Genomic DNA, 57,671 nt, shown 5'->3' with positions numbered 1-57,671 from the left:
AGTATGAATCAATACGAAACCGTTTTCATTTTAACTCCCGTTTTATCTGATGTTCAGATGAAGGAAGCGGTAGAAAAATTCAAAGGCGTTCTTCAAGCTGAAGGTGCTGAGATTATTAATGAAGAAAACTGGGGACTGAAGAAATTGGCTTACCCAATTCAGAAAAAGTCTACAGGTTTTTATCAACTGATTGAGTTCAATGCAGATCCTACTGTTATTGACAAGCTGGAAATTAATTTCCGTCGTGATGAACGCGTAATCCGTTTCTTGACTTTCAAGATGGATAAGTATGCTGCTGAATACGCTGCAAAAAGAAGAAGTGTTAAATCAAACAAAAAGGAGGATTAATCATGGCACAACAAGTTCAATCAGAAATTAGATATTTAACTCCGCCGTCAGTAGACGTTAAGAAGAAAAAATACTGCCGTTTCAAAAAGAGTGGTATTAAGTATATCGACTACAAAGATCCTGAATTCTTGAAAAAATTCTTGAATGAACAAGGAAAGATCCTTCCGCGTCGTATTACAGGTACTTCTTTGAAGTTCCAACGTCGTATCGCGCAGGCTGTGAAGAGAGCCCGTCACTTGGCATTGCTGCCTTATGTAACTGACATGATGAAATAAGAAGGAGGAAAAGTATGGAAATTATATTGAAAGAAGACGTAGTAAACTTGGGTTATAAGAACGATATCGTAAACGTGAAATCCGGATACGGTCGTAATTATCTGATCCCGACTGGAAAAGCTGTCATCGCTTCTCCTTCTGCAAAGAAAATGTTGGCTGAAGAACTGAAACAGCGCGCTCACAAACTTGAGAAAATCAAGAAAGACGCTGAAGCTATGGCTGCTAAGTTGGAAGGCGTTTCTTTGACTATCGCAACTAAAGTTAGCTCAACCGGTACTATCTTCGGTTCTGTTGGTAACATCCAGATTGCTGAAGCATTGTCTAAACTGGGTCATGAAGTTGACAGAAAGATCATCGTTGTAAAAGACGCTGTGAAAGAAGTTGGTAGCTACAAGGCTATCGTTAAGCTTCACAAGGAAGTTTCGGTAGAGATTCCTTTCGAGGTAGTTGCTGAATAAGAGCAAATTTACTTCATATATGAAAAGCGATTTGTTCTGAATGAATAAATCGCTTTTTTTTGTTATCTTTGCTATTACTATTATGAAATTCAACTGTTGTTTTCTGAAGAAGAGGTTTTTGCTTTTGCTGATTGCTTTGGGAATTGGCAGTGCTCTTTATGCGAATGATGAGTTGAAGCTATTGACTGATTCTTTGCGTAGAGTGATAGATGAAAAACATGTCTTTGTTAAAGAGAAAGAGGATCGGATAAACCGGATAAAATGTATGTTGAAAAGTCCCGGTTTGACTCTTGAAGGAGAATATAGAATCAATCTACGGTTATATAACGAATATAAAAAGTTTCATATTGATTCAGCCATCCATTATGTTGATCGCAATATTGAGATTTCCCGCCAGTTGAATAGACCTTATTTCACCAATCAGTCGTTTTTAAATCTCGGTCTTTTATATTCGATGTGTGGCAGGTTCCGCGAAGCGGAGATTATTTTGAAAAGTATAAAGACTTCAGAACTTCCCAGAGATTTATTAATAAACTATTATCAAACTTATTCCAGCTTTTGGGGACACTATTCGATTTCTGTCGCCAACAACCTATATGGCAAGCAACAGGCTGCTTATCAGGATTCGCTATTTGCCCTCATTGACCACACTTCTTGGGATTATCGAATGTCCCAGGCTTCTTATTATATTTGGCGTGATACACTGAAATCGAAAGAGATTTTTAAAGAACTGCTGGAGATTGAAGAGGTGGGGACGCCTAATTATGCCATGATAACTCATTCGTATTCCAGGTTATGTCACCATCAGAAAAAGTATGATGAGGAAAAAAAATACCTGATGTTGTCAGCAATAGCCGATACCCGGAATGCTACGCGGGAAAATGCATCCCTGCAATCTCTTGCATTGATAGCCTATGATGAACAGAATTTAGCTGATGCCTTTAAATTTACACAGTCCGCTATTGATGACGTTATTTCTTCCGGTATTCATTTCCGGGCCATCGAAATTTATAAATTCAATTCTATTATTAATACAGCTTATCAGGCGGAGCAGGCCAGATCACGGTCGCATCTGACTACTTTCCTTATTTCTACAAGTATTATCCTTTTTCTTTTAGTCCTGTTGGTGCTTTTCATCTATATTCAGATGAAAAAGATATTGAAAATAAAACAGGCATTGGCGCAGAGTAATGAGGAGCTTTTGCGATTGAACAATAAACTGAATAGCATGAACAGCCAGCTGAATGATACAAATAACCAGTTGTGCGAAATTAATAGTATAAAGGAGTATTATATAGCCGAATTTTTTGATGTATGCTTTAGTTATATCCATAAAATGGAGAAATATCAGAATATGCTGTATAAAATAGCTATTAATAAATACTATGATGAACTGATTAAGAAGCTAAAATCATCTGCGCTTATCGACGAGGAACTTAGCGCTTTATACACTCGTTTTGATAAGGTTTTCTTGGGTTTGTATCCCACTTTTGTTTCTGATTTTAACGCTCTGTTGAAAGATGAAGAGAAAATAATTTTAAAACCGGATGCTTTATTGAACAGAGAACTCCGTATTTATGCTTTATTACGTTTGGGTATTACGGATAGTGGGAAGATAGCGAACTTCCTCCGTTGTTCTACAAGTACGGTTTATAATTATCGCACGAAGATGAGAAATAAGGCAGCTGTCGACAGGGATGAATTTGAGAATGAAATTATGAAAATTAGTTCAACTCAAGATACATAATTATCATTTTAACATTATAATACTTTCCAAATCATCTACATTTTTTTGATATGGTAAACTATCTAAGTGCTTGATTAATAGTGAAAAGCGCTGATTTTATATCTACATAAAGTAGTGTAAGTCAAATAAGCCGTTATTTATTTGGCTAGATTTGCAATATCAGTTTTTAGCTCATCAGTTTGATAGTTAGGAGTTGATGTTTTATCTATTATTTGTACTTAAATTCACTATGTTTAATTATGAACACGCAATCTTCAGTAGACACGAGAATTAAAGTTGGAATTATCGGTTTTGGTAGGATGGGAAGATTCTACTGGGAAGCGATGACTAAAAGTGATCGGTGGAATATTGCTTATATTTGTGATACCAATCCGGCATCACGTCAGTTAGCCAAGAAGCTTTCTCCTAACTCTATTATATTAGAAGATAATCAAAAGATTTTTGAGGACGAAAGTGTGCAGGTAGTCGGACTTTTCACTTTGGCTGACTCGCGGATGGAACAAATAGAAAAAGCTATTCGTTACGGCAAACACATTATTTCAGAAAAACCTGTTGCAGATACAATGGAAAATGAGTGGAAAGTCGTAGAAATGACAGAAAACGCAAACCTCATTTCTACGGTAAACTTGTATCTGCGAAATTCCTGGTATCATAATTTAATGAAGGAATATATCCAGCAAGGGGAGATTGGAGAGCTGGCTATTATCCGTATTTGTCATATGACTCCCGGCTTGGCACCGGGTGAAGGTCATGAGTATGAGGGACCTGCTTTCCATGATTGTGGAATGCACTATGTAGATATTACCCGTTGGTATGCAGGATGTGATTATAGAACATGGAATGCCCAGGGAGTGAATATGTGGAACTACAAAGATCCTTGGTGGGTGCAATGTCACGGAACTTTTCAAAATGGGGTCGTTTTTGATATTACCCAGGGATTTGTTTATGGGCAATTATCTAAAGACCAGACACATAATTCGTATGTAGATATTATAGGGACAAAAGGGGTTGTGCGTATGACGCATGACTTCAATACTGCTGTTGTCGATCTGCACGGTGTCAATCAGACCATTCGTGTAGAGAAACCTTTCGGCGGCAAGAATATAGACGTGTTGTGTGACCTGTTTGCTGATTCGGTAGAAACCGGAAAACGCAGTTCACGCTTACCATTAATGCGTGATTCGGCTATTGCATCCGAATATGCGTGGACATTCTTGAAAGATACCCGCAAACACGATTTGCCTGCTATTGGTAATTTAAGCACTTTGGAGCAAATACGCGAGCGAAGAAAAAATATGAAAAATGGATATGGATTGTTGCACGGCAACCTTCCAAAGATTATTAACCCTTAAACAAATAAAATCATGTCAAACATTTCGAGGAGAAAATTTCTCAAAACGGGAGCCGCTGCTTTAGCAGGTATAACCATTGCTCCCAGTACAATTTTAGGTATGAGTCACGGGCATATTTCGCCTACTGACAAATTAAATCTTGCAGCTGTGGGTATTGGTGGCATGGGACATGCCAACATTAATCACGTAAAGGGCACTGAAAATATTGTGGCTCTTTGTGATGTGGACTGGAAGTACGCAAAAGGCGTGTTCGACGAATTCCCCAAGGCTAAAAAGTACTGGGACTATCGTAAGATGTATGATGAAATGGGTAAATCTATCGATGGTGTGATTATCGCAACTGCCGACCATACTCATGCTATTATCACTGCTGACGCAATGACAATGGGAAAACACGTATATTGTCAGAAACCATTGACACATTCTGTTTATGAATCTCGTTTGTTGACAAAACTGGCTGCATCCACGGGTGTGGTTACCCAAATGGGTAATCAAGGTTCTTCTGATGAAGGTACAGATTTAGTATGTGAATGGATTTGGAATGGTGAAATCGGTGACGTAACGAAAGTTGAATGTGCAACAGACCGTCCTATTTGGCCTCAAGGATTAAACGTTCCTGAAAAGGTTGATAAAATTCCTAGCACATTGAATTGGGATTTGTTTACAGGTCCTGCTAAAATGAATCCTTACAATGCTATTTATCATCCTTGGAACTGGCGTGGATGGTGGGATTACGGAACAGGTGCATTAGGTGATATGGCTTGTCATATTTTGCATCAGCCGTTTAGAGCATTGAATTTGCAATATCCTATTAAAGTGGAAGGATCGTCAACTTTATTGTTGAACGCTTGTGCACCACAGGCACAGCATGTGAAGATGATTTTCCCGGCTCGTAATAATATGCCTAAAGTGGCGATGCCTGAAGTGGAAGTACATTGGTACGATGGCGGTATGATGCCCGAACGTCCGAAAGGATTCCCAGAAGGAAAACAACTGATGCAGAGTGGTGGTGGTTTGACTATTTTCCACGGAACGAAAGATACATTGATTTGCGGATGTTATGGACAGAATCCTTGGTTGCTTTCAGGTCGTAAGCCAAATGCACCGAAGGTTTGCCGTCGTGTTCCTAATGCAATGAATGGTGGTCACGAGATGGATTGGGTACGTGCATGTAAAGAAGATAAATCCAATCGTATCATGACTAAATCTGATTTCTCAGAAGCCGGACCAATGAATGAAATGGTGGCAATGGGTGTATTGGCTATTCGTTTGCAAGCACTGAATAAAACTCTTGAATGGGATGGAGCTAACATGTGCTTTACAAATATCGGTGACAACGAAACCATCCGTACCGTTATCAAAGACGGATTCAAGATTCATGACGGTCATCCTACATTTGATAAGACATGGACTGATCCGATCAATGCAAAACAGTTTGCAGCTGAATTGGTGAAACATACTTATCGTGAAGGCTGGAGACTGCCTGATATGCCAAGATAAAAGTAAATTAAAAATTAAAGATTAAAAATTAAATAGTTGATATCATGAAAAAAGTATTTTATCCATTAGCTTGTTGTTGTCTTGCTGCAGGCGTTTTCGCTTCTTGCGGTGGTCAGAAGAAGGCAAATGCTCCGGAAGAGCAAAATAAAGTAGCGCTGTCTTACTCTAAATCATTGAAAGCTCCAGAAACAGATAGCTTGAATCTGACAGTTGATAAAGATGGTTATATCACTATCTTTGATGGCGAAACATTTAACGGATGGCGTGGTTATGGAAAAGACCGTATTCCTTCTAAATGGACAATTGAAGACGGCTGCATCAAATTCAACGGTTCTGGTGGCGGTGAAGCTCAAGACGGTGATGGTGGTGATTTGATTTTTGCCCACAAGTTTAAAAACTTCGAACTGGAAATGGAGTGGAAGGTTTCTAAAGGTGGTAACTCCGGTATCTTCTATTTAGCTCAGGAAGTTACATCGAAAGATAAAGACGGTAATGATGTGCTTGAGCCTATTTATATTTCTGCGCCCGAATATCAGGTGTTGGACAATGCCAATCATCCGGATGCTAAATTGGGTAAGGACAACAATCGTCAGTCAGCTTCTTTGTATGATATGATTCCTGCAGTTCCTCAAAACTCTAAACCGTTTGGCGAATGGAACAAGGCTAAGATTATGGTTTATAAAGGTACAGTTGTTCACGGACAAAACGATGAAAACGTACTTGAATATCATTTGTGGACAAAACAATGGACTGATATGTTGCAAGCAAGTAAGTTCAGCGAAGAAAAATGGCCTTTGGCATTTGAATTGCTGAATAACTGCGGTGGCGAAAATCACGAAGGTTTCATTGGTTTGCAAGATCACGGTGATGATGTTTGGTTCCGCAACATTCGCGTGAAGGTTTTGGACTAATCGAATAGCAATAAAAAGGCACGGGTTACGCATATTTCACGTTTTTTTGAATGGCGATTGCCATGGAGCAACCGTGAAGTCTGTGTAATCCGTGCCTATTTTTTTCTATATAAACCTGAATAATTGTAACCCACTAATATCTATTATATGAAAACTAGAATTTATATCTGTGCATTGGCTGCTCTTTTCATGATTCCATTGGCAGTAACGGCACAAACTAAGAAAAAAGCTAAAAAAGAAGTAGCTATTCAGCTCTATTCTGTTAGAGATATATTAAACAAGGTAGACAATAAAAATGGTAAGTGTGATCCCGCTTATACTGCTCTTCTGAAAAAATTGGCAAACATGGGATATACCGGTGTTGAGGCAGCCAATTATAACAACGGTAAGTTTTATGACCGTACTCCCCAACAGTTTAAGAAAGATGTCGAATCGGCAGGATTAAAAGTCTTGTCTTCACATTGTACAAGGCAGTTATCTAAAGAAGAATTGGCTTCCGGTGACTATTCAAAGTCGCTTGAATGGTGGGATCAATGCATTGCCGATCACAAAGCTGCCGGTATGAAATATATTGTAGCTCCGTGGATGGATGTACCTAAGACGCTCAAGGATTTAGAAACGTATTGTGCATATTATAATGAGATAGGCAAGCGTTGCAAACAACAGGGTTTATTGTTTGGATATCATAATCATGCTCATGAATTTCAGAAGGTAGAAGATAAAGTGATGTATGATTATATGTTGGAACATACAAATCCTGAATATGTTTTCTTCCAGATGGACCTTTATTGGGTAGTTCGCGGACAAAACAGTCCTGTCGATTATTTTAATAAATATCCCGGTCGCTTCAAGATATTCCATGTGAAAGATCACAGAGAGATTGGACAAAGTGGAATGGTAGGTTTTGATGCTATCTTTAAGAATGCAAAAACTGCAGGCGTTAATTATCTCGTTGCTGAAATCGAAAAGTATAGTATTCCGGTGGAGGAAAGTGTAGAAGTAAGTCTGGATTATTTGTTGAATGCTCCTTTTGTGAAAAGTTCATACGCTAAATAACGTGTGGCCTGCTAAAATAAAGGCATAAAAAAAAGTCTGTGCATGCTTTCGCATGGCAGACTTTCAATTCTCTCTAGGCTGTTTCTGAATTATTATTCAGCTACAGTTTCAGTTGCAGTGCTATCAGCATTCAAAGAATCTGTTGCTGCGGCTGCTGCTTGTTCAGCTTCAAGAGCTGCTGCTTCTACTGCTGCGATTGAGTCAGCGATACGGATAGAATCTGCAGTTGCTTTTGCTGCGTCAGCTGCTTTGTTACCACATGATGCGAATGATACTGCTACGATAGCTACGGCCATCAAAACTAATTTTTTCATTTTCTTTGCTTTTTAAAAACGTAATACAATCAATTGCTTTATTAAAACGATGCAAAGGTATGTACTTTTTCAATATGTTGTTCTCGAAATGCCAACTTTTTTTATAATTTTTTTTGTAACTGGCCACTTTTCTCCCTTTTTTATATGTTTTAGAACATGCTAATCGACAGCAATACTGTTATATAAGTACCTTTTTATGCTTCTTTTGGGAGTTTTTTCAAATTCCGTAGGATAGAGTTGGATCCTGCTGATTTTCTCATAAGCGGCTACATTGCTGTTCAGATTCTTAAGATTTTCATCCATGATTGTTTTCAGGTTATCCGGATTATTTAATCCGAGAGAATCCAACGCTTCGTAATCGGCATAAACAAGTGCCACTAATTTTTTATTGCGTTCGATAACAAGACTTTCGAGAATGAAAGGCAGGTTATTCAGTTTGGTTTCCAACTCTTCGGGGAAGATGTTCTGTCCGCTAGAACTTAAGATCATAGTCTTGAGTCGTCCCCGGATGAAAATATTTCCGTTGCTGTCCATGGAACCGAGGTCTCCGGTGCGTAGCCAGCCATCCTGTGTGAATACTTCTTGCGTTGCTTTTTGGTTCTTGTAGTAGCCTACCATCACATTCTCTCCCCGAACTTGGATTTCTCCGGTTTCTGCTTCCGGGGTTTCCTTATAGATACGCGCTTCCATTATATCCAGAATCTTTCCGGAGGAGCCTGGTACAAATTCATCCCAAGGAGCGTAGCTGATAAGCGGACCACATTCCGTCATTCCATAACCGATAGTAAAAGGAAATTTGATTTTGTAGAAGAATTCTTCTACTTCCTTGTCCATAGCGGCGCCACCGATAATGATCTCTTTAAACCGCCCTCCCAATGCATCAATCAGTCTTTTACGTATCTGGTTGTAGATTTGGGTGTCGAGCAGAGGAATATTGAGTGCCCACTTCATACCTTTTTTATTAATGAGTGGCTGGATAATATTCTTATATATCTTTTCAATCACTAGCGGGACGGTAATAATAAGGTTAGGTTTCACTTCTTCAAAAGCCTTCATTATGATTTTAGGAGAAGGCGTTTTTCCAAGCAAAGTGACATGGGTGCCAACAGCGGTTGCTGTCAGAAAGTCAAATGCGCAACCGTATGCGTGGGCGAGGGGAAGGAAAGACAGCACTTTATCCCCTTTTTTAAGGAGTTCGGTACGAATACCGAAAGTGACATTGCCGGCAAGATTGTTTCCTGTCAGCATCACACCCTTACTGAAACCGGTGGTTCCGGAAGTGTAATTTAACAGCATCACTTTGTCATTGGATAAAGTGGTATACTGAACATCTTCACGGGTAAATCCTTTCGGATACAAAGTATGCATCTCTTTATCGGTATTTTTCAGAAACTTCTGTATGGTTTCTCCGTCACGTTGATAAAGGCACCGAAAATCAGTCAATGAGAATACTCCCCGTAATCCTGTTAATTTCTCCTCTTCCAGATTTTCCCAAATGCTGTCGCTGGTGAACAGAAATACAGATTCGGAATGATTGACGATATGATGAACGTCATTAGGCGTAAAATCTTGAAGGATAGGGACAATGATCGCTCCATATGTGATAGTTGCCATATAGGCGATGCACCAGTGAGCGTTATTTTTGCCGATAACTGAAATCTTATCTCCTCTGCGAAGGCTACAATGTTTGAATAACAGATGTAAACGGGCGATTTTTTCAGCTACCTCACCATATGTGTATTGGGTATCTTCTCCATAATCAGTGTAACAAGGCAGATCCCAATTCTCACGAAAACTATTTTCGTATAGTTTAATGAAATTCTCTTTAATCATTGCACGTTTTTTAGTGAATTGTGCAAAAATAGGAATAAACTTTCGTATCCTAAAGTGTTTTACTAATAATAATATGTAACTTTGCAAAGTTAATGTGTTTATAACAGCTTATGATAGATACCACTGTATTTCAAAATAAGACAGCCGTTTATTATACTTTAGGCTGCAAATTAAATTTTTCAGAGACTTCAACTATCGGTAAAATCCTGCGTGAGGCAGGAGTCCGGACTGCGCGCAAAGGAGAGAAAGCAGATATCTGTGTGGTAAATACTTGTTCGGTGACGGAGATGGCAGATAAGAAATGCCGGCAAGCCATTCATCGCCTGGTAAAGCAGCATCCCGGTGCTTTTGTGGTAGTGACCGGATGTTATGCGCAATTGAAGCCCGGTGACGTGGCAAAGATAGATGGAGTAGATGTAGTGCTGGGAGCGGAACAGAAGGGAGAGTTACTTCAATATCTGGGTGACCTCCAAAAGCATGAAAAAGGAGAGGCTATCACTACTACAACCAAAGATATCCGTTCGTTTTCTCCCTCGTGCTCACGGGGAGATCGTACCCGTTTCTTCTTGAAGGTGCAGGATGGATGTGATTACTTCTGTTCATATTGCACGATTCCTTTTGCCCGCGGGCGAAGTCGTAACGGAACTATTGCTTCCATGGTTGAGCAGGCCCGGCAGGCAGCTGCTGAAGGTGGAAAAGAAATCGTTCTGACCGGAGTGAATATCGGAGATTTTGGTAAAACAACAGGAGAGAGTTTTTTTGATCTGGTAAAAGCATTGGATCAGGTAGAGGGAATCGAACGTTATCGTATCTCTTCCATAGAACCCAATCTGTTGACTGATGAGATTATCGAATTTGTGTCTCACTCCCGCAGTTTTATGCCTCATTTTCATATCCCTTTGCAATCCGGTTGCGATGAGGTATTGCAGTTAATGCGCCGTCGTTATGACACTGCTCTTTTTGCTTCGAAAGTAAAGAAGATAAAAGAGGTGATGCCGGATGCTTTTATCGGAGTGGACGTGATTGTGGGAACCCGTGGAGAAACGCCCGAATATTTTGAACAGGCTTATCAGTTTATAGATGGTCTGGATGTGACCCAGTTGCATGTGTTTAGCTATTCCGAACGTCCTGGAACGCAAGCCTTAAAAATAGAATATGTAGTTTCCCCGGAAGAGAAGCATCAGCGTAGTCAACGTCTGTTGACACTGTCGGATCAAAAGACACAGGCTTTTTATGCACGTCATATTGGGCAGACAATGCCGGTGCTGATGGAAAAATCGAAAGCTGGTGCTCCGATGCATGGATTTACGGAGAATTATATTCGTGTAGAGGTGGAAAGTGATGACTCGCTGGATAACCAGGTGGTTAATGTATGTTTGGGAGATTTTAATGAGGAGATGACAGCACTTAAAGGTACAATTTTGATATAAATATGAGATCAAAACTTATCTATTGGTTGGTATACAGTGGAATGTGGCTGTTTTCGGCTCTTCCGTTCCGGATTTTATATATGCTTTCGGATTTTAATTATCTGTTGATGTATCATGTTGGAAAATATCGTCGGAAAGTAGTTCGGGGAAATCTATTAAGATCATTTCCGGAAAAAACTGATGCGGAGAGATTACAGATAGAACGCAAGTTTTATCGCTATTTGTCGGATTATATGCTTGAGGATTTGAAATTGTTGCATATGTCTGCCGAAGAACTTTGTGAGAGAATGACTTATAGGAATACGGAACAATATCTTGAACTGACTGAAAAGTATGGAGGTATTATAGTAATGATTCCTCATTATGCCAATTACGAGTGGCTGATAGGGATGGGAGCAATCATGAAACCGGGGGATGTTCCTGTGCAGGTTTATAAACCGTTGAGAGATAAATATCTGGATGAGTTGTTTAAACGTATTCGTTCTCGTTTTGGGGGGTATAATATTCCGAAACATTCTACAGCACGTGAAATTATAAAGCTCAAACATGATGGAAAAAAGATGGTAGTCGGTTTGATTACTGATCAGTGGCCTAGTGGATATGATAAATATTGGACTACCTTTTTAGGACAGGAAACCGGTTTTCTGAATGGTGCGGAACGTATTGCCAAAATGATGAATTTTCCTGTTTTTTATTGTGAGCTTAGTAAAGAGCGTAGAGGATATTGTGAGGCGGAGTTCAAGTTAATGACGGAAACACCGAAAGAAACAAGAGAAGGAGAAATCACGGAAATGTTTGCTCATAGATTAGAACAGACGATTCGTAAAGAACCGGCATATTGGTTGTGGTCTCATAAACGCTGGAAAATGACTCGTGAGGAAGCTGACCGATTAGAAGAGAAAGAATTGAACAAGAAGAAGGAATAACAATGAAAGTTTCAGTTGTAATTTTAAATTGGAACGGATGTGATATGCTCCGTACTTTTCTTCCGTCCGTCGTCCGGTATTCGGAAGGGGAGGGGATCGAGGTCTGCGTGGCTGACAATGGTTCTACAGACGCTTCCGTTACCTTGCTTCAACAGGAATTTCCTTCTGTCAGAACGATTGTGCTTGACCAAAATTATGGCTTTGCCGATGGATATAATTTGGCATTGCAGCAGGTTGACGCAGAATATGTAGTTCTTTTGAATTCGGATGTCGAGGTGACGGAGCATTGGCTGGAACCAATGATTGCTTATCTTGATAAGCATCCGGAGGTGGCTGCTTGTCAGCCGAAGATACGAAGCCAGCGGCAAAAAGAATATTTCGAATATGCCGGGGCGGCTGGTGGCTTTATTGATAAATACGGTTATCCTTTTTGTAGGGGGCGTATAATGGGAGTTGTGGAGAAAGACGAAGGCCAATATGATACGGTGATTCCTGTTTTCTGGGCAACGGGGGCAGCGCTGTTTATCCGGCGCGCTGATTATGTGAATGTCGGAGGATTGGATGGACGTTTCTTTGCTCACATGGAAGAAATAGATTTGTGCTGGCGACTCCGTTCGCGGAATCGTGAGATTGTCTGTGTACCTCAAAGTATTGTCTATCATGTGGGGGGAGCTACTCTTAAAAAAGAGAATTCTCATAAGACTTTTCTTAATTTCCGTAATAATCTTGTCATGCTCTATAAGAATCTTCCACAGGAGGAGTTAAATAAAGTGATGCGTATCCGGACCTGTCTCGATTATGTGGCGGCGTTTAATTTCTTGTTGCAAGGACACTGGGATAATGCTCGTGCTGTGATATGTGCGCGAAAAGAGTATAAACGATTATGTCCGTCGTTTTCTTTATCTCGTGAAGAGAATATGAGAAAAAAAACTTTGAATCCGATACCTGAACGGACAAAAAGTAGTATCTTGTGGCAGTTTTATGCGAGAGGATACAAACGATTCTCTCAATTGTCGGATTTAAAAGGATAGCAAATGAAATCAAAGGTTAGAAGAGGCATCGGGCTGGTAGCGCATGATGCAATGAAAAAAGACCTCATCGAATGGGTACTGTGGAACTCGGAACTGTTGATGGGTAATAAATTCTACTGTACAGGTACTACGGGTACTTTGATATTGGAAGCATTGAAGGAGAAACATCCTGATGAAGAGTGGGATTTTACGATTTTAAAATCAGGTCCGTTAGGTGGTGACCAACAGATGGGATCACGTATTGTGGATGGGCAGATTGATTATCTCTTTTTCTTCACGGACCCCATGACACTGCAACCGCACGATACGGATGTGAAAGCATTAACCCGTTTGGCCGGTGTAGAAAATATAGTTTTCTGTTGTAACCGTTCTACGGCGGATCATATTATTTCCAGTCCGTTATTTATGGATCCTGATTACGAACGTATTCATCCGGACTATTCCGGCTATACGAAACGTTTCCAGAATAAACCTGTGGTGACGGAAGCAGTAGAATCGGTAAATAGAAGAAAAAAGAAGAGAAAATAAGTCGGTTCGGAGTGTAAATAATAGAAGCGGATTACCTACTATTTAATAAGATAACTCAGATAATACAGATTAAAATTGTATTATCTGTGTTGTTTATAAGGCATTATACCCTGTTTATACTCAACTGGAAATAATGGATCAATTGAGAAAAGTTGTTGGTGAATTCCCTTTATAAAATAGTGACGCTATCCAGTAAAGATAGTGACGCTATCGTTGTCATATACCGTCACTATCTTTACTGGATAGCGTCACTATCTTTTCTACTTCAATTAGGAAGTTTGCGTTTGTATATTGTGTATGCCAACACCAGTCCCACTTGATCCAAAATAATGGCAAGGGGAGTTCTTGCAAGTGATTTTAATCTGTATTCCACTAGTTTACGTCATTTCATTAATAGAGCAATATATCATTCATCTCTGCTGCATTGCAGTTCAATTCCTGCTGACTCTATATCTGCTCCCATTGGCGGATTCCGTTTGGAAAGCCGGAGTTCTATTTTCTCAATGCAAGGGAATTGGTCGAAGAGCTTTTCTATAATCCGTCTGCTGATATGCTCCAGTAACTTTGACGGAATAGCCATTTCATTTTTTATCACCTGATGTACTTCGGCATAGTTGACAGTGTCGGTAACCTCATCTGTCCAGGCAGCTTTGCTGATATCTACTTTCAGTTTCAGGTCAATGATATATTCATTCCCGATCAGATTTTCTTGCGGTGCGACTCCATGATAGGCGTAACAACGAATTTCCTTCAAAAGAATATAGCTACTGTTTATCTTCATATACTGTCTTTTTAGTATGATCTTATTTGACTTTTAACAGGTCTTTCTGTGCAACCATTTGTGGAATCACTTTAAGAAAGATAGGGGTGAGCAAAAGGCAGATGCTTAATGTTATAAGCAGAAGTGCGCTTGCCTGTGCCCAACTATTGTGAATATAACGGCTGACTAATGGACCTAAAAAATGAAGTATCGGTCCATGCATACTCAAGGTGATGATTGAATATCGTCCCAAGTAAGAAACAACCTTTATTTTCTTCACTTTTTTGCAAAGTAACATAATCATAAATATTCCTGCAAATGCTGCGATATATACTTGAAAAATATTTCCCGCATAATTGTTAGTACGCATACCCAATGTAGTAGCGGTGAAGTACATTACCACCAGTGCCAATGCAACAAAAAACGGTATCAGTTTGTCGAAACGATGGCTGGGATATAGAAAGAAATTATACCGTCGGATCCAGAAACCGGCCACATAGAAGGGTAGTGCAGTCATGGAAACGTCTATATACAGAGGCAACTCTATCTGTAACTTTCCGAGATAAAATCCTACGCAACCAATCAGGATTGTCACAGCGAACATGACAAGCAGATGCTTTTCGCGTAGAAAGTGAATTAGATAAAACAGGATGTTGCAATTGAATAATGCAAGTAGAAACCAGATTGGCGGATTGAACTTGATAAGGTCATGTCCATGAAACACTACCAGAAGCTCATTCCATGACACAGGCAGTTGAAACACTCCCGGAGCAATCTTCCAAACAATGTATTTCATTAGAAACGCACTTAGATAGAAGAAAAGGAAAGGAATAATCAATTTGTTTATTTTTCGCAGGATGAATCCGAACAGGCCTTCATATGATTTGAAAAACACTCCTGAGATAAAGAAGTAAAGCGGCATGCGGAAACAGGATAACATAGAATTCGTATCCAGTTGTTCGAAGGCTCCTCCAACGTGTGCTATTACCACAAGGATGATGCAGACTCCTTTGGTTAAGTCCACGAAATCAATACGTCTGCTTTGGTTGCCTTCCATTATCTCTTTTAATTTCTCTTTTTCGGCGCAAAGATACTTTATAAATCGGAATAAAAAGAGGAACATTGAAAAAATAAACGAATGATGCGAAAAGCGAAAAAGTATGATATATAGTAATGATATTATTGCGAAAAAACAGTTGACTATGTTTTGAAACTCCTTATTTTATCTCTGTTAGCAATATATCCTTGAAAAACGAATGACGCGGATCACGTAGATTTCTTGAGTTCTTAATCTAGTGTTATCCGCGTCGGTAGTGTCCGGAAAATATCCTTTTTGAAAGTTACTTGTATCTTTTATTCTATTTATTCGGATCTCTTCCTGTGTATTTAATCAGTTCACCAATCTTATCATTAAGTGTTTTTGCTTTCATCAACTGTTCCAGAGTGAGATGCATCCGGTATCTCCAGTAGTTTCGCGGATTGGACGGAACGTTAATTCGTTCTTCCGCCACATTCGGGTTTCTCCATTTCTCGTCTATCGATAACCAGTCTTGGAAAGACAAGATACAGAGAATGGAATTACTGTTGAGATGATTGCGTACGATTTCCTCGCACAACTCCGGGGTGGCAGTTGTCGGTGCGACTCCATAATGTCCTAACGTTGCATTATAGTAACGTTGTGTTTGTTGATAATCTTCTTCCCACCAGCCACGCAACGTAGACATATCGTGAGTGGAGATTGTGCAGACAGACCGATACGGATACTCATTTAAATGCCCGAATTCATACATCGGATTTTTAGGCATTCGCTGAATTTCCAGACTAAGAATACGGAGATCATTCATCACTGACGACACACAAGCGGGAATCATCCCCAAATCTTCTCCACAAACTAACATGCGGGTTGATTGTGTCAGTTGAGGTAACTTTTTCATGGCCTGTTGATACCAGAATTCATTGTGCCGATGATAATAATATTGATCGTATAGTTTGTTAAACGCATATTTCTCTTCTTCGTTCAGCGACCGAAATACGAAATCCCGTTGTACACCGATGCGCGGATGGTATTTACCTTCCTCTTTCTTATCCGCAACAAATAAGACGTTACTGATTAATGAATAAAGCCCTTCCCGAATCCACACACTATCTTCATCATTTCTACCGGCAAAGAACTGTTCTACCTCCCGTTGTGTTTCGAATCCCGGTTTCATTCGATAAAGTCCGGAGGCATCAACCGGTTCAAGGAAATCCTGTTTGACTAAATTGGTATGCGGTCCGAATAACTGTCCGAGGAAAGACTCATGAATGAATGGTAGCAGATATTCATCGCGGAACGTTAGACCATAACTTTCGATTTCTTCCCGGCTCATCGGCAAAGAAGGATCAAACTGACCTAACAATCCGTGTACAGCGTGCATTGGTATTTCCCAAATACGGAAGAAACCGAGGATATGATCGATCCGGTAAGCATCGAAGTATTCCGCCATTTTCTGAAAACGCTTCATCCACCAGCGGTATCCGTCTTTTTCCATGACATCCCAGTTGTACGTGGGGAATCCCCAATTTTGCCCGTTGATCGAGAAATCGTCGGGCGGAGCACCCGCTTGTCCGTCGAGGTTGAAGTAATGAGGTTCTGTCCAGGCTTCCACGCTGTTGCGGCTGATGCCAATCGGAATATCCCCCTTTAACACGACCCCGTGTTGGCGGGCATATTCAGTCGCAGACAGCAATTGCAGGTGCAGATGATACTGGATATAATAGTACAACGAGATGTGCGGATAGTCTGCCGTTCCCGGTTGGCACATTTTTTCTATATCTTCCGCTTGGTAAACAGAGTGTCGTGGCCATTTGCGGAAATTGGGCGTTTTGTAGGCATCGCGCAGATAACTAAAGACTGCATAAGGTTGCAGCCATTCCTTGTTCGTTTCAAAGAAATCTTTGAAACCTTTGGAAGCCAATACCTTTTCTCCTTCCTGACGGAACAGTAAGTTGAAAAACTCCCATTTAGTTTGGTTGACCGCTTCGTAGTCAATAGCAGGGAGGCTGTTCAGTTCTTTTTGCTTCTTGCTGAATTTTGATGCCGCTTCTTTATCTTTTAGAGTTCCCATTTGCCTGATATCCGCATACATCGGATGGAAAGCATAAATAGAAATACTGTTATAAGGATAAGAGTCCGTCCATGCATGTGTCATGGTGGTGTCGTTGACCGGTAAAATCTGAATAATTTTCTGGCGAGTGCTTACTGCCCAGTCGACCATACGTTTCAAGTCACCAAAATCACCTACTCCGAAGCTTTTCTCTGATTTTAAAGAAAATACGGGTATAGCGATTCCTGCCCCTTTCCATGCGGGAACATCGAAATAAACATATCGGTCGGAAATCACGAGTGTTTCGTTGGTCTTCAGTTCCGGGTCTGCCAAATAGCGGTTAGGGTTTTTCTCCCAGCAATCCGCTTTCTTTTCCTGTTTGTTGTAGAGGATGAATTTATATTCCAGCGGATATTTTAGTTTGCTGGCATCCAGCTCTATCTGCCATTCCGGAAAATTGGTATCACTCATCAGCACCGCTTTCTCTGGGTCCCAGTGACCTAATGATTTCTGGTTGCCACAAATTGCCAGGCAATAATCTTTGTTGATACGTGGGGCGTAGGCCTTGATAACCAATCCCTTCTTATAACTTTGCGGGATATTCTCTTTTTCAGGATGTGCCAGTAAGGCTTCTGTAAAAGCAGAACTATAAAGATACAGTTGTTCCGGAATATTTTTCCAGCAATCATTGATTCTGTATATCTTCCTGGAACTGCCTGATAAGAAAATAGATCTCGGAAAACTGTCCCATTCCTTGCGGATAATTATTCCGTTTTGTTCTATCTGATAGCTATAATTGATGGTCATCCCTTCTTGGGGGACTTCAAGTTCAAGTTCTGCCGTCCAATAGATACCATCGGTGGTGTGTAAAGGGATTGATTCCGGGAATAAGCCGGAAATCCTTACTTCTTCTCCCCAATTGGTGCGGTATTCAATATTAAATGATAGAATCATATATATTAGATTTTGATTGTATATGTAAGACACTGCAAGTATAAGACATTTTTTTGAATAAAAAATAAAAGGAGCCGCACCGGACTCCTTTTAATCTTTTGTTTATATATTAATTAACATACGTAGGACTATTATCCACATCTGGAAGCACCGCAAGTAGTACAAATCAGACAGCCTTCCTGATAAACCAATGTCTCGTTGCCACAGTTCGGGCACTTCTTGCCTTTGGCTTCTGTTCCATCCTGAATATACTTCTTCAATGCACGTTCTACACCGTTTTTCCAAGTGTTGATACTTTCACTGTTCAATTGTAGAGAGCCAACCAGTTTGATAACCTGTTCAATCGGCATCCGGTAACGAAGCACGCCGGAAATCAATTTTGCATAGTTCCAGTATTCCTTGTTGAACTTCTCTGACAATCCTTCAATGGTCGTCTTATATCCGCGTTTGTTCTCGAATTGGAAGTCGTAACGTTTGGTGCCGTCTTCATCTACATTTTTGATGATACGTCCGCAAGTTACGCTCTTAGGCAGCAAGATACCTTCGTCATCATCTTGCAAACCTGTGAATATTTCATAAGGGTGTCCGTCTAATAATCCGACAAAAGCTACCCATTTTTCCTTGTTGTTCTGAAAACGGACAACGTCTGCTTCCAGTATTTTCGGACGTACCTCTACAACCGTAGGTGGTTTGCAAGGAGGAAGCCCTTCTTTCTTGTCTTTATCCGATTTCGTAGAAATCAGCACTCCGGAGCGTGAACCGTCACGATATACGGTACAACCTTTACAACCGGATTTCCATGCTTCTACATACAGACGGTTTACTAAATCCTCGTCCACATCGTTCGGCAGATTGATGGTTACGCTGATAGAATGGTCTACCCATTTCTGGATTCTTCCCTGCATCTTTACTTTCATCAACCAGTCGACATCATTAGAAGTCGCTTTGTAATAAGGAGATTTGGCAACCAGTTCGTCAATCTCTTCTTGGGTGTAACGTCTGGCCGGATCATATCCGTTAGCTTCCATCCAAGTAACAAATTTATGATGGAATACGATGTATTCTTCAAATGCGTCCCCTGTTTCGTCTACAAAGTCTACATGTACATTCGTATCGTTCGGGTTCACCTTTCTTCTGCGTTTGTAAACAGGCAGGAATACAGGCTCGATACCCGAAGTGGTCTGCGTCATTAAACTAGTCGTTCCGGTTGGAGCAATCGTCAGACAGGCAATGTTACGGCGACCGTATTTTTTCATATCCTCATACAGTTTCGGGTCGGCTGCTGCCAGGCGTTGGATGAACGGATTGTTCTGTTCACGTTCGCTATTATATATTTCGAAGGCTCCGCGTTCTTTGGCCATTTCCACTGAAGAACGATAGGCGCCGAGAGCTACTGTCTTGTGTACTTTTTCAGAGAATTCCGTTGCTTCTTCCGTTCCGTAACGTAATCCTAAAGCAGCAAGCATATCACCTTCTGCGGTGATACCTACGCCGGTGCGACGACCTTGTCCGCTTTTCTTGTAGATTTTCTCCCAAAGTGCACGTTCCGCATGTTTTACTTCTTCGTTTTCCGGATCTTCGTCAATCTTGGTCATGATACGTTCGATCTTCTCTAGTTCGAGGTCGATAATATCGTCCATGATCCGTTGAGCGAGAGCCACGTGTTTTTGGAACAGGTCGAAATCAAAATAAGCATCCGGTTTGAACGGATTTACCACATAAGAATATAGATTGATAGCCAATAAGCGGCAGGAATCGTAAGGACATAGAGGAATTTCTCCGCATGGGTTGGTAGATACCGTTCTGTAACCCAGGTCTGCGTAGCAATCAGGCACAGATTCACGGATAATCGTATCCCAGAACAAAACACCCGGTTCTGCCGATTTCCATGCATTGTGAACGATTTTCTTCCACAATGTAGAAGCATCGACTTCCTTGGTGAATGTAGGTTTGGCAGAGTCGATAGGGTATTGTTGTACATACGGCTTTTCGTCTACGGCAGCCTGCATGAAAGCGTCGTCCAACTTGACAGAAACGTTTGCTCCGGTCACTTTACCTTCGGTCATCTTGGCATCAATGAATGCTTCCGAATCCGGATGCTTGATAGACACGCTCAACATCAATGCACCGCGACGTCCGTCCTGAGCTACTTCACGAGTGGAATTCGAATAGCGTTCCATGAATGGAACAAGACCGGTTGAAGTCAACGCCGAGTTTTTAACGGGAGAACCTTTTGGGCGGATGTGTGATAAGTCATGGCCTACTCCACCGCGTCTTTTCATTAGTTGTACCTGTTCTTCGTCGATTTTGATGATAGCGCCATAAGAGTCGGCTGCGCCGTCCACTCCGATAACGAAGCAGTTGGATAGTGAAGCGACCTGGTAGTCGTTACCGATTCCTGTCATCGGGCTACCTTGGGGGACGATGTACTTGAAGTGATCTAGTAAATCATACAGTTCTTTTGCTGTCAACGCATTCGGATACTTCGATTCTACGCGTGCCACTTCATTTGCAATTCTCCAATGCATGTCTTCCGGGGATTTTTCATAGATATTACCGAAAGAATCCTTTACTGCGTATTTGTTTACCCAAACCCTTGCAGCAAGCTCGTCGCCTTGAAAATATCGTAAAGATTCTTCATAGGCTTCCTCGTAAGAATAAATCTGTTTTTCCACGACTCAATTTGTGTTAAATCTCGTTTTTAATAAGTAATGTGTAGAAGTTTACTTATCGTTAACAAATGTAGGCGCAAAGCTAAGAATGTTTTTTCATCTATCAAAATAAAAATGAAATAATTTATTAACAGGTTGCAAGTTTACCATTTGTTTATGCTAAGTATTTGATAAACAGTTGAATTTGGATTTTGTTCAAAGGTTAAAGTTCTCCAAAAAGAAAACTATTCTAATCAACTAGTGTGGTGGAATATTTTTTTCTTTTTATATCTTTGCAAAAAAAAGATATGTTTGAAACCGTAAAGAACAGAAGAACTATCCGGAAATATCTACCTAAAGATATAAATCCGAGTTTGTTAAATGATTTGCTTGAAACCTCTTTCCGTGCTTCTACGATGGGTGGGATGCAACTTTATAGTGTGATTGTGACCCGTGATGCGGAAATGAAGGAGAAACTTTCGCCTGCTCATTTCAATCAGCCGATGGTAAAAAATGCACCGGTCGTATTGACTTTTTGTGCTGATTTCCGTCGATTCAGCAAATGGTGTGAACAGCGGAAAGCTGTGCCGGGCTACGATAATTTAATGTCTTTTATGAATGCGTCTATGGATACTTTGCTTGTTGCGCAGACTTTTTGTACGCTGGCGGAAGAAGTAGGACTCGGCATTTGTTATTTGGGAACTACCACTTATAATCCACAAATGATTATCGACACCCTCCAGCTCCCCGAACTGGTATTCCCTCTCACCACAATAACGGTAGGCTATCCGGATGGTATTCCCGCACAAGTAGATCGTTTGCCTTTGGAAGCTGCCGTGCATGATGAAAAATATCACGACTATACACCGGAAGAAATAGATAAACTCTATGCCTACAAAGAATCATTGCCGGAAAACAAGCAGTTTATCGAAGAAAATAAAAAAGAAACATTGGCTCAGGTCTTTACGGACGTGCGTTATACAAAAAAAGATAACGAATTTATGTCCGAAAATCTATTGAAAGTACTTAGCCAGCAAGGATTCTTGAAATAAGTGTTAAATAAGTGTTAAGTATTATCCATGCAGATAAGCTTTATTATGCGGTTTCGCATAGCTACGGTAATACTTAATACTTATTTAGTTTCTCTTCTTCAGTAACGATTCTATTTCCTTTACTTCTGCATGAAAGCTTTTGTCCACTTCCAATTGTCCTTTTACGGTTTTGCAGGCGTGAAGTACCGTTGCATGGTCTTTGTTACCGATAAACTTACCTATCTTAGAAGTTGAAAAGTCTGTGTGGTTTTTAGCCAGATACATGGCGATCTGTCGTGCTTGAACGACTTCCCTTTTTCTGGATTTTGTATGTATGGCAGACGGTTCCAGATCGAAATGTTTGCATACCACTTTGAGAATATCATCGATGGTAACAGCTTTTGTTTCGTTATGAACCACGCCGTGCACAATGTGTTGTGCCAAATCCATATCTATTTCCTTATTGAAAATAGTGGAACGAGCCATGATGGCAATGACGATACCTTCCAGATCGCGTACACTTTCATTCACATTTTCGGCAATATAATCGATCACTTCCGGTGGGAATTGTAACCCGTCGCGGTGTATCTTGTTGCGTAGAATGTTTTTGCGAAGTTCTACCGTCGGCTTCTCAAGCTCGGCTACCATTCCCCATTTGAAACGGGTCAAGAGACGTTCTTCGATACCTTGCAACAATACAGGAGCGCGGTCTGAAGTTAATATGAGCTGTTTGCCATTCTGGTGTAAATGATTGAAGATATGGAAGAAGTTGTTTTGCGTCTTGGTGACTCCGGCAAATTCCTGAATATCATCAATGATTAATACATCGATCGTCTGGTAAAAGTTGATAAAGTCGTTGGTCGTGTTATTACGTACTGAATCCGTATATTGCACTTGGAACAAATGTGCCGAAACGTACAATACTCTTTTTTCAGGATAAATCTCTTTGATTTTCGTACCTATTGCGTTTGCCAGGTGCGTCTTTCCTACTCCGGATGCTCCATAAAGGAATAACGGGTTGAAAGCAGTCCCTCCCGGTTTTTGCGCTACGGCTTCCGCCACACTTCTTGAAAGTTTATTGCTGTATCCTTCAATGAAGTTCTCAAAATTATAATTGGGATTCAAATGCGGGTCCAAATCCTGAACGGCAGGAGCCTGTAGGAAGCTGGGAGCTTTGTTTCCTCCGATTATGCTTTTGGGAGTAACAGCCGTAGAACGATTGCTTGCTTCGAGATTCACGGTTTGATTCGGAATCGAAGTTTTGTCCACCATGACATTGTACATCAACTTGGTGCCTTCGCCAATGACCTTATATAATGTCTTACGTATAAGATCTACGAACCTCTCTTCCAGGATTTCATAGAAAAACTGGCTCGGGATCTGTAAGATCAACGTTTTGTCCTCATATTTCAATGGAACAATAGGGGCAAACCAAGTATTATATGTCGTCTCGGGAACATTGTCTTTAATTACGTCGAGACAGCGGTTCCAAAGTACGACATGATTTGATTCAATCATAGTAACTTTTAATACATTTATTAATTAAGCAAAACTTCTACGTTTGCAAAATTGGGAATCTTATTCGGAAAAAACAAATCTTTTTTTTCTTGTTTTTTTCATGCGAACAATAATGTGTTTACTTTCAATGACTTATGCGTTTGTTGTCGGATACACTCTGTTTTCCCTCTCTTGCGATTTTATAAGTATCTGTATCTTAGTATCTTATATGTGTAATTTTAGCCTTTATTTTCACTTTTGTACGTTTGTACGGGAATATTATTTCGGTTTGTAGATAGACATTTGAAGAGCAATCTACTTTCTTTTGAAAGCCCTTCGTTATTTAGATAAAATCTATATAACGATAATTTGCTACTTGTCTTTCTTGCCGAATAATGAGAAGTGAACGTACCGTTTCGGATGCTCTTTCAGGTCTTCTAATAAGCTGGCTGCATTTTCAGTTGTTGCGTTCAGATTATTGTATAAAGTCGGGTCGTTGAAGAGCAGTCCGATTGTGTTATCTTTGCTGTTTAATTTTTCTGTAAGTATTTTTACGTTAGCCAGCGTTTCGTCTATTTTTTTGAAAGTGGCTGCATAGTCTACTTCTTTCAAATTTCCACTGATGACAACGAAGTTGTCTCCGATGGTGTTCAGTTTACTGGTGAGTTGAGGAATATCATTACTCATCAGCCCTTTTACTTGCGAACTGACTACTGCCAGGTTGGCGGTTGTCTTCTCTATCGAGTGCAGGGTGGCAGGGATGCTCTTGTCTCCTAATATATTGTTCAGAGAGATGAGGATAGAATCCAGTTTCGGAAGCATTTCTTCTACCTTTGGGATCAGTTTCGCCGCACTTTCCATCATTCCGTTGTTCAGTGTGCCGGGGATCGTATCTCCTACGGCATATTTTTCGCGCGGGTTGTTTGCCAGAAGAATATTCATGCGTACGCCTCCCATAAGTTCGGATACAAGCTCGGCACTACTTCCTTTGGGAATCCGTAGTTCCGTGTCCAGCTCCACTTCGACAATTACATTTCCGGGTTTGACATAATCATAATAGATGTCACGTACGATACCTACACGAACACCATCGGCAAATACAGGGCTTGATTTAGTGAGTCCGTTTACGTTTTCAAATTTGGCATAGAAATAGCTGGAAGGTTGAAACATATGTATACCTTTCAGCCAGTTAATTCCGTATATGAGCACACATAGTGCAACAATACCTGCAATACCTATTCTGACTTCTTTTGTAATGTACTTCATTTTATCTTTTTATTTATTTCTTCTTTTTTTGAATTCGGCAATCGCTTCATTGACGTTCATTTTCTCGCCGTTCCGGAAAGCAATGATAAAGGCGTCTTTGAATTGTGCCGTAATGGTACGCTTTGTACGCAACACTTTGTTGTAATCGGCGGAGGCTCCATACGTGTATTTGTATATTCCCCCTTCCTTATAATAATCTACCTCTTTCAGTCCTTTCAGCCGTTTGTCGTTTTTGGCGAGAGGTTTGGAAGAAGTGAGTATCTGTATCTTAAACGTAATTTCACTGTCATTGGTTGCGCTTTCTACCACAATCGGGCGTTTCGGTGTTGTTTTGGCTGTCGCGGCAGGTTTTGTTTTTGTTTCGGCCAATAGTTCCTGCTGTTGGGGAGCTGTGTTCACGCTTTCGGTATCCTTTTGGGCAATTGCCGGGGCATTATCTTCTTCCTGTTCGGTTGGGACAATCGTTTTGCTGACTCCCGTTAGGCGCAGTTCATGTTCTCTCTTATAATTTAAGAAAGCGTGGTAGATGCCTTTTGCCATGGTGCCGGCCCCTTCTTCAGAATTGAGATAGCGCTCCTCTTCGGGCGTAGATATAAATCCTAGTTCTATCAGAATGCTTGGCATGGCACTCGCTTTTAAGACAAGGAATCCGGCTTGATGTACTCCACGGTCTGCCCTTCTACAAGTTTGGCGAAATTGTTTCTGCATCAGCGAAGCCAGGTGTACACTCTGCTCCATATATTTATCTTGCATGAATTCAAATATAATATATGATTCGGCAGAGTTCGGGTTGAAACCGGCATATCTTGTTTCATAGTCGCTTTCATAGAGGATTACGGAGTTCTCTCGCTTGGCAACTTCCAGATTAGCGTCTGATTTGGCCAAACCCAGTGTCCAGGTTGAAGCACCTTTTGCGGTACGGTTGTTAGCCAGTGCGTTGGTGTGAATGGAAATAAAGAGATCAGCCTTCGCGTTGTTCGCAATTTCTGCGCGTCGGTCCAAAGGGATGAATACATCTTTGCTACGGGTGTAGATCACTTTGACGTCATCGCAGTTCCTTTTAATCAGATTTCCCACTTTCAGGGCAACGTTCAGATTGATATTTTTCTCTTTCGAGATTTTGCCGATGGCACCCGGATCATGTCCGCCATGTCCTGCGTCGATAACTACTACAAAATCCTTCCCCCATAAGTGGTTAGTACATGAGGGTAGAAAAAGTAGCCAGAGGCAAATGAATATGTATAATATGTACGGTCTATTCAGTTTCATATCTATAATACGGTGCAAATGTAGTAGAAATTTGTAGAAAACTCATTATTTGCCATTAAGTTTTGTGTTTTTTTCGGTTTAATGGTAGCTTTTTTCCTGAAATCTCCGTTACTTTGTGCTTCGAAGTTAAAATGTACGACGATGCTTAAGTTTTTGAAGAATTGGACGTTACCTATTGCTATGCTGGTAGGTGCTATAGGTTATCCGCTGTTTATCAGCCTTTCTTTTCTGACTCCCTATCTTATTTTTACGATGTTGCTATTGACCTTTTGTAAGGTATCTCCTCGTGATTTGAAGCCTAAACCTCTCCATATGTGGTTGTTATTGATTCAGATTGGCGGAGCGTTGGCGGCTTATCTGTTGCTTTATCGCTTTGATAAAATAGTAGCAGAGGGAGTGATGGTTTGTATTATTTGTCCTACGGCTACGGCCGCTGCGGTGATTACTTCCAAGTTGGGTGGGAGTGCAGCCAGTCTGACTACTTATACATTGATAGCAAATATCGGTGCGGCTATTGCTGTGCCTATTCTTTTTCCTTTGGTGGAGGTGCATCCTGATGTTACTTTTTGGGAGGCGTTTCTTGTTATTTTAGGTAAGGTATTTCCGTTGTTGATTTGTCCTTTTTTGGTTGCTTGGTTGTTGAGCAAGTGTTTGCCAAAAGTGCATCAGAAGTTATTGGGCTATCATGAACTTGCTTTTTATTTGTGGGCTGTGTCTTTAGCTATTGTAACAGCGCAGACATTGTATTCCTTGCTCAATGATCCTGCGGATGGTTTTACGGAAATCATGATTGCTGTCGGAGCACTGATTGCCTGCTGTTTGCAGTTCTTTTTGGGGAAGACAATCGGCTCAATTTATAATGATCGTATCAGTGGTGGGCAAGCACTTGGACAAAAGAATACGATTCTGGCTATTTGGATGGCACATACTTATTTGAATCCATTGTCTTCTGTGGCTCCCGGTTCGTATGTGTTGTGGCAGAATATAATCAATTCGTGGCAGTTGTGGAAAAAGAGAAAGAAAGAGATGAAAAATTGAATATAAATTGCTTACAAAAGAAACAGGTACAGTCAGTTGACTTGTCACAATCAGCTAAGCAAACGCAATAGGTGAAGCCGGTCGAAAGGCAGGAACAACAACCAGCCAAAAAGAAAAGCAGAGGGTTCAGAATGTAGTTACCGCACGCTTCCCACAGGCTTTTGAGTAAAGAAAAGCCATAGCTAAATAGGGCGTTTTCTTCACGCAGTGCAAGCACCGCTAAAAACACCCTATCGAGCAAAGGGGCGATGCCCCTTTTGAAACCCCGTGAGCCATGCGGCAAATATGCAATGAAACTGAAATATATATTGAATACTATACTATTTGTTTTAGCATTATCTTCTTTGTTTATGTGTATATTTAAGACTACAGAGTTAAGTTTAAAATGTATGCAGTTTGCTGTATCTATCTCCTGTATAGGAGTGATGTTTTCAAGAAAAAATATAGATACATATTTGCATCTATCGCTTTAATCATTATAGGAATATCTTTTTTACTTTAAATGTTGAAATAATGGATATAACATTTTGGGTTATAATATTGGTTTTTGTATTGGATATTGCCGTACTTTATGAAATTGTACGTTCCAAATACACCGAAGGATATAAAATATTCTATGCTCTGATAGTCTTATTGTTGCCTATTATTGGAGTGTCTATATATTATCTAATACGCAAATGATTAAAACTATATGAAGACATGGTTTGATAATGGTTTCAGTTTAATCAAGAATACCATATTGATAGCTATCGCTATTTTATTTATGTACGAAAATGAGTTAAAACATAAATTTGTGTTAAGTTTAGTACGTTCCTTTGTGTATATATCCAAAACGTATTAAACCTATTTCTATAGATAGCAAATATATGTGTTGGCGAAAAGAGAAAAAAGCCTTTATTTTCTTTTCGCCAGCATTATTTTTGTACTTTTGTCACATATAACAAAGCGCAAATGGATATAAATCAGAATTATAGAGAAGCAGTAAAGACTATAAAAGAAGCTATCTTACGCAGCCAGTATCGTGCAGCCGCATCGGTGAACAAGGAACAGCTATCTCTTTATTATGGCATCGGACGTTACGTGTCGGAAAATTCCCGTACAGGCTTTTGGGGGAAAGGTGCAATTGAACAAATATCTTCTCTGTTGCAAAAAGAATTGCCGGGACTAAGGGGATTTTCAGCAACAAGTATAAGAAATATGCGTATTTTTTATGAGGAGTGGGATAAGGTTTTAAATCATCCGCCGTTGGCTGATGATTTGTTGTTAAATGAAAAATTGCTTCTTGTAGAAATTCATCAGCCAACGGCTGATGAATTTAACTGGTCAGACTTCCTCTCAATCGGCTTTAGCCATCATACCGAAATAATATCCAAAGCTAAGACTTTGGAAGCAAGGCTATTTTATATACATGAGTGCGCTACTCGCTATTGGAGTAAATATACTTTAAGGGATTACTTAAAAGCAGACCTGTACAGCCATCGGGGAACTTTGCCTAACAATTTCACACAAACATTGCCTGATATTAAGCAAGCATTAAAAGCTGTTTGTTCATTCAAAGATGAATACTTGCTTGATTTTATCAATGTGGAGGAACTGAATGAGCAAGAGGAAGATTTAGACGAAAAGATAGTAGAAAAGGCGATTGTTGCCAACGTGAAGAAGTTTATTATGACTTTTGGGCAGGATTTTAGTTTTATAGGCAATCAATATCGTGTTGAAGTGGCTGGAGAGGAAATGTTCATTGATTTGTTGTTTTTCAATCGGGAGCTTAATTCTTTGGTGGCGGTTGAATTGAAGTCCGGGAAATTTCGCAGTTCCTATTTAGGACAACTGAATACTTATCTTTCCGCTTTGGATTCATATGTGAGAAAACCGCATGAGAATCCCTCTATAGGAATAATACTTTGCAGAGAAATGAATCAAACTTTTGTAGAATTTGCAGTTCGTGATTATAACAAGCCGATGGGAGTCGCGACTTACCGTACATCCAAAGATATGCCGGAACGACTTCGTAACGCCATGCCTGACATTGAAGAACTGAGAAAGTTATTGTAGAGCGAAAGCCTATCTCTTTTTTGGCAGGTAATTTCCTTTTGTTACCTTTGCACATGAAGCCCACCACTAAGCGAATCTCTTCGTTTTTTTGTTACTATTTTGTTACCCGCTATTAGTAATTGGTGGGTTTCTTTATTGATAATCAACTGAATATGATTGCCATTATATAATATGTGGCAGAATATAATCAATTCGTGGCAGTTGTGGAAGAAGAGAAAGAATGAATTGAAAAATCAAGCGTAAATATCTGATTTATAATAGTAGGATTTCATTCTGAGGTGTGGGTGTTCAACGATGATTTTAATCATTTAGTCGGAACTAAAAAGAAAAAGGATGGAGGAAATTTTTGAAATAGAAGACTTAAAAGAACTGGAAGAATTTTTGCAGTCTCAATCAGACGTAGAACAGTTGCGCGAACGCTTGTTTGCCGAGTTTCTGAAATATGCGGATTATAAAAATGCGGAAGAGTGGAATAAAGCCGTTCGTCTTTGCGAGAGCCTGGCTATTATCGGTTGGGGAAATCACGAAGCTCTTGAAGCATTGAGAGGGCAATTCTTTAATGGAAACCCCACGACTTGTTTTCAAAATAAATTTGGAGAAACTCGTTTTGTCGATGCCATTTGGTCGAAAAGAGTCAACGGCTTTACTATGGAACAGGGAAGGACAAGTTATTGTTTCAGTCCTGACGACCCGAATCAAAAGCAATCCGTACTTTGGGAATATGAAGTAAAAGAAGATATACAGGATATAAGTCTGGAAAGTCAAAGAAACTGGATTCCTAAAAATCCGGTTTGGATAAAGCGAATAATTAGTAATTGTTATGAAAACTCGAAGGCGGTGATCGAGAGCGTTGACAAAGAACTACAATCGGAGCTGAATAGAAGGATGCGTCCTGAAAAATACGGGCGGGCTATCAATCAAATTATAATAAACTGTTCATATAGCTATTATGACCATGCATATTGTAAAACGAACTATGTCATTGCTGATGAAAAGTTGAAATTGAAACAAAAAGATTTCTATCCGACACTGCTCACAATGTTTACTAAGAAAGAAATTGAACAGAATGGATATTTCCTTCGCAACCGTTTTGAATTTGGACCATTCAGAGCAGATACTGGGAAAATTAGGATCGGACTAAACCTTGAGAAAGAATTCAGTGAATTAAGTCATGCCGAACAGAAATTAAAGCTAAGTGAATATATTCTGTTTGCTTTAAACCATGTAACTGACAAGCTAAAAAAGAAGAAGCTGGATTATGACTTCGACTTGATGCTTGAAGATTTTAATTCAATACTAACCGAGTGGAAAGCATGAAAGATATAATAGAGTTATCTCATCTTCAACAGATAGACAAGGCTTTAGGCTGGCTGAAAGTCGTTGAAGATAATGAGTTGGCAACTGTGTGGAGCTATAAAATTCATAGATTGCCTGATCCAAACTCTGGCTTTTCTTATTATCATTTAATGGTAGACAACGAAAGTAGCGATCCGAAAGATTGGACAGAGTATAACCCCGATAATCAGTCATTGGAACTATGCTTTGATGATATTATAATAACACGAAAGTAATCTTTTGCGTCAGTAATATTTTAGAACTGGTTCTGTTTTGCTATCTTTGCGTCAAAACATTGTAACACACACAAGAAAACATGAAAAATAAAGCCGTTGTAGTCGTTGTTATTTTAGGAAGTTTGATTATATCGATGTTTGCAGGTTGCCGACAATCTCCTTTGAAATACATTCCCCCGACAATAGATTCTGTCAATAACGACAAAAGCAGGATGGGGTTGAACGGAAAAGTCAAAACGTTGGATATCTATTATTATCGTCCGGAAAATACATCGTCTTTCTTCTCGGTGAAATTCAAAAAGGGTGGGAAATGGGAAGAGGACGGAATACATCACTACCATTTTCATTTCAATATCGACGGCAATCTTGTTCAGTGTAATGAGTACGATAAACAAGAAAATATTATTCGAAAGACCGATTATACCTATGAGACTTGGGGACATACATCTACACTCAGCTTTCCGAAAACTAACAGTACGATTGTCAATAAGTATAATACTGACGGGAAACTGCTGGAAATTGTGTATAGTGATTCCCATGGGGAGATAAACACTTATGACGATAGGGGAAATCTTATCCGAACCAAACAATTGACGGCACGATTTACAAACCGGCTATGACCGAATATGATTATAACGAACATGATTTGTTGGTAGAGAAGAGGGAATATTATAATATAGGGGAATTATCGGGCAAAACAGTCTATGAGTATGATACAAATGGTTTGTTGGCTCAGACTCAAGTGTATGATTTGCTGAGTCGTGATAAGCCGGAAACGCATTTCATCTATGAATACAGTGATAGTAACCGCGTTGTGGAAAAATATAGGATTGACGATGAAGGTAATAAAGAGTTAGAGTCCTGGTGTAAACGTAAATATTATCCGAACGGTAAACTGAAAACCGTTGTTCGTAATAGTATCGTGCAAGAGAAATACGATGAACAAGGACGACCGATTGACGAGCGGCCAGGATTTGAAATACTCTACAAAGACTTCCAAGACTACGGCTGTGATGCGAATGGTAATTGGATTGAAACAAAGAATTTCAAAGATTATGTTGATTTTGGCACGGGGCTCGGTCGTATATTAAAACCTTATGTCGAGCGTATCTTTACTTATTACGAAGAATAAAAACTTAAAATTAAACAATATGCACACAAACACCCACCCACATAGCAAGCGGTAAGATTCCAGAAATCATAGTAACATTGTTAGTGCATACTAAAAAAAGAAAACGATGGGAAAAGTAATGAAAGTATTCAAGACACTGATAAACGAGTTGTTTGGAACTAAGAGAGAGTATAAAGTGGAAGGTTTGGGCATCTTTACCTGTAAGGTTTGTGATTGGTGGCGAGATAAATGTTACCTTTGGAGTGGTGCGGTGCAATTGCCTTTTTACTCGGTAGAAACTCTTGTTCTGATAGAAGGGGACGCTTCTGCTCCGTTTTCCAGGCAATTATTGGAATTACAGGTGTTATTGCAGAACTGGGTACCTATGGCAGAACAACTAGATAGCATGCTGTCCAGCAAAAGCCAGCAGAAACATAAAGAAAAAATATACGGATCCTGGCAGGATGATTTTTATCCCTATACGATCGTGCCGGCTGTACTATATAGTGACAGTTGGGAGATTGTGTTTTACCGGAATAGTGGTGTAAATTATAATTTCACTGTTTTTTGGAAAGACAACAGAGTACAGGATTTACGTTTGGGAGATTTTTGAATCCTTCCTTTGTTTATAGCATTTCCCGTTCTTTCTTTGTCAAACTTTTAACTACAATATCGTAGGAGTTGCTTACAAGCTCTTTGATTTTCTCATCAGGTACGTCTTGATTGAAATAAACACTGATCCAATATTTTTTATTCATGTGCCAGCCTGGTTTTATACCAGCATATTCAGTTTGCAGTTCTCCGGATTCGTCAGGATTACATTTGATGCAACAAAAATCGAAAATCTCAATATTAACGAAACAGAACCATTTGTCCGCTACATAAAAGCATAGAACGTCACGGCTATATTTATCGGGTACATTGGGAAAAGGCATCTTCTCATGGACTCCCTTAAAAGACAGGCAATATTCTCTAAATTCTTCGATATTCATTTCACTTTTTTATGTTCGGTTATCTATGCAAAAATAGTTAGAATAAAGGAGTGGATAACCATCTTTCTATGAAAATATTCAGGTGAGATGTGTTTTCACGTCTTTGTTTGGTTAGTCGACTTCTTCAAATGAATAGCCGATCTTAAAAACTACTTGACGCTCCACCGCCACCGCTACGTCCACCACCAAAACTGCCGCTACTGCTACCGCTACTACTACTGTGACTATTACTAGGACTGTCACTATTTGGGGGTGTCTTGCGGGGAATCTTCTGTGTTGTCTGCTTTTTATCTCCGCACATTAAGCAAAGATAGTCGGCAACCTCCAATCCGGCATCGGAATATGTGGCTTCTTTAACTGTTTTCCACGGACTGATACGCTTGGAAGCAATGGTATGGCATTGATTACACATCTTATATTCGCTTCCGACGACAGATTTATACTGCAATATCCAGCCGCAGGAAGTACATTGATAAATACGGTGGATGGCAGAACCTAGTTTGTGTTCCATTTGCTCGGAAGCCGATAATAAAGGGGTTGCAAGCTCATTGGATAAAAGTTGTAAAGCCACAGCTTTGCAAGAGTCGCAGGTCTTACTCTGCAAAATAACACGTTGTTTTTGGTAGAACTTATACCATAAGGATGCTGCAATAAGTGCAGGCCAGACCGGAAAAAACAACACAAGACATCCAAGTGGGCTGTAAAGTGTCAGGACTTTGATTGCTGCTAATGCTGAGCCGTCTTTGGGGCGAGCTTTATTTACCTTCATGCGATAAGTGAGAACATTTACCAGTATCAAGAATATCCAAAGCATAGGCGACTGATTTGCCAGAAAATTCCACAACGTATTGCCGGCACTTTTCCAGTAATTATCAGAAGTGCCTTGAGAAACTGGTTCATAGTCGCTTCCATAGAGCACCAATGTTACAGCCCGGACTCCCTCTGTCATTCCTCTGTCAAAGTCGTTTTTTCTAAACCATGGAACCATTTCATTCTGTTGAATGCGAAAGCATAAAGCATCGGGAAGTACTCCTTCTAAACCGTATCCGGTTGCGAAAGTGACTTTACGTTGATCGAGTACTAAAAGAATCAGTAATCCGTTGTCGTCCGCTTTCTTTCCGATGCCCCAGTGCTCAAAAAGCTTGTGGGCAAACTCTGCCGGAATATCTTCTCCGATAGAAGAGAGCGCAACAACCGCCATTTCAATACTCAATGAGTCTTCTAACTGTGACAACATATTATTTATCTCCCACACATAACTTTCATCCAATATCTGATTCGGATTGCTAATCCAATTGGAAGAGCTTTCATTACGCGGATTGGGGACATCTGTTACTTTATAAATTTCTACTGTTTGTTCGTGCTCTAAAGCCAATGCAAAAGCATGATTACCAAAGGCATAACAGAAAACAAGAAGTAATGTCCGGGCTATTCCCCTGAAGCTTTTTTGTGTTTTATCTTTCATTGTTTTGTTATTAACTGATTGTTCTTAGAGTAGAAAATAACTATCATAACTCTCATTCTTTTTGCTAATATAGTTATAATCAGATGAATAAGAATGATAGATGTCTCTGAAATTTTGTATCTATCATACTTTCTTCATGAAATATGGGTATCTATCATTCTTATTCCACTGTTTTACTGTTTAATCTTTCATGGTATTACCCCGCACATAAATTTTATGACTGCCGCTTCCAATAGTGTCAAGTATTCCTTCCTTTACCCATCCGTTCAATTCATTCAGCGCTTTGTTCTTTAGTAGTCCCGTCAGTTGCGTATACTCCTTGCGTCGTATCATCGGTCGTTCATCCAGAAACTTCTCCAACCTGCGGCGACGTTCTTCCACCGGAACTTCGGCGGAATGTGCAAATCCCAACTTCGCTTTTTCCACAAATCCGCGAACCTTCTTTCGGAAAGAAGATGATGGACGAAAATTTACATTATCGAAATAAATGGACTGCGCATGTATCTCTTTGGCATCCATCACCGGACGTGCTTTTAATTTGGCTGAAAAATATCCAAGGTTTCCCAACTGAACGTGATGTCCGCTGACTAAATATTCGGATATTTTATTTTCAATAGCCAGCTGGACTCCTTCAATATCTGCCGGCGTAAAGCTGGAAGCTTGAGCGATCTCTTTTACAATTTGTTGAAAGTCGATGGTTCCGTTCGATACGATGCGGGGATACAACGGCTGTTCGTCTTCGTCTTCTTTCGAAGACGGTTTTTTGCGAAAATCATACTTTGCGTACATGTCTTTTCTATTATGGGTTAATGTGGCTAAAACGCCTTTTAAAAGGCATTTTAATGATTGTTTTGCAGCAAGATAACCTACAATTGCAACCTGGATAATCAACTGGAATCAGTGGCTTTTCTTGGGCACACATTTGTGGGCTCTACAGCCCACGAATGTAAACTCTACAGCCCGCATAGGTGGGCTGTACGGCACACTTATGCGGGCTGAAGTCTTACTGCCTGCAAAGATACATTATCCTGCCTTTATTCGCAAATTTAGTAAGCATTATTTCTATAAAATAAAGTCGTGTGGCGTGGCAAATAAAAGCAGTGAAATTTGTTTGGGCGAAGAGCATGTTGTATCTTTGTATGGCTGTAGTGCAGCTTTCCTTTTACTGGAAATAATAATAAAAAAAGATGAGAATAACATTAGTCAGAGACGATGGCAAGGTAAAAACTTTACGCACGTTGAAAATGGAGCTCCTTTTGGAGCAGATGAAAACGGAAGTCAAGGCGCAGCCCGTCTCAAAGATGAGGGAAGTCTTGCGGTATACTCTTCCGGGAAATTCGATTGAAGAGGTACGTAAAGTTCCCAAAGTGATGCCTGCCGCAGCTTTTGTCCGTAAAGAAGGGGTGATGACCCTGAATGAATATAACGGCATAGTGATGATGGAAGTCAATAACCTTTCGGGGAGGGCGGAAGCCGACGAAATAAAAGAACTGGTCAAAGAGCTTCCGCAAACATACCTTGCTTTTACCGGATCTTCCGGCAAATCAGTAAAGATATGGGTGCGGTTCACCTATCCGGACGACCGCTTGCCGACTTTACGCGAGCAAGCGGAACTTTTTCACGCGCATGCTTATCAGACGGCTGTGAAATATTATCAGCCACAACTGCCTTTTGATATCGAACTGAAAGAACCGTCGCTCGAACAATATTGCCGGTTGACGTATGATCCTGAACTTTATTTCAATCCGAAAGCAATGCCCATTTATATGAAACAGCCCGTCAGTCTTCCGTCCGAAACGACTTTTATCAAACGAACGCGGGAAACTGATTCTCCTTTGCAGCGAATGGCGCCCGGATATGAAAATTATGAAGCATTGTCGGTGCTTTTCTCCGCTGCATTCAACAGGGCGCTTGAAGAACTGGACGGATATCGGGAGGGAGACGATCTGCAACCGCTACTGGTGTGTTTGGCGGAGCATTGTTTTCGGGCAGGTATCCCCGAAGAAGATACTGTGCGGTGGACAAAGGCGCACTACCGGCTCCCTTCGGACGAGTTACTGATTCGCGAAACTGTGAAAAGTGTCTATCGTTCCGCCAAGGGATTCGGCAAGAAGAGTAGTCTGACGGCCGAACAGCTTTTCGCCATGCAGATGGACGAATTTATGAAGCGCCGTTATGAATTTCGATACAATACGCTGACCACGGAAGTGGAATATCGCGAACGGAATAGTTTTAATTTCTATTTTCGTCCGGTAGACAAGCGGGTGCTGGCGAGTATCACGATGAATGCCATGTATGAAGGGGTGAAAATGTGGGATAGGGACGTAATCCGCTATTTAGATTCCGATCATGTGCCTGTTTATCAGCCGGTGGAGGATTTTTTGTATCATCTGCCTCACTGGGATGGTAAAGACCGGATTTTGGAACTGGCCAACCGTGTTCCCTGTGATAATCCGCATTGGGCGCCGTTGTTCCGTCGGTGGTTTTTGAATATGGTTGCCCATTGGAGGGGAATGGATAAGAAACACGCCAACAGTACGTCACCTTTGCTGATTGGCCCGCAGGCATATCGGAAATCGACTTTTTGCAGAATGCTTCTTCCTCCTGCTTTACAGGCGTACTATACGGATAGCATTGATTTCAGTCGGAAACGGGACGCGGAGTTGTATCTGAATCGCTTTCTGCTTATCAATATGGATGAATTCGATCAGATTAGTCCTACCCAGCAGGCTTTTCTGAAACATATTCTGCAAAAGCCGGTGGTGAACACACGTCGTCCGAATGCTTCGGCAGTGGAAGAGCTTCGCCGGTATGCATCGTTCATTGCCACGAGCAATCATCGGGATTTGTTGACGGATACTTCTGGTAGCCGTCGTTTTATCGGTATTTACATGACGGGAGCTATAGATGTGTCGCGTCCTATTGATTATGAACAGCTTTATGCACAGGCGTTGGAGTTGCTTTATCACAACGAACGTTATTGGTTTGACTCCGAAGAAGAGGCTATCATGACGGAAAACAACCGTGAGTTTGAACAATCTCCTGCCATCGAACAGTTATTTATGGTTTATTATCGTAGGGCGGAAGAAGAGGAAGAAGGAGAATGGCTACTGGCTATTGATATTCTGCGGCGGATTCAGAAAGCGAGTAAGATGACGTTTTCCGCCAGGCAGGCGTCTTATTTCGGGCGTATCTTGCAGCGGCTCGGAGTGAAATCTAAACGGAAAACGTATGGTACGTATTATCATGTTGTACCTTTGGAGGTAGAATAGAATTTGTTATTTATTAATTATTTACATCATATATATAATGCTATGACTAAAAAAGATGCTATAAAAGTGTTTGAAGATAAAAAGATCCGTGCTGTTTGGGATGACCAAAAGGAGGAATGGTATTTTTCCATTGTGGATGTGATTGAAGTATTAACAGACAGTGAGCGTCCTCGTAAGTATTGGGGGGATTTAAAAAAGAAGTTGAAAACAGAGGGAAGTCAGTTGTCCGAAGAAATCGGACAACTGAAATTACCCTCTTCCGACGGCAAACTGTATAAGACAGATGTAGCTACAACCCAACAGCTTTTCCGTCTAATTCAGTCTATTCCCTCACCCAAAGCGGAACCCTTTAAGATGTGGATGGCTCAAGTCGCCAAAGAGCGTCTGGATGAAATGCAGGACCCCGAACTGACTATAAATCGGGCGATGATGGAATATAAATCTTTAGGTTACTCGGACAATTGGATTAATCAACGATTGAAATCAATTGAAGTACGGAAGGAACTAACTGACGAATGGAAAAGAAATGGGATGCAAGAGGGCGTTCAGTTTGCTGCATTAACGGATATAATTTATCAGACATGGGCTGAAAAGTCGGCAAAAGAATATAAGCAGTTTAAAGGATTGAAGAAAGAAAATCTCCGTGACAATATGACGAACACTGAACTGATCCTTAATATGCTTGCTGAAACGGCTACTACGGATTTGTCCAAAGAGAGAAACCCATCCGGTTTTGCTGAAAATGCCGAAGTGGCAAAAGATGGAGGAAATGTGGCAAGAGTTGCTCGCAAGCAATTGGAAAGTCAGCTAAAACGCCCTGTTATATCTCCACTTAATGCAAAAAGTGCATTGCAAGTTGGTGATGAACGGGAAAAAAATGAAACTTCAGGAGAGAGTGTGGAATAATCAAGTGTGATAGATACCCCGTTTTTGATGGTCTAAGTATGATAGATGCCGGAAATAATAGTTATCTATCATACTTATTCTTTTAATTATAAGTGGTTTATGAAAATGAATGAGAGTATGATACTAGTTTTTTTACTCATAGAGAAGATATTTTTTTCTGATCTCCTTGTAATCCTGTAATTCCTTTTGCCAACTATTCCGGATAGCCTCTTCCGACTCTCCTTTGATGATAGCTTTGCGTACGCTGTCAGTTCCCATCAGCAAATCAAACCATCGGGCACGGGAGAAGAAGGCTGCGTTTTCACCGGATAAGCGATAAAAGTTCAAGAAGTAGCGAAGCGTAAATCCATTCACATCGGTTACATTCCGGAGATCTTCCCCATAACAGGTGATACCTTTGTGCATTGGATTTTTGTCAAACCCGGGTAAGGAGCGGGGAGTAAAAGTGAAACTTCCGTATTTCTTATTAGGTGCGCCTAATACCTGGAAAGGGAAAGTTGTTCCTCGTCCTACGCTGACGCGGGTGGCTTCAAAAGGACAGAGTGAGGCGTACAATCGGATAGACTGGTCGTTCGGGAGGTTGGGCGACGGTTTGATGGGAAGTGAATAAGGTTCCCCGTGTTTCCATCCGGTCATTGGAATTACCTTTAATGAACAAGGATTTTTCTTGTTGGCAATCCATCCTTCCCCGTTTATCATCTGTGCCAGTTCGCCGATGGTACATCCGTGAAGTACAGGAATGGGAAGCATGCCGACAAAACTCTTGTAGCCCGGTTTGAGTATCGGGCCATCCACATAATCGCACGGATTGGGACGATCCAGCACAATCATTTCCTTCTTGTTCTCTGCGCAAGCTTCCATTACATAATACATTGTACTTATATAGGTATAAAAGCGTGCTCCCACATCCTGAATATCGAACAAAATAACATCAATATCTTTTAGCTGGGCAGCGGACGGTTTTTTGTTGTCGCCATAAAGTGAAACGATAGGAGTACCAGTACGGGAATCTTTTCCGTTTTTCACCGTTTCACCCGCATCTGCATTACCTCGGAAGCCATGTTCGGGGGCAAATACTTTGACGACCTGAACATTTCTTTTTAATAAGGTGTCGAGAAGATGAGTTTGCTTTGCCCCTACAACGGAAGTATGGTTGACTACCATTCCGATGCGTTTTCCTTTCAGCAACGGCAGATATTGATCCATCTGTTCTGCTCCCGTGACAATTTGACTGTTTACACGCATTGGCAACAACATAATGAACAAAAATATAAGAATGAAGGAAGCTCGAGTTTGCATATCGGTAATTTTTTTGTAATATTGCACAAAAATATTAATTTCTCGTCAAGAGAGCAAAAAATAAAGCACATGAATCCATACGAAATCATTGATAAATATTATCCGGAGAATACGCAGCAGAGACAAATCTTAGTAATACATAGTCTGGCCGTGTCCGGAAAAGCAATGAAAATGCTGGATGCTCATCCCGAATTGCGTTTAAACCGGAGTTTTGTGAAAGAAGCCGCTCTGTTGCATGATATTGGTATTTTTCAGACGGACGCTCCAACCATTCAGTGCTTTGGCACTCATCCTTATATCGCTCACGGATATTTGGGAGCTGAAATCTTGCGGGCGGAAGGTTTCCCTCAACACGCATTGGTGTGTGAACGTCATACGGGAGCCGGACTTTCGTTGGAAGATATCATTGCCCAGCAACTTCCCGTTCCTCATCGGGAGATGCTGCCCATCACCCTGGAAGAGCAATTGATTTGCTTTGCGGATAAATTCTTTTCTAAAACCCATCTGGATGAAGAGAAAACAGTGGAGAAAGCGCGGCAAAGTATTGCAAAATATGGTGAAGAAGGTCTAAGCCGCTTTGATAGATGGTGTTCTCTCTTTTTATAGCACTAAAAAATAATTAAATAACGAAGATTCTAACTCATATTTGGTGAAGATTGTGTACTTTTGCCACTTCAAGCGTAAACTATTAGTTAATGGCGCCATTGAAAGCAAAAATACTTATATCATTCATACTGCTGATTGTCTTGCTGATGCTTCCCGATGAGGCTACGTCTCAACGTCGAAGAAGAGGAATGATTGCCTCCAATACCGCACAAACGGATTCCCTTCAGGGAAATGATTCGTTGAAAGCAGATACGGTAACGGTACGCATTGATTCCATCGCACCGGTAAAGAAGAAACAACCACTCGATGCACCGGTTGTTTATGAATCTAACGACTCCACTGTCTTTACTTTGGGAGGAGCCGCTACACTTTATGGTAGCGGAAAAGTTAATTATCAGAACATCGAACTGGCTGCGGAAGTTATTTCGATGAATCTGGATAGTAGTACTGTGCATGCTTATGGTATCAAGGATACTACCGGAGTGGAAAAAGGTAAACCGGTATTTAAAGAAGGTGATACTTCGTATGATACGGAAACAATCCGATATAACTTCAAAACCAAGAAAGCGGGAATTACTGATATCGTCACCCAGCAGGGAGAAGGATATGTGACCGGAAGCAAGGCGAAGAAAGGGGCTAATGATGAAATATTCATGGAGCATGGGCGTTATACAACCTGCGATCATCATGATCATCCTCACTTTTATATGCAGCTGACAAGAGCTAAAGTGCGTCCCAAAAAGAATGTGGTGACAGGACCTGCCTATCTGGTAGTGGAAGATGTGCCTCTGCCGTTGGCTGTGCCGTTCTTCTTCTTCCCATTCTCCAGCAGTTACTCTTCCGGTTTCATTATGCCGACTTATATGGACGACTCCAGCCGTGGTTTCGGTTTGGCAGAAGGAGGATACTACTTTGCCATCAGTGATATCATGGACTTGAAGATGACGGGAGATATCTTCACGAAAGGTTCATGGAGACTGTCCGGATTGACAAACTATAATAAACGTTATAAATATTCCGGTACGCTGCAAGCAGACTATCAGGTCACCAAGACAGGAGATAAAGGGATGCCGGACTATACAGTTGCTAAGGACTTTAAGGTAGTATGGAATCATCGCCAGGACGCTAAAGCCAGTCCGAACAGTACATTCTCCGCTAGTGTGAACTTTTCAACCAGTAGTTACGAACGTTCCAATATCAACAACCTTTATAATTCACAGTTGTTGACTCAAAATACTAAAACATCAAGTATCAGTTATTCCCGTAGCTTCCCTGATATCGGTCTGACCTTATCCGGAACCACTAATATCGCACAGACGATGCGTGACTCTTCGGTTGCAGTCACTTTGCCTGACTTGAATATTACATTAAGCCGTCTGTTTCCGTTTAAACGCAAGAAGGCGGCAGGAGCTGAACGCTGGTACGAAAAGATTTCCATTAGTTATACGGGACGTCTGACAAACAGTATCCGTACAAATGATAATCATCTGTTTAAAGCCGGAATAAGTTCATGGGAAAATGCGATGAATCATAACATTCCTATCAGTGCTACTTTTACGTTATTCAAATATTTGCAGGTTTCTCCTTCGGTCAATTATACAGAGCGTTGGTATACTCGTAAGATTAATCAGCAATACAATGAGGTAGACCATAAATTGGAAGCATTGCCGGGTGATACATTGAATGGTTTCTACCGGGTTTCCAATTATTCGGCAAGTTTGAGCTTGAGTACGAAACTGTATGGTATGTACAAACCTCTTTTCGCTAAAAAGAAAGAGATACAGATTCGTCACGTATTCACTCCGCAGGTAAGTCTTAGCGGTGCTCCGGGATTCAGCAAGTACTGGGAGGAATATACAGATTATAATGGCAATACGCAATATTATTCTCCTTTTACGGGGCAACCTTATGGAGTGCCTTCGCGTGAAGGATCGGGAACAGTCAGCTTCTCTATTTCAAATAACTTGGAGATGAAGTATTACGACGCCAAAAAAGATACGCTTAAAAAAGTCAGTCTGATTGATGAATTGGGAGCGAGCATGTCCTATAATATGGCTGCCAAAGAGAGACCTTGGAGTGATTTAAGTATGAACCTCCGTTTGAAACTGACGAAGAATTATACTTTCAACATGAATGCATCGTTTGCTACGTATGCCTATACATTCGATAAAAGCGGTAATGTAGTGACCAGTAATCGTACAGAATGGTCGTATGGACGTTTCGGACGCTTTCAGGGATATGGTTCTTCTTTCAACTATACCTTTAATAATGATACATGGAAGAAATGGTTCGGTCCGAAAGAAGAAGATGAAAACGTGAAGAATAAGAATAAGTCAGAGGATGGAGAGGATGAAGAATCTGACGGAACGGAAGGAGATGGCACTACGCCTAAGAAAGTGGAGAAAGCACAAGCTGACTCGGATGGCTATCAGGTGTTTAAGATGCCTTGGTCGTTGAGCCTTAGTTATTCGTTTAATATTCGTGAAGATAGGTCCAAACCTATTAATCGCTATTCCATGCGATACCCTTATACTTATACGCATAACATCAATGCAAACGGAAATATAAAGATTTCTAACAACTGGTCGCTCTCGTTCAACTCCGGCTATGATTTTCAGGCAAAAGAGATTACGCAAACTTCTTGTACAATCTCCCGTGACTTGCACTGTTTCAACTTGTCCGCCAGTCTTTCTCCTTTCGGACGCTGGAAATATTACAATGTTACAATCCGTGCGAATGCAAGCATCCTGCAAGACTTGAAGTATGAGCAGAGAAGCCAGACGCAAAGTAATATTCAGTGGTATTAATAAAGCGGTAAACGCATAAACTATAAACGGAAAACGATGAGCGGTGAACAACTTATGCAATCTTAATGCATATATTGTTCACCGCTCATTGCTTTTCGTTCGTTGTTTATTATCTATCTACCATGCGATTTCTGTTTTTCCATGTGCTTTCAGGTAATCGTTTGTACGGCTGAAATGTTTATTTCCGAAGAAGCCGTTGTAAGCTGAAAGAGGAGAAGGATGGGCGGAAGTGAGCACCAGATGTTTATTGCGGTCGATAAACGCTCCTTTCTTTTGAGCGTATGATCCCCATAAGATAAATACCAGGTTTTCTTTTTCTTCTGCCAGGGAACGGATTGCAGCATCGGTAAATGCTTCCCAGCCACGATTCTGATGTGAACCTGCCTGGTGGGCACGTACGGTCAGAGTTGCGTTGAGTAATAATACTCCTTGTTCTGCCCAGCGAGTCAGGTTTCCCGTGGTCGGAGCATCTGAACCGATGTCGGCTTTGATTTCTTTGAATATGTTCACTAATGAAGGGGGAAAAGGCACTCCATCGTTTACAGAGAAACAGAGACCATGTGCTTGTCCCGGTCCATGGTAAGGATCTTGTCCTATAATTACAACTTTCACTTTGTCGAAAGGACAAAGGTTGAAAGCATTGAAGATCAGTTTTCCCGGAGGGAAGATCTGATACTGGCTATATTCACTTTTGACGAAATCGGTCAGTGCGCGAAAATAGTCTTTGTCGAATTCGGGTTTTAAATGTGCTTTCCAGCTTTCTTCAATCTGTACGTTCATAGTTTGTTATATAAGGTGTATATCAAGTTCTTCACATTCTTTGCGCATATCTTCAGGCCAGATGCTGGCTTGTATTTCTCCGATGTGAGCTTTGCGAAGGTAGAACATACACAAGCGGGATTGTCCGATACCTCCTCCGATGGATAGTGGAAGGGTGTCATTCATCAATCGCTTGTGGAAATAGAGTTCCAGTCTTTTTTCTTCTTTTTCTTCTTTCAACTGAAGTTGCAAGGCTTCTTTGTCAACGCGGATTCCCATAGATGACAATTCGATGGAGCGTTGCAATACATTGTCCCACAGAAGGAGGTCACCGTTTAGTCCGGGCAAGTTGTTTAATCCTTTGCTCGTGTAGTCGTCATAGTCCGGTGCGCGTCCGTCGTGCTTCTTGCCGTCGCTAAGTTTGCAGCCTATCCCTATGATAAACACAGCCCCGTATTTCTGGCAGATGGCGTGTTCGCGGCATTTGGGTTCCAGATTCGGATAAAGTTGGCGTAATTCCTCTGAATGGATGAAATGTAGCTTTTGTGGCAGGCACGGCTTGATTTGCGGATACATTTCGTATACCATATATTCTGTACGGATCATAGCCGCGTAGATACGGTTGACGATCTCTTTCAAGAAGTTTACGTTCCGGTCTTCATTGGTGATGACACGTTCCCAGTCCCATTGGTCTACGTAGAGAGAATGCAGGTTGCCCAGTTCTTCGTCTGAACGGATTGCATTCATATCCGTATAAATACCATATCCGGGTTCGATATGATAGTCAGCTAAGGTTAACCTTTTCCATTTAGCCAATGAATGAACCACTTCGGCTTGTGCATCGCCCAGATCTTTAATAGGGAAAGAAACGGGGCGTTCTATTCCGTTCAAATCGTCATTGATACCCATTCCTTTCAATACGAAAAGGGGGGCAGTCACACGTCTAAGGCGTAGTTCGGATGACAAGTTTAATTGGAAGAACTCTTTTATTTGCTTGATTCCTAGCTCGGTCTGTTTGAGGTCGAGTAATGGCTTATAGTTCTTTGGTTTTATCAAGTAACTCATAGGTCTGTTAAATGTTAATTGTCGGCAAAGATAGGAATAAAATTGATATATGTAATGGATATTCTCTAAAAGATTGTCAATTTGATAAAGTAAATGCTCTAAAGCATTTCAAAATAACAGTGTTCTAACATGGGGAAGTACCTTAAGAACTATAAAAAAAGAAGAATCATTAGGAAGATGAGAAGATTTTTTATACTTTTGTCCTCGCATTTAGAAAGAATGGCCCCGTAGCTTAGTGAATAGAGCGTCAGATTCCGGTTCTGAAGGTCGTGCGTTTGAATCGCACCGGGGTCACAGATGAATCCCTTGATAATCAGTAGATTATTGAGGGATTCTTTTGTTTTAGTGCTAGTCTTTAGGTACTAAATTTAGGTTAAATATCCCCTTTTAAAGTATAGTTGTTGGTCTATTGTTGTTCCCAATAAACCAATGTAACATGTTGACTATCAAAGCTGAAGTCTTAAAATCTAAGCAAAAAGTTGATAAAACCTATAATGTAAAGATTAGGCTAACCTACAACAGAGAGGTTAAGAGGTTGGCTACTCATATCTTTGTAAGAGCAGAAGACCTGACTAAGGACTTCAAGTTAAAGAATCCAAAGTACATCAAGGAAGCTGACAGATTGGTCAGATACTATGAAGAGTTATGTATGGGGCTTCCATTGGAGGCTTCCAATTTAACCTTAAGTGATGTACTTGATTATATCCAGAAAGAGAAGGAAAAGAATACCCCTGTAGACTTTATTCAGTTCTGCAAAGACTGGTTGGCAGCTACAGAGGTCAAGGGTAAGAGAAATTATCAAACTGCCCTCAATGCCTTCATTGCCTTCTTAGGAAAGAACAAATTAAATACTAACCAAGTTACCAAGTTGTTAATGATGGAGTTCATGGAATACCTTCACAAGAAAAGGGCTAAACAAGTAGCAGAACTTCAGAAGAAAGGAAAGAGAATACCCTCTAACAGAATGGTATCACTGTACACTAGTAGCATCAGACATCTATTCAATGAAGCTAAGAAGAAGTACAATGATTATGACAGGAATCTCATTAGGATACCTAACTCACCTTTTGAGAACTTGGTGATACCAAAGCAGGAAGCAACTAGGAAGAGAGCATTATCAGCAGAGTTAATTAAGAAGATATGGGAGTTACCCTATATCATTAATGCTAATGGCAGGGAAAGGTTATGTCCTTTCAACCTTGCTAAGGATTGCTTTATCCTCTCTTTCTGTCTTATAGGGATGAACTCTGCTGACTTGTATAACTGTACTGAAATGGAAGATGGTTCAATTACCTATTACAGGACTAAGACTACAGACAGAAGACTTGATAAAGCTAAGATGAAAGTAGATGTTCTTCCTGTCTTACTACCTTTAATGAAGAAATATGAAGATTACACCCAGAAGAAGGTGTTCTGTTTCTATCATCTCTATTCTACTTTCAAGAACTTCAACAGAGCCATCAATCTTGGGTTAAAGCAAATTGGCAAAATACTGAAAGTGGATGATTTGGAGTACTATGCTGCAAGGCACTCATGGGCTACATTAGCTGTTAATAAAGTAGGTATAGATAAGTATACAGTTCATGCTGCATTGAATCATATTGATGAGGCTATGAAAGTCACTGACATCTATATTGAAAGAGACTTCAAGATAGAGAATGAAGCTAACAAGAAGGTGGTTGAGTATGTATTTGGTAGTTATAGTGAGCTGCCTAGTCCAGAAGTGAAGTAAGTTTAACATAAAAGAACCTCTGTAATTGATTGAATTATGGAGGCTCTTTAGTATATTTGTTCACTTACAATCTATATACTAACTACAAACTAAGTGAGACATGAGCATAGAAGATGAACTGGCAAAGGAAATAGCAGGACTTGATAGTAGCTTCATAGATGAGTTATACAATCTCCAGATTCCTGATGAGAAGACCAACCTGTCAGAAGTTATAACATTAGGCACTACTCCTGTATCAGAAGAGCACTCTAAAGAGGTTAAATCTTCCATAGTTGAAAATCAATTAGAAGAGACAGTATCTAATACTTATGGTGACTTACATGATGCACCTGTAGAGTACATTGAGATATTATCCTCTGGAAAAGTAGGAGAAACTAAAACCATACCTCAAGACACAGTAATAACTAGTTTGGATAACTTATTATTTGGCAGACCACCAGAAGTAATAAGAGAAGAAGTTGGTGACTCTTTCTGGAATCTGGCTAACTTCATAGATAAGATGCCTCATGGTATTGTAGACAAGAAGATACCAGGTATTGGAGCTACTACCCTTGAGATAAACTCAAAGAGAAATTCAATCATAGTCTTTCCTACTAAGGCTCTGGCTTATGGTAAACACTCAAAGCATCCTAATACATTATATGTAGGTAGTGAGATTAAAGGTGAAAAGGAAAAGGTAACTAATCAGCAGATTGAGGAATACTTGGCTAAAGATGGATACAAGAAATTTCTAGTAGTTGCAGACAGTCTAGGTAGGCTATTAGGTATCATAGGAAAAAACTATAAAGACTACTTCCTTATGATTGATGAGATTGATGCTCTCCAGACTGACAACAACTTTAGACCTCAACTGGAGAATGTGATTGACTACTACCTTATGTTCCCATTAAAGAACAGATGTATGGTAACAGCTACTATGAAGGAATTCAGCAATCCACACTTAAAGACTGAATGTAGATTTCCTATAACATGGCAATACAATACCCATAGAAATATAGACTTACTACATACAGACAATATCACACAGGCTGTCATAGAAAAGGTTATCTCTCATCCTAAAGAGAAGGTGTTCATTGCCTATAACTCCATACTCCAGATAAGAAACATTATATCATCACTAGATGAAGAAACCAGAAAGGAATGTGCTATCCTATGTAGTGAGGCATCCATAAAGGAAGCAGGAGAATATTTTGCACCTAAACTGGGAGACAATGATACCTTACCAGCTAGGATTAATTTTGCCACTTGTTGTTACTTCACTGGTATAGATATAGAGGATAGTTACCATCTAATCACTGTATCAGATGTAAGAAGAAGTCACTCAATGTTGACCTTAGATAGAATGACACAAATACATGGCAGATGCAGAAAGGATAATGGAGTATTAAGTGAAACTATCATATATAACACCTTAGGATATGTATCAGTAATGGAAAGTATGGAAAAGTACACTGCCACTCTATTAAACAAAGCCCAAAAGGTACTCAAAGTACTTGAATCAGCAGATACCATCTCACAAGGGGATTATACCTTGACTGATCTATTTGCAATAATCAAAGAAGCCATAAGAGAGAAAGCACAGGAGAGAATTGCAGGGAATGAGTTAATTAACTTGACTAGAAAGGATATATATGGAAAGAATGTACCTGCCTACTTCAATATAGATTACATCATTGAAAGAACCGACTTATATGCCTCATATTTTATGCCTGAAACACTGAAAGAAGTACTAAGTAAACAGGTTAAAATCATTAGCTACAACTCCCTGAACTATGATGTATCCCCAGAGCAAAACATCATAGAGAAAACCAATAAGGATGCACAGAATAAGTTGACAGATAGTTACATTCAAGAAGCCATAGATAACATCAAAGTATTATCAACCACAGGGCAGTTGAATGACAATACTTTGCACTTATACATTAGGCAAAGTAGAAGCGGGACAAAGATATTCTTAGAGAGATTCATTAAGCTCTACAAATATGTTGACCTTGATAGTTTGCTACATCAGCTATGGGAGATTAGAACAAGTAACAATATAGCTTACAAGAACCTCAATAATGCAGTTATGTATTGGACACTAGATGAAGAGCATCCTTTCAAGGTTGCAATAAGAAGAAGTTTCACCTTAAATAAGAGCTATTCAGCAAATGAGATACAAGAGATATTAGCTCCTATAGTCCAGTATCATCTACACAAGATACTGAAACCTAGAAAGTATGTAGCCTTATTGAAGAATATATATGCCACTGACAGGACATCTGGGAATAAGTACACCATCAGAGGAGAGAATCCAAGAAGTTTTAAAGAAAATACTGGCAGGATAGCTACCAAAGAGAATAATTTGTTAAAGTTATTTGTGTTATAGAAGGTTAATATGTAATCAGATAAATGATAAGAATATTGGTATTATAGACTTTATTTACTATATTTACAATTGATAATCAGATGGTTATAGGAGTGATACATCTCTAATATGACATTAGCTATCAACAGAAGCAACCTTAGGGTCAAATATCACCCTATGCTAATTACCTTTAATCCTTTATTACTGTAGGTAATTAGTATGGGGTGGATTTTGACCCCTATAAAATCAGAATTAATGACAACAGTTAAACAATTCACTATCATCCCCATTGAAGCTTGCAGGTACTTCAATCCAAAGCAGCTCTACCTATTAGCAGGTCTCTATATTAATGCCTATCCTCAAAGGGAAAGCAATTACATGACAACAAATACCACTATCAGTCAGTTGTCAGAGCTTACAGGAGTAAGTACAGATTATATCAAGGATTCCTTTATCCCCAGACTAAAGGAGCTAGAAGATAAAGGATATGGAGTAAAGACTATACAGCTACAAAAAGAGATTAGAAGGAATATCTACTATCTACCCAATCCTCCTAAGAATTTCAGGATTATATGGGCAGAGTTATTCAGTGACAGCTCTTTAAGTCCAGAAGAGAAAGGAGTTATGATAGGGTTATACTGCCTTTGTGTTAACAAAGAGTTCAGGATAGACTTATCAGACAAAGCCATTTATAGCCACTTGGATATGGCAAAGAACACATATAAAAAGTATAGAGACTTATTGATTGAGAAGAAAGTAATCTGGTCTTCTTATGATGTTCCAATGGCACTATCATGGACTGAACACATGGAAGCTAAAGTCCTTCTGTACCCTCACTTGGGTTACAATACTTGGATAGACAAAGTTATATCACATGCACCAGATGATGATGAAATCAAGCATTACCTTGATAGTATTAATGATGAATGAATGATACATACCCCAATATCCCCTGTTTTCCCACCAGAAGGCAGGGGATTGCTTTATATGTACATAACTAATATATAGCACTTCTTACTGTCACCTGATATAATATACCCTTAATATTTTTTATTTTTTTTCTTCAATTTGATCCCTACAAGTGTACTCTAAGTCACAAAGTCTCCCTCCCCTTACCTTAGAAGTGGGATAGTCCCCCTATGCATATTGGGGATTATTGGATTTACATTATAAGCTCATTACAGTTAGCTCATTACCCCACCATAGTAACTGAATCAACAGCAGCAGAATGGTCTGTCTGCACAACAATAAAATACAAGATTATGGAAAAGTTAAAGTTCTTAGAGACAGTGACAGTGAATGAGTTCAAGGCTCAAAAGGGAGTCAACAAGATTGAGGTAAAACAGAATCCTCATACAGGTAAGTGCTTCTTTGTTTATGGCTGTGAAACTGGTGCAGTAAGTGACAAGTTTCTCAATGGAGAGGTTACTAATCCTGTTATCTCTCAAGTATGTTCACCAGATACAGGTGACATGTTCTATATGCTGCACCAAAGAGGTGAAGGTGGAGCTATGACATTGGCAACTTTATGACGGGTCTCAATGTAGACCTCAAGGAGGCAAGTTTATTAGGACTTGCTTCCTTTTTTCTTTATAGACTGTGTATAACAATTAACCCTATTCAGATATGTTGAACTTAAGAGTTTCATCCAAGAAGCAGGCTAAGATTAAGCTTGCTTTACAAGGTTGTGCAGGTTCAGGTAAGACCTATTCTGCATTGCTTTTAGCTTATGGTTTATGTAATGACTGGACTAAGATAGCCATTATTGACAGTGAGAATGGAAGTGCTGACCTTTATGCTCACTTAGGTGCTTATAATGTATTAAGTCTAAGTGATAATTTTACACCTGAAACATACATGGAAGCCATTGGTATATGTGAAGGTGCAGGTATGGAAGTTATCATAATTGATAGCATCTCACAGTGTTGGGATAACTTGCTTGAATACCATGCAGGATTACAAGGAAACAGCTTCACTAATTGGCAGAAAGTGACACCCAGAATCAATGCTTTCATGCAGAAAATATTGCAGTCTGGAAGCCATGTAATATGCACTATGAGATGCAAACAGGACTATGTTTTAAGTGAGAAGAATGGCAAGATGATACCGGAGAAAGTAGGACTAAAAGCAGTCATGAGAGATGGTATAGATTATGAATTTACCATAGTCTTTGACATCAACATGAAGCACCAGACTATTGCATCTAAAGACAGGACAAACCTGTTCATAGGTAAGCCAGACTTTACCATTACACCCGCTACAGGTCAGATAATACTTGATTGGTGTAATGATGGTGTCAATTTGGAGATGATAAGGAGCAAGATTAACAGCAGTAAAACCATTGAAGAACTGACTGCCATCTATCATGCTTATCCAGAATGGTATCAGCAGTTAACATCAGAATTCATGCAGAAGAAAGCAGCACTTCAGGTACAAAAGAATCAACCAACTATTAACTATAACCCTAATTACATTAGATATGGAAACAATGCAGTTGCAGCCAGTCAGAGCTAATCTGATATACCCTAATAGAAATAAGGTAGATAATCCTTATATTCAAACAGTTGAGCCAATAGAAATCATCAACACAGGTATTATGTCAACAAATCCTGTAGAAGCTGAATCAATAAGCACCAGAGAAGGCAATAAGTTACCTTTTATTGAGGCTAATACAAAGGAAGTAACCATGCAATACCTCAAGGAGGAATGTATTACACCTGTGTTTTCTAAGGACAATGAGGTTACTATATCACACTCCAGTTTCATTGAAACTGTATGGGAAGCAGCTAATAAAGTGTTCTCCAATGAGAGAATAGAAGAACCTGCCATCAGGGTAAGCCATGTTATCAAAGGTAGGATACCGGAAGCTATTCATAAGCCAGTGAATCAATTACTGGAATCTGATAAAACCATCTACTTTGAGAGAATGATGTTCTGTTTTGAGATACCTACCATATATGAAGATATAGCAGGCAACAGGCTTAATCTGACTATTGGAGGAGTTAGGGCTTATAATCACATGAATCTGTACAGCAAGAAGAGTGCAGAGAAGTTCAAGGTGTTCATTGGCTTTAAAAATCTTGTATGTTGTAACATGTGTGTCTCAACAGATGGTTACAGGTCAGAATTAAAGGTTATGAGTACAACTGAACTATTCAATGCAGTGCTGAAACTGTTCCAAGAGTACAATATAGCCCAACACTTGTATTATATGTCAGCCTACAAGGATACTTATATGAGAGAATCTCAATTTGCCCAATTCTTAGGCAGGTGCAGATTATATCAGTTCTTACCTGTAGACCAAAAGAAGAAGTTACCACAGATGTTAATGACTGATACCCAGATAGGATTAGTTGCCAAAGCATATTACAATGATGATAACTTTAGCACCCTTTTGGACAGCAGGGAAATCAGCATGTGGAATGTGTACAACTTACTAACTGGAGCTAATAAAAGTAGCTACATTGACAACTTCTTGGACAGGTCACTTAATGCCACCCAATTGGCTGAAGGACTTAACAAGGCTTTATATGGTGAGAATGAATATAGTTGGTTCATTAATTAGTGTATCTTATGGACAGTATAATGAATGTAGCTGAGGTTCAATTGAGCTATAAAAGCAATGTCAAATCATCAACTAGATACAAGATAAATAGCTCACAGGATGCCTATGAACTATTGACAAAGTACTTCCCTGATGATACAATAGAATACAAGGAAAGCTTTAAAGTAGTACTACTTAATCAGTCTAACAGAGTATTGGGTATAGTACCAATTTCAGAAGGTGGAATATCTGCAACTTATGTAGATGTAAGATTGATATTACAAGCTGCCTTATTGGCTAATGCAACACAGGTAATATTGGCACATAATCACCCTTCTGGAAGCATGAAACCCAGCACTTTGGATGATGCTTTGACTGAAAAGGTCAAGAAGGCAGCAGAACTCATGGAGATTCATGTAGCAGATCATGTAATCTTAAGCCCAGAGAAGGAATACTACTCCTATTATGATGAAGGAAAGCTATAAATACTTAACCTTCTAAGGTCTACAACAACCTACCTTCTATTAAATCCATTTCCTCTACTGTTATTATACCATTATGATGGGAAATTTTGCAATCTCACTTTCTTACATATTATATATACATAATAAGTGATGCAGAATAGCAAATCAGTGGACAGTTTAATAGAGATTGACTGCCTCTTCTAATACAGGTTGAGGATATTTGATTACAGGGTGAAAAGAAGTGTTACTATAATTACTTAATCACTTGAGGTTCGGTGAAGTATGTAAACATGAACTACATTAGTAGTTGGTAGGTTAGACTAAATTAAATATTGATTGAATTATGTGTGAGATAATCTTGATTCTGGTAGGGTTTGTCCTCACCAGTATGATACTTAAGGATTAAGAGGTTATATGCCTCTTACTATGTGTTTTATTGTTGTTGATAGCCCTAGTTCTGTAATGGACTGGGGCTTTAACTAATGTATATATGACAGCATTGGATATGATATTACAGTGGCTAATATTGATAGTTACTGGTGCTCTATTTATCAGTTTGGCATACAGAAAGTGAATAATTAAGTCTACCTTTGCATTATAAGGATATAAGCCTACACCTATGGTACTAATCTGACTTGAAACCTATTAAATTATGGCAGTCAAATGATGAAGTATTACTGGAAAGTTCTATCTTTGCAACAGTATTAATTAAATGACAGCTAATGAAATAGAAGTTTAACAAGACATATTAGAAAAGAAGTGTTTGCTTCTTGCTTGATGTTATCAGAGAAATCGCCAATTTCAATTTGATATAACCATCAAAAGCAGGTTAGTGAATGCTCATACCTATATAGGTGTGGGCTTTCCTTGTTTGCATGGTTATAGGTGTTTGGCGATACCTTCTGATAAGCAATCAAGGTTAGGCTCACACCTTCTTTTTGTGGTATGGCTACAAAAGGAAAACAATATGATAATACTCTCTAAAACATTTCAACTCTTCTTCATCTCCTCTGATGGATATTTCAGAGGCAGGTATCTACCTACACCAGACTTAGGACTTCCAAACTCAAGTGAAGTTGTTAATGGTATACTCATAGCAATACCATTAATATTGATAGGATTTCTTATACTAAAGTCTTCCAATGAGAAGCTGGGTTGCTTAGGGTCAATAATGCTTATAGGAGGTATAATTTGTTTACTACCATTACTCGCTTGGATAGCCTCTATTGCTTCATCTTTATTATCTATAGGAATAATACTGGTAGTAGTACTGGCAGTAATATGTTTAATATACAACCTGATTAACAAAAAGAAAGAATGACGAAAAGTACATATTTAATATTGTTGGTTATATTAGTCTCTTCATGCCAAGTCAATTCCCAGAGACAAGATGAAGGAAATCAAAGTATTAGTAATCTTAAAGACATTGCCTATTATCAAGAAAGAGGTTATCAGATATTTCAAGAGTATGGTTTTGCCATTAAAGCTCCTTGTCTTCTAGAAGATGTATCACAGCAAGTTTCTGGAGAGTTTCTATTAAATTATGGAGGCATAACAGAGAAAGATAATCCAGATAAAATAACATTTTATCAATTAGCAGTAAATAGACTTCCTGTAGGATATAAAGATATACCAGCAGATAAATTAAAGAGTGCTATTGATAGCAAGATTAGAGATGCTATGAAACACTTAAAGAATTGCAAACCAATCTTATTTGGTTATGAGGAGTATCAAGGATATATAGGAGAATGTACTACTAAGGGATATAATCAAAGAGGACTTATGTTTTCTAAGGATAATTATATCATTTGTTTAACTGTTATATCCAATGATAATATTGAAGAGAAGTTCAATAGATTTACAAATTCTTTTAAAAGCATTAAAGATCATGTTACCCAAACTTCAAGTATAAACAATGGGACTATTAAAAGTGATGATAAATCCAAAGTAGACAATGTTCATTTAGGAAAACTATATTCTAATGAGTACTTCTCTATAAAGTACCCTACCACATGGCAGATAGTTCAGGATGACAACCAAGTAACTGGTAATACAACTGTCTCTGTTCAAATTATGGAGAAATTGAAGAATGACCATGACTTTAGACCTAATATCAACATCATTGTCTCCAAAAAGAAATGGAATGAACCTACCTCTTATTTAGCCCAGAATACAATAGCTCAAAATAAGCAAATAATGGACAGTTATCACCTACTAGAACAGAATGATGACATCTACATAAACAACTGTCAAGGAAGTGTGATAGACTACACCTTTAACATTCAAGGGTACAAGTTACATGGCATACAATACATAGTAAAAAAGAAGGATAACACAACCTTTATCATTACTGCAACAACAGATGCAGCAAGGCACAGTAAACAAAAGGTAATTGTAGAGACAATGATTAACTCACTTAAACTCAAGTAATATGAAACATTTTAAATTAGCTTTACTAGTAAACATACTATTGATGGTTACTATTTCATCTAGTGCTCAACTTGTAGGAAAGCATATCAGTGAATGTCCTGAATTCAATAAGTACTCTTACAAAGACACCATGACAGGAGGTATTAAGAGATATGAATGTTGGGAAAAAACTCATCCTTATTTCATAGGATTACAGACAATAAGTGTCCAAAGTAATATCATTCTACAGTATACTTTTGGTATAGAAGCAAAACATGCTATACCTCAATGCACGAAGTTTGTACAAGACAGTTATTATGAAGTACAGAATTCATTACGTGAAGGATGTATATCACATCAAACAAGAGAAAATGAAGACATTTATCAGATGCCTGATAACATAGAAGTTATATTGTACTACAATTATAAAGATGGAAAGAACTCATATACAATGTGCTCTACTTTAAAATAGTATGGAACACAATCTGTCGTTTTCTATAAGTAAGGTGCAGTTACCCCTAATTATAGTTGAGATAAAGGAAAAGTTCCTTTGCTTCATCTTGGATACTGGAAGCACCTGTAGTCTGATAGACAGTACTGTAGTAGAATATTTCAAGGATATAGTAGAACCAGTTGGTGACTATTATATCAGTGGAATAGAAGGAACTAAGCACAAGGTAGATATGATTACTCTACCTTTTAACTTTGAAGGTCAGGTTTATAAACCCAAATTCTGTGTAAAACCCTTACTGGATGCTTTTAAAGGCATTGAGGATGAAAGTGGAATACAGGTACAAGGACTACTAGGCACTGACTTTTTACTGGAGAACAAGTGGATTATTAACTTTGAGAAATTGGAGCTTATATATTAACAATCAACAAAACATTATGAAAAAAGTATTTTTAGTGTTAGCTGTAGTTCTACTATGTACAGGATGCAGCAAAAGTGATGAGAATGAATCATTAACAGGGTATCCAGAGATGTCTGCCCCTGATGATGTATGTACTGCTATGGATGATATAGAGTTTATGAAGTACTGCTATGAACACTTTGATGTAAACAAGGATGGCAAGGTATCACTTATTGAAGCCCAAGCTGTAACAGATATTAGCTTTAGAAATTCAATGAAAACTAATGATGACGCAACAATCAAAATCAAATCTCTAAAAGGAATACAATATTTCACAAATCTGACTACATTAGAATGTAATAGGTGTATTCTAAGATCACTAGATATCTCTTATAATGTGAAACTAACCTCGCTAGAATGTATAAACTGTGCTTTAACAGAACTGAATCTCTCTCAAAATAAAGCCTTAATTCATTTAGATTGTAGTAACAAAGTATTCTTTATAAATGGACAAGATATTGATACAGAGAGCCTAAATACAATTCAAGAATTAAATTTGTCAAACAATAGTAACTTACAACAGTTAAATTGTGATTGCTTAATATTTCTTACTAATCTCAATATATCCAATAATAAGAATTTAAAATTACTAAATTGCGCAGGTATCTCTCTTTCTGAATTAGATATAAAGGATTCAAACTTGGAAGAGTTAGACTGTAATGGCAGCAAACTAAAAACGTTGAAAATTACCAATAACGCCAAGTTAAGAAAAATAGACAGCAGCTATACAGAGCTCACCTGTTTAGATGTATGTAACACCCCTGAATTAGAAGAACTAGACTGTCAGCATGCCAAACTTACCAAATTGAGTATATCTAATGTTCCTAAATTAAAAAGACTAAATTGCGCAGGTATCTCTCTTTCTGAATTAGATATAAAGGATTCAAACTTGGAAGAGTTAGACTGTAATGGCAGCAAACTAAAAACGTTGAAAATTACCAATAACGCCAAGTTAAGAAAAATAGATAGCAGCTATACAGAGCTCACCTGTTTAGATGTATGTAACACCCCTGAATTAGAAGAACTAGACTGTCAGCATGCCAAACTTACCAAATTGAGTATATCTAATGTTCCTAAATTAAAAAGACTAAATTG

The 57,671-nt window shown here is 39.5% G+C and carries 52 protein-coding genes and 1 tRNA gene; 38 read left to right on the top strand and 15 right to left on the bottom strand.

The features are described 5' to 3' along the window. The first annotated feature begins 3 nt into the window (after window positions 1-3). The 8 genes from rpsF to I2I04_RS16505 all read left to right on the top strand — a co-directional run bounded on the left by rpsF (window position 4) and on the right by I2I04_RS16505 (window position 7,647). Window positions 4-348 carry a 30S ribosomal protein S6 gene (gene rpsF, locus I2I04_RS16540; RefSeq protein WP_004299329.1) on the top strand — a complete coding sequence of 115 codons (345 nt, stop codon included), beginning with the start codon at window positions 4-6 and terminating at the stop codon, window positions 346-348. 2 nt (window positions 349-350) lie between these two features. After that, window positions 351-623 (top strand): 30S ribosomal protein S18, encoded by a 273-nt coding sequence (gene rpsR / locus I2I04_RS16535; RefSeq protein WP_004307964.1) that lies wholly within the window; start codon window positions 351-353, stop codon window positions 621-623. A gap of 14 nt (window positions 624-637) precedes the next feature. Next, window positions 638-1,081: a 50S ribosomal protein L9 gene (rplI, locus tag I2I04_RS16530; protein WP_004299330.1), complete on the top strand. Its 444-nt coding sequence runs from the start codon at window positions 638-640 to the stop codon at window positions 1,079-1,081. A gap of 82 nt (window positions 1,082-1,163) precedes the next feature. Beyond that, window positions 1,164-2,828, top strand: coding sequence for a DUF6377 domain-containing protein (locus I2I04_RS16525; protein ID WP_195655478.1), 1,665 nt, complete (start codon window positions 1,164-1,166; stop codon window positions 2,826-2,828). A gap of 239 nt (window positions 2,829-3,067) precedes the next feature. Continuing rightward, window positions 3,068-4,180: a Gfo/Idh/MocA family protein gene (locus I2I04_RS16520; protein WP_195655473.1), complete on the top strand. Its 1,113-nt coding sequence runs from the start codon at window positions 3,068-3,070 to the stop codon at window positions 4,178-4,180. A gap of 12 nt (window positions 4,181-4,192) precedes the next feature. Further along, window positions 4,193-5,680 (top strand): Gfo/Idh/MocA family oxidoreductase, encoded by a 1,488-nt coding sequence (locus I2I04_RS16515; protein WP_143257754.1) that lies wholly within the window; start codon window positions 4,193-4,195, stop codon window positions 5,678-5,680. A gap of 44 nt (window positions 5,681-5,724) precedes the next feature. Continuing rightward, window positions 5,725-6,591 (top strand): DUF1080 domain-containing protein, encoded by an 867-nt coding sequence (locus tag I2I04_RS16510; protein WP_143257755.1) that lies wholly within the window; start codon window positions 5,725-5,727, stop codon window positions 6,589-6,591. 147 nt (window positions 6,592-6,738) lie between these two features. Continuing rightward, entirely contained in the window at window positions 6,739-7,647 is a 909-nt protein-coding gene (locus I2I04_RS16505; RefSeq protein ID WP_195655472.1) for a sugar phosphate isomerase/epimerase family protein, read from the top strand. A 92-nt stretch (window positions 7,648-7,739) separates the two neighbouring features. Here the strand turns inward: I2I04_RS16505 and I2I04_RS16500 are convergent, their stop codons facing one another. Together I2I04_RS16500 and I2I04_RS16495 are read right to left on the bottom strand one after the other, a co-directional pair. Beyond that, window positions 7,740-7,961 carry a hypothetical protein gene (locus I2I04_RS16500; protein WP_143257757.1) on the bottom strand — a complete coding sequence of 74 codons (222 nt, stop codon included), beginning with the start codon at window positions 7,959-7,961 and terminating at the stop codon, window positions 7,740-7,742. 159 nt (window positions 7,962-8,120) lie between these two features. After that, window positions 8,121-9,794: a long-chain fatty acid--CoA ligase gene (locus tag I2I04_RS16495; RefSeq protein WP_143257759.1), complete on the bottom strand. Its 1,674-nt coding sequence runs from the start codon at window positions 9,792-9,794 to the stop codon at window positions 8,121-8,123. A gap of 110 nt (window positions 9,795-9,904) precedes the next feature. Between I2I04_RS16495 and mtaB the strand changes: the two genes are divergently transcribed. From mtaB to I2I04_RS16475, 4 genes are read left to right on the top strand one after another with little or no spacing between them, the layout of a single operon-like run. Next, a complete protein-coding gene (gene mtaB, locus I2I04_RS16490; RefSeq protein WP_195655471.1) occupies window positions 9,905-11,224 on the top strand; it encodes a tRNA (N(6)-L-threonylcarbamoyladenosine(37)-C(2))-methylthiotransferase MtaB in 1,320 nt (439 codons plus the stop codon). Between the two features lie 2 nt (window positions 11,225-11,226). Next, on the top strand, window positions 11,227-12,150 hold the full coding sequence (locus I2I04_RS16485) for a lysophospholipid acyltransferase family protein (RefSeq protein WP_143257761.1): 924 nt from the start codon (window positions 11,227-11,229) through the stop codon (window positions 12,148-12,150). A gap of 2 nt (window positions 12,151-12,152) precedes the next feature. Next, a complete protein-coding gene (locus I2I04_RS16480) occupies window positions 12,153-13,181 on the top strand; it encodes a glycosyltransferase family 2 protein (protein WP_195655470.1) in 1,029 nt (342 codons plus the stop codon). 3 nt (window positions 13,182-13,184) lie between these two features. Continuing rightward, on the top strand, window positions 13,185-13,709 hold the full coding sequence (locus I2I04_RS16475; RefSeq protein WP_143257763.1) for a methylglyoxal synthase: 525 nt from the start codon (window positions 13,185-13,187) through the stop codon (window positions 13,707-13,709). 406 nt (window positions 13,710-14,115) lie between these two features. Here I2I04_RS16475 and folB read toward each other — a convergent pair whose 3' ends face one another. The 4 genes from folB to I2I04_RS16455 form a co-directional block, all read right to left on the bottom strand. Further along, on the bottom strand, window positions 14,116-14,490 hold the full coding sequence (gene folB / locus I2I04_RS16470) for a dihydroneopterin aldolase (RefSeq protein WP_195473020.1): 375 nt from the start codon (window positions 14,488-14,490) through the stop codon (window positions 14,116-14,118). Between the two features lie 22 nt (window positions 14,491-14,512). Next, window positions 14,513-15,526, bottom strand: a complete 1,014-nt coding sequence (locus I2I04_RS16465; protein ID WP_195655469.1) for an acyltransferase family protein — start codon at window positions 15,524-15,526, stop codon at window positions 14,513-14,515. Between the two features lie 301 nt (window positions 15,527-15,827). Next, window positions 15,828-18,509, bottom strand: a complete 2,682-nt coding sequence (locus I2I04_RS16460; protein ID WP_195473024.1) for a 4-alpha-glucanotransferase — start codon at window positions 18,507-18,509, stop codon at window positions 15,828-15,830. 131 nt (window positions 18,510-18,640) lie between these two features. Further along, entirely contained in the window at window positions 18,641-21,184 is a 2,544-nt protein-coding gene (locus tag I2I04_RS16455) for an adenosylcobalamin-dependent ribonucleoside-diphosphate reductase (protein ID WP_143257767.1), read from the bottom strand. 284 nt (window positions 21,185-21,468) lie between these two features. On the opposite strand from I2I04_RS16455, the gene I2I04_RS16450 reads away from it, so the two are divergent. Beyond that, window positions 21,469-22,212, top strand: a complete 744-nt coding sequence (locus I2I04_RS16450; protein ID WP_195473028.1) for an NADPH-dependent oxidoreductase — start codon at window positions 21,469-21,471, stop codon at window positions 22,210-22,212. 84 nt (window positions 22,213-22,296) lie between these two features. Here I2I04_RS16450 and dnaA read toward each other — a convergent pair whose 3' ends face one another. The 3 genes from dnaA to I2I04_RS16435 all read right to left on the bottom strand — a co-directional run bounded on the left by dnaA (window position 22,297) and on the right by I2I04_RS16435 (window position 26,223). After that, on the bottom strand, window positions 22,297-23,709 hold the full coding sequence (dnaA, locus tag I2I04_RS16445) for a chromosomal replication initiator protein DnaA (protein WP_143257769.1): 1,413 nt from the start codon (window positions 23,707-23,709) through the stop codon (window positions 22,297-22,299). 351 nt (window positions 23,710-24,060) lie between these two features. Beyond that, a complete protein-coding gene (locus I2I04_RS16440; RefSeq protein ID WP_143257770.1) occupies window positions 24,061-24,954 on the bottom strand; it encodes an MlaD family protein in 894 nt (297 codons plus the stop codon). Between the two features lie 9 nt (window positions 24,955-24,963). Further along, window positions 24,964-26,223: an N-acetylmuramoyl-L-alanine amidase gene (locus I2I04_RS16435; RefSeq protein ID WP_195655468.1), complete on the bottom strand. Its 1,260-nt coding sequence runs from the start codon at window positions 26,221-26,223 to the stop codon at window positions 24,964-24,966. Between the two features lie 81 nt (window positions 26,224-26,304). Between I2I04_RS16435 and I2I04_RS16430 the strand changes: the two genes are divergently transcribed. From I2I04_RS16430 to I2I04_RS16400, 8 genes are all read left to right on the top strand, one after another. Next, window positions 26,305-27,261 carry a bile acid:sodium symporter family protein gene (locus I2I04_RS16430; protein WP_195473031.1) on the top strand — a complete coding sequence of 319 codons (957 nt, stop codon included), beginning with the start codon at window positions 26,305-26,307 and terminating at the stop codon, window positions 27,259-27,261. A gap of 513 nt (window positions 27,262-27,774) precedes the next feature. Then, window positions 27,775-27,942 carry a PLDc N-terminal domain-containing protein gene (locus I2I04_RS16425; RefSeq protein ID WP_195473033.1) on the top strand — a complete coding sequence of 56 codons (168 nt, stop codon included), beginning with the start codon at window positions 27,775-27,777 and terminating at the stop codon, window positions 27,940-27,942. Window positions 27,943-28,212: 270 nt separating this feature from the next. Beyond that, window positions 28,213-29,316, top strand: a complete 1,104-nt coding sequence (locus tag I2I04_RS16420) for a YhcG family protein (protein WP_195473035.1) — start codon at window positions 28,213-28,215, stop codon at window positions 29,314-29,316. Between the two features lie 333 nt (window positions 29,317-29,649). After that, window positions 29,650-30,633, top strand: a complete 984-nt coding sequence (locus tag I2I04_RS16415) for a hypothetical protein (RefSeq protein ID WP_195655467.1) — start codon at window positions 29,650-29,652, stop codon at window positions 30,631-30,633. After that, entirely contained in the window at window positions 30,630-30,887 is a 258-nt protein-coding gene (locus I2I04_RS16410) for a hypothetical protein (RefSeq protein ID WP_229067732.1), read from the top strand. The genes I2I04_RS16415 and I2I04_RS16410 overlap by 4 nt, the downstream gene beginning before the upstream one ends. Before the next feature lie 80 nt (window positions 30,888-30,967). Next, a complete protein-coding gene (locus tag I2I04_RS23305) occupies window positions 30,968-31,507 on the top strand; it encodes a hypothetical protein (protein WP_229127003.1) in 540 nt (179 codons plus the stop codon). Beyond that, the gene (locus tag I2I04_RS23300; protein ID WP_229127002.1) at window positions 31,504-32,019 is read left to right on the top strand and encodes a hypothetical protein; all 516 of its coding nucleotides are present in this window, start codon (window positions 31,504-31,506) and stop codon (window positions 32,017-32,019) included. The genes I2I04_RS23305 and I2I04_RS23300 overlap by 4 nt, the downstream gene beginning before the upstream one ends. A gap of 106 nt (window positions 32,020-32,125) precedes the next feature. Continuing rightward, on the top strand, window positions 32,126-32,611 hold the full coding sequence (locus I2I04_RS16400) for a hypothetical protein (protein WP_195655466.1): 486 nt from the start codon (window positions 32,126-32,128) through the stop codon (window positions 32,609-32,611). Between the two features lie 13 nt (window positions 32,612-32,624). Here I2I04_RS16400 and I2I04_RS16395 read toward each other — a convergent pair whose 3' ends face one another. The 3 genes from I2I04_RS16395 to I2I04_RS16385 form a co-directional block, all read right to left on the bottom strand. Beyond that, entirely contained in the window at window positions 32,625-32,990 is a 366-nt protein-coding gene (locus I2I04_RS16395) for an MmcQ/YjbR family DNA-binding protein (protein WP_143257786.1), read from the bottom strand. A gap of 142 nt (window positions 32,991-33,132) precedes the next feature. Beyond that, the gene (locus I2I04_RS16390; protein ID WP_195655465.1) at window positions 33,133-34,455 is read right to left on the bottom strand and encodes a TPM domain-containing protein; all 1,323 of its coding nucleotides are present in this window, start codon (window positions 34,453-34,455) and stop codon (window positions 33,133-33,135) included. Between the two features lie 180 nt (window positions 34,456-34,635). After that, complete coding sequence (locus tag I2I04_RS16385; RefSeq protein ID WP_195655464.1) at window positions 34,636-35,244, bottom strand: HU family DNA-binding protein; 609 nt, start codon at window positions 35,242-35,244, stop codon at window positions 34,636-34,638. A 398-nt stretch (window positions 35,245-35,642) separates the two neighbouring features. On the opposite strand from I2I04_RS16385, the gene I2I04_RS16380 reads away from it, so the two are divergent. Both I2I04_RS16380 and I2I04_RS16375 read left to right on the top strand, forming a co-directional pair. Further along, window positions 35,643-37,727, top strand: coding sequence for a BT4734/BF3469 family protein (locus tag I2I04_RS16380; RefSeq protein ID WP_008017953.1), 2,085 nt, complete (start codon window positions 35,643-35,645; stop codon window positions 37,725-37,727). Window positions 37,728-37,769: 42 nt separating this feature from the next. Further along, on the top strand, window positions 37,770-38,633 hold the full coding sequence (locus I2I04_RS16375; RefSeq protein WP_008641043.1) for a Bro-N domain-containing protein: 864 nt from the start codon (window positions 37,770-37,772) through the stop codon (window positions 38,631-38,633). Window positions 38,634-38,765: 132 nt separating this feature from the next. On the opposite strand, the gene I2I04_RS16370 is transcribed toward I2I04_RS16375, so the two are convergent. Next, window positions 38,766-39,932 (bottom strand): exo-beta-N-acetylmuramidase NamZ domain-containing protein, encoded by a 1,167-nt coding sequence (locus I2I04_RS16370; RefSeq protein ID WP_195655463.1) that lies wholly within the window; start codon window positions 39,930-39,932, stop codon window positions 38,766-38,768. 69 nt (window positions 39,933-40,001) lie between these two features. Here I2I04_RS16370 and I2I04_RS16365 point away from each other — a divergent pair, with 69 nt between their 5' ends. Beyond that, complete coding sequence (locus I2I04_RS16365) at window positions 40,002-40,538, top strand: HDIG domain-containing metalloprotein (protein ID WP_004312347.1); 537 nt, start codon at window positions 40,002-40,004, stop codon at window positions 40,536-40,538. A gap of 89 nt (window positions 40,539-40,627) precedes the next feature. After that, the gene (locus I2I04_RS16360; protein WP_195655462.1) at window positions 40,628-43,345 is read left to right on the top strand and encodes a putative LPS assembly protein LptD; all 2,718 of its coding nucleotides are present in this window, start codon (window positions 40,628-40,630) and stop codon (window positions 43,343-43,345) included. Between the two features lie 117 nt (window positions 43,346-43,462). On the opposite strand, the gene ung is transcribed toward I2I04_RS16360, so the two are convergent. After that, on the bottom strand, window positions 43,463-44,125 hold the full coding sequence (gene ung / locus I2I04_RS16355) for a uracil-DNA glycosylase (protein WP_195471144.1): 663 nt from the start codon (window positions 44,123-44,125) through the stop codon (window positions 43,463-43,465). Window positions 44,126-44,131: 6 nt separating this feature from the next. Next, complete coding sequence (gene asnA, locus I2I04_RS16350; RefSeq protein ID WP_143257793.1) at window positions 44,132-45,169, bottom strand: aspartate--ammonia ligase; 1,038 nt, start codon at window positions 45,167-45,169, stop codon at window positions 44,132-44,134. A gap of 221 nt (window positions 45,170-45,390) precedes the next feature. Here asnA and I2I04_RS16345 point away from each other — a divergent pair. The 13 genes from I2I04_RS16345 to I2I04_RS16285 form a co-directional block, all read left to right on the top strand. Further along, window positions 45,391-45,463, top strand: a tRNA-Arg gene (locus tag I2I04_RS16345). Between the two features lie 142 nt (window positions 45,464-45,605). Then, window positions 45,606-46,901, top strand: coding sequence for a phage integrase SAM-like domain-containing protein (locus I2I04_RS16340; protein WP_195655461.1), 1,296 nt, complete (start codon window positions 45,606-45,608; stop codon window positions 46,899-46,901). 100 nt (window positions 46,902-47,001) lie between these two features. Further along, window positions 47,002-49,269: a DEAD/DEAH box helicase gene (locus tag I2I04_RS16335; RefSeq protein WP_195655460.1), complete on the top strand. Its 2,268-nt coding sequence runs from the start codon at window positions 47,002-47,004 to the stop codon at window positions 49,267-49,269. Between the two features lie 234 nt (window positions 49,270-49,503). Further along, a complete protein-coding gene (locus tag I2I04_RS16330; RefSeq protein WP_195655459.1) occupies window positions 49,504-50,178 on the top strand; it encodes a hypothetical protein in 675 nt (224 codons plus the stop codon). 332 nt (window positions 50,179-50,510) lie between these two features. Continuing rightward, the gene (locus I2I04_RS16325; RefSeq protein WP_032847126.1) at window positions 50,511-50,780 is read left to right on the top strand and encodes a hypothetical protein; all 270 of its coding nucleotides are present in this window, start codon (window positions 50,511-50,513) and stop codon (window positions 50,778-50,780) included. Window positions 50,781-50,874: 94 nt separating this feature from the next. Beyond that, window positions 50,875-51,762 carry an AAA family ATPase gene (locus tag I2I04_RS16320; RefSeq protein ID WP_195655458.1) on the top strand — a complete coding sequence of 296 codons (888 nt, stop codon included), beginning with the start codon at window positions 50,875-50,877 and terminating at the stop codon, window positions 51,760-51,762. Next, window positions 51,728-52,813 carry a DUF3871 family protein gene (locus tag I2I04_RS16315; protein WP_195655457.1) on the top strand — a complete coding sequence of 362 codons (1,086 nt, stop codon included), beginning with the start codon at window positions 51,728-51,730 and terminating at the stop codon, window positions 52,811-52,813. Before I2I04_RS16320 ends, I2I04_RS16315 begins: the two co-directional genes overlap by 35 nt. An 8-nt stretch (window positions 52,814-52,821) precedes the next feature. After that, window positions 52,822-53,277 carry a JAB domain-containing protein gene (locus tag I2I04_RS16310; protein WP_195655456.1) on the top strand — a complete coding sequence of 152 codons (456 nt, stop codon included), beginning with the start codon at window positions 52,822-52,824 and terminating at the stop codon, window positions 53,275-53,277. A 946-nt stretch (window positions 53,278-54,223) separates the two neighbouring features. Continuing rightward, entirely contained in the window at window positions 54,224-54,577 is a 354-nt protein-coding gene (locus tag I2I04_RS16305) for a hypothetical protein (RefSeq protein WP_195655455.1), read from the top strand. Continuing rightward, on the top strand, window positions 54,574-55,686 hold the full coding sequence (locus tag I2I04_RS16300) for a DcrB-related protein (protein ID WP_195655454.1): 1,113 nt from the start codon (window positions 54,574-54,576) through the stop codon (window positions 55,684-55,686). The genes I2I04_RS16305 and I2I04_RS16300 overlap by 4 nt, the downstream gene beginning before the upstream one ends. Before the next feature lies 1 nt (window position 55,687). Further along, complete coding sequence (locus I2I04_RS16295; protein WP_195655453.1) at window positions 55,688-56,137, top strand: hypothetical protein; 450 nt, start codon at window positions 55,688-55,690, stop codon at window positions 56,135-56,137. A 1-nt stretch (window position 56,138) separates the two neighbouring features. After that, a complete protein-coding gene (locus I2I04_RS16290) occupies window positions 56,139-56,537 on the top strand; it encodes a retroviral-like aspartic protease (protein ID WP_195655452.1) in 399 nt (132 codons plus the stop codon). Window positions 56,538-56,553: 16 nt separating this feature from the next. Beyond that, window positions 56,554-57,671: leucine-rich repeat domain-containing protein (locus I2I04_RS16285; RefSeq protein WP_410489783.1), on the top strand; the 1,118-nt coding region annotated here is incomplete at its 3' end.

The sequence above is a fragment of the Bacteroides sp. 1001136B_160425_E2 genome (assembly GCF_015559655.1).
GTDB classification, from domain to species: domain Bacteria; phylum Bacteroidota; class Bacteroidia; order Bacteroidales; family Bacteroidaceae; genus Bacteroides; species Bacteroides luhongzhouii.
This window is presented reverse-complemented; position numbering and strand designations above follow the sequence as displayed.

Bases quoted from the DNA above. Each gene is read 5' to 3' on its own strand.
- rpsF (WP_004299329.1), top strand. From the start codon at position 4: ATGAATCAATACGAAACCGTTTTCATTTTAACTCCCGTTTTATCTGAT.
- rpsR (WP_004307964.1), top strand. From the start codon at position 351: ATGGCACAACAAGTTCAATCAGAAATTAGATATTTAACTCCGCCGTCA.
- rplI (WP_004299330.1), top strand. From the start codon at position 638: ATGGAAATTATATTGAAAGAAGACGTAGTAAACTTGGGTTATAAGAAC.
- I2I04_RS16525 (WP_195655478.1), top strand. From the start codon at position 1,164: ATGAAATTCAACTGTTGTTTTCTGAAGAAGAGGTTTTTGCTTTTGCTG.
- I2I04_RS16520 (WP_195655473.1), top strand. From the start codon at position 3,068: ATGAACACGCAATCTTCAGTAGACACGAGAATTAAAGTTGGAATTATC.
- I2I04_RS16515 (WP_143257754.1), top strand. From the start codon at position 4,193: ATGTCAAACATTTCGAGGAGAAAATTTCTCAAAACGGGAGCCGCTGCT.
- I2I04_RS16510 (WP_143257755.1), top strand. From the start codon at position 5,725: ATGAAAAAAGTATTTTATCCATTAGCTTGTTGTTGTCTTGCTGCAGGC.
- I2I04_RS16505 (WP_195655472.1), top strand. From the start codon at position 6,739: ATGAAAACTAGAATTTATATCTGTGCATTGGCTGCTCTTTTCATGATT.
- I2I04_RS16500 (WP_143257757.1), bottom strand. From the start codon at position 7,961: ATGAAAAAATTAGTTTTGATGGCCGTAGCTATCGTAGCAGTATCATTC.
- I2I04_RS16495 (WP_143257759.1), bottom strand. From the start codon at position 9,794: ATGATTAAAGAGAATTTCATTAAACTATACGAAAATAGTTTTCGTGAG.
- mtaB (WP_195655471.1), top strand. From the start codon at position 9,905: ATGATAGATACCACTGTATTTCAAAATAAGACAGCCGTTTATTATACT.
- I2I04_RS16485 (WP_143257761.1), top strand. From the start codon at position 11,227: ATGAGATCAAAACTTATCTATTGGTTGGTATACAGTGGAATGTGGCTG.
- I2I04_RS16480 (WP_195655470.1), top strand. From the start codon at position 12,153: ATGAAAGTTTCAGTTGTAATTTTAAATTGGAACGGATGTGATATGCTC.
- I2I04_RS16475 (WP_143257763.1), top strand. From the start codon at position 13,185: ATGAAATCAAAGGTTAGAAGAGGCATCGGGCTGGTAGCGCATGATGCA.
- folB (WP_195473020.1), bottom strand. From the start codon at position 14,490: ATGAAGATAAACAGTAGCTATATTCTTTTGAAGGAAATTCGTTGTTAC.
- I2I04_RS16465 (WP_195655469.1), bottom strand. From the start codon at position 15,526: ATGGAAGGCAACCAAAGCAGACGTATTGATTTCGTGGACTTAACCAAA.
- I2I04_RS16460 (WP_195473024.1), bottom strand. From the start codon at position 18,509: ATGATTCTATCATTTAATATTGAATACCGCACCAATTGGGGAGAAGAA.
- I2I04_RS16450 (WP_195473028.1), top strand. From the start codon at position 21,469: ATGTTTGAAACCGTAAAGAACAGAAGAACTATCCGGAAATATCTACCT.
- dnaA (WP_143257769.1), bottom strand. From the start codon at position 23,709: ATGATTGAATCAAATCATGTCGTACTTTGGAACCGCTGTCTCGACGTA.
- I2I04_RS16440 (WP_143257770.1), bottom strand. From the start codon at position 24,954: ATGAAGTACATTACAAAAGAAGTCAGAATAGGTATTGCAGGTATTGTT.
- I2I04_RS16435 (WP_195655468.1), bottom strand. From the start codon at position 26,223: ATGAAACTGAATAGACCGTACATATTATACATATTCATTTGCCTCTGG.
- I2I04_RS16430 (WP_195473031.1), top strand. From the start codon at position 26,305: ATGGTAGCTTTTTTCCTGAAATCTCCGTTACTTTGTGCTTCGAAGTTA.
- I2I04_RS16425 (WP_195473033.1), top strand. From the start codon at position 27,775: ATGGATATAACATTTTGGGTTATAATATTGGTTTTTGTATTGGATATT.
- I2I04_RS16420 (WP_195473035.1), top strand. From the start codon at position 28,213: ATGGATATAAATCAGAATTATAGAGAAGCAGTAAAGACTATAAAAGAA.
- I2I04_RS16415 (WP_195655467.1), top strand. From the start codon at position 29,650: ATGGAGGAAATTTTTGAAATAGAAGACTTAAAAGAACTGGAAGAATTT.
- I2I04_RS16410 (WP_229067732.1), top strand. From the start codon at position 30,630: ATGAAAGATATAATAGAGTTATCTCATCTTCAACAGATAGACAAGGCT.
- I2I04_RS23305 (WP_229127003.1), top strand. From the start codon at position 30,968: ATGAAAAATAAAGCCGTTGTAGTCGTTGTTATTTTAGGAAGTTTGATT.
- I2I04_RS23300 (WP_229127002.1), top strand. From the start codon at position 31,504: ATGACCGAATATGATTATAACGAACATGATTTGTTGGTAGAGAAGAGG.
- I2I04_RS16400 (WP_195655466.1), top strand. From the start codon at position 32,126: ATGGGAAAAGTAATGAAAGTATTCAAGACACTGATAAACGAGTTGTTT.
- I2I04_RS16395 (WP_143257786.1), bottom strand. From the start codon at position 32,990: ATGAATATCGAAGAATTTAGAGAATATTGCCTGTCTTTTAAGGGAGTC.
- I2I04_RS16390 (WP_195655465.1), bottom strand. From the start codon at position 34,455: ATGAAAGATAAAACACAAAAAAGCTTCAGGGGAATAGCCCGGACATTA.
- I2I04_RS16385 (WP_195655464.1), bottom strand. From the start codon at position 35,244: ATGTACGCAAAGTATGATTTTCGCAAAAAACCGTCTTCGAAAGAAGAC.
- I2I04_RS16380 (WP_008017953.1), top strand. From the start codon at position 35,643: ATGAGAATAACATTAGTCAGAGACGATGGCAAGGTAAAAACTTTACGC.
- I2I04_RS16375 (WP_008641043.1), top strand. From the start codon at position 37,770: ATGACTAAAAAAGATGCTATAAAAGTGTTTGAAGATAAAAAGATCCGT.
- I2I04_RS16370 (WP_195655463.1), bottom strand. From the start codon at position 39,932: ATGCAAACTCGAGCTTCCTTCATTCTTATATTTTTGTTCATTATGTTG.
- I2I04_RS16365 (WP_004312347.1), top strand. From the start codon at position 40,002: ATGAATCCATACGAAATCATTGATAAATATTATCCGGAGAATACGCAG.
- I2I04_RS16360 (WP_195655462.1), top strand. From the start codon at position 40,628: ATGGCGCCATTGAAAGCAAAAATACTTATATCATTCATACTGCTGATT.
- ung (WP_195471144.1), bottom strand. From the start codon at position 44,125: ATGAACGTACAGATTGAAGAAAGCTGGAAAGCACATTTAAAACCCGAA.
- asnA (WP_143257793.1), bottom strand. From the start codon at position 45,169: ATGAGTTACTTGATAAAACCAAAGAACTATAAGCCATTACTCGACCTC.
- I2I04_RS16340 (WP_195655461.1), top strand. From the start codon at position 45,606: ATGTTGACTATCAAAGCTGAAGTCTTAAAATCTAAGCAAAAAGTTGAT.
- I2I04_RS16335 (WP_195655460.1), top strand. From the start codon at position 47,002: ATGAGCATAGAAGATGAACTGGCAAAGGAAATAGCAGGACTTGATAGT.
- I2I04_RS16330 (WP_195655459.1), top strand. From the start codon at position 49,504: ATGACAACAGTTAAACAATTCACTATCATCCCCATTGAAGCTTGCAGG.
- I2I04_RS16325 (WP_032847126.1), top strand. From the start codon at position 50,511: ATGGAAAAGTTAAAGTTCTTAGAGACAGTGACAGTGAATGAGTTCAAG.
- I2I04_RS16320 (WP_195655458.1), top strand. From the start codon at position 50,875: ATGTTGAACTTAAGAGTTTCATCCAAGAAGCAGGCTAAGATTAAGCTT.
- I2I04_RS16315 (WP_195655457.1), top strand. From the start codon at position 51,728: ATGGAAACAATGCAGTTGCAGCCAGTCAGAGCTAATCTGATATACCCT.
- I2I04_RS16310 (WP_195655456.1), top strand. From the start codon at position 52,822: ATGGACAGTATAATGAATGTAGCTGAGGTTCAATTGAGCTATAAAAGC.
- I2I04_RS16305 (WP_195655455.1), top strand. From the start codon at position 54,224: ATGATAATACTCTCTAAAACATTTCAACTCTTCTTCATCTCCTCTGAT.
- I2I04_RS16300 (WP_195655454.1), top strand. From the start codon at position 54,574: ATGACGAAAAGTACATATTTAATATTGTTGGTTATATTAGTCTCTTCA.
- I2I04_RS16295 (WP_195655453.1), top strand. From the start codon at position 55,688: ATGAAACATTTTAAATTAGCTTTACTAGTAAACATACTATTGATGGTT.
- I2I04_RS16290 (WP_195655452.1), top strand. From the start codon at position 56,139: ATGGAACACAATCTGTCGTTTTCTATAAGTAAGGTGCAGTTACCCCTA.